The sequence below is a fragment of the Romboutsia sp. Marseille-P6047 genome (assembly GCF_900604535.1).
Lineage (GTDB): Bacteria > Bacillota > Clostridia > Peptostreptococcales > Peptostreptococcaceae > Romboutsia_E.
In genome coordinates this window covers 1-57671 of the sequence record NZ_UWOT01000003.1, presented here as the reverse complement: position 1 = coordinate 57671, position 57671 = coordinate 1, and the positions used below count along the sequence as shown (strand labels likewise).

The 57671-nt window shown below is 29.6% G+C and carries 46 protein-coding genes and 2 rRNA genes (1 of these 48 running past the window's edge); 7 read left to right on the top strand and 41 right to left on the bottom strand.

Features of this window, described 5'->3' with window-relative positions:
- The 28 genes from yihA to EIH23_RS03835 form a co-directional block, all read right to left on the bottom strand.
- Positions 1-573: the 5' portion of a ribosome biogenesis GTP-binding protein YihA/YsxC gene (yihA, locus tag EIH23_RS03970; protein WP_122638929.1), read on the bottom strand. It extends 39 nt beyond the left edge of the window; only the first 573 of its 612 coding nucleotides appear in the window; its start codon is at positions 571-573; its stop codon lies beyond the left edge, outside the window.
- Positions 573-2921 (bottom strand): endopeptidase La, encoded by a 2349-nt coding sequence (gene lon / locus EIH23_RS03965; protein WP_122638928.1) that lies wholly within the window; start codon positions 2919-2921, stop codon positions 573-575. The genes yihA and lon overlap by 1 nt, the downstream gene beginning before the upstream one ends.
- Positions 2922-3213: 292 nt before the next feature.
- Complete coding sequence (gene clpX / locus EIH23_RS03960; RefSeq protein WP_122638927.1) at positions 3214-4461, bottom strand: ATP-dependent Clp protease ATP-binding subunit ClpX; 1248 nt, start codon at positions 4459-4461, stop codon at positions 3214-3216.
- Positions 4462-4480: 19 nt separating this feature from the next.
- Complete coding sequence (clpP, locus tag EIH23_RS03955) at positions 4481-5071, bottom strand: ATP-dependent Clp endopeptidase proteolytic subunit ClpP (RefSeq protein ID WP_122638926.1); 591 nt, start codon at positions 5069-5071, stop codon at positions 4481-4483.
- 88 nt (positions 5072-5159) lie between these two features.
- The gene (tig, locus tag EIH23_RS03950; protein WP_122638925.1) at positions 5160-6446 is read right to left on the bottom strand and encodes a trigger factor; all 1287 of its coding nucleotides are present in this window, start codon (positions 6444-6446) and stop codon (positions 5160-5162) included.
- Positions 6447-6587: 141 nt separating this feature from the next.
- Positions 6588-7058, bottom strand: a complete 471-nt coding sequence (locus EIH23_RS03945; protein ID WP_122638924.1) for a metallophosphoesterase family protein — start codon at positions 7056-7058, stop codon at positions 6588-6590.
- Complete coding sequence (gene rph, locus EIH23_RS03940; RefSeq protein ID WP_122638923.1) at positions 7058-8407, bottom strand: ribonuclease PH; 1350 nt, start codon at positions 8405-8407, stop codon at positions 7058-7060. The genes EIH23_RS03945 and rph overlap by 1 nt, the downstream gene beginning before the upstream one ends.
- Positions 8408-8752: 345 nt before the next feature.
- Positions 8753-10747: an NAD-dependent DNA ligase LigA gene (ligA, locus tag EIH23_RS03935; RefSeq protein ID WP_122638922.1), complete on the bottom strand. Its 1995-nt coding sequence runs from the start codon at positions 10745-10747 to the stop codon at positions 8753-8755.
- Positions 10748-10927: 180 nt separating this feature from the next.
- Positions 10928-11347, bottom strand: coding sequence for a DUF3783 domain-containing protein (locus EIH23_RS03930; protein WP_122638921.1), 420 nt, complete (start codon positions 11345-11347; stop codon positions 10928-10930).
- Positions 11348-11440: 93 nt separating this feature from the next.
- Complete coding sequence (locus EIH23_RS03925; protein WP_122638920.1) at positions 11441-11959, bottom strand: 4Fe-4S dicluster domain-containing protein; 519 nt, start codon at positions 11957-11959, stop codon at positions 11441-11443.
- Positions 11960-13336: a [FeFe] hydrogenase, group A gene (locus EIH23_RS03920; protein WP_122638919.1), complete on the bottom strand. Its 1377-nt coding sequence runs from the start codon at positions 13334-13336 to the stop codon at positions 11960-11962. It abuts the gene before it with no gap.
- Between the two features lie 20 nt (positions 13337-13356).
- Entirely contained in the window at positions 13357-13908 is a 552-nt protein-coding gene (locus tag EIH23_RS03915; protein ID WP_122638918.1) for a 4Fe-4S dicluster domain-containing protein, read from the bottom strand.
- A 33-nt stretch (positions 13909-13941) separates the two neighbouring features.
- A complete protein-coding gene (gene fdhD, locus EIH23_RS03910) occupies positions 13942-14685 on the bottom strand; it encodes a formate dehydrogenase accessory sulfurtransferase FdhD (RefSeq protein WP_243113315.1) in 744 nt (247 codons plus the stop codon).
- A gap of 23 nt (positions 14686-14708) precedes the next feature.
- Positions 14709-16853, bottom strand: a complete 2145-nt coding sequence (gene fdhF / locus EIH23_RS03905; protein WP_122638917.1) for a formate dehydrogenase subunit alpha — start codon at positions 16851-16853, stop codon at positions 14709-14711.
- A 286-nt stretch (positions 16854-17139) separates the two neighbouring features.
- Entirely contained in the window at positions 17140-18195 is a 1056-nt protein-coding gene (locus EIH23_RS03900; protein WP_122638916.1) for a lysylphosphatidylglycerol synthase transmembrane domain-containing protein, read from the bottom strand.
- A 200-nt stretch (positions 18196-18395) separates the two neighbouring features.
- Positions 18396-19754, bottom strand: a complete 1359-nt coding sequence (gene rlmD, locus EIH23_RS03895) for a 23S rRNA (uracil(1939)-C(5))-methyltransferase RlmD (RefSeq protein WP_122638915.1) — start codon at positions 19752-19754, stop codon at positions 18396-18398.
- Positions 19755-19979: 225 nt separating this feature from the next.
- On the bottom strand, positions 19980-20675 hold the full coding sequence (locus EIH23_RS03890) for a hypothetical protein (protein WP_122638914.1): 696 nt from the start codon (positions 20673-20675) through the stop codon (positions 19980-19982).
- Between the two features lie 176 nt (positions 20676-20851).
- Positions 20852-22417 (bottom strand): sodium-dependent transporter, encoded by a 1566-nt coding sequence (locus EIH23_RS03885; RefSeq protein ID WP_122638913.1) that lies wholly within the window; start codon positions 22415-22417, stop codon positions 20852-20854.
- Between the two features lie 186 nt (positions 22418-22603).
- Positions 22604-24364: a pyruvate kinase gene (gene pyk, locus EIH23_RS03880; protein ID WP_122638912.1), complete on the bottom strand. Its 1761-nt coding sequence runs from the start codon at positions 24362-24364 to the stop codon at positions 22604-22606.
- Positions 24365-24381: 17 nt separating this feature from the next.
- Positions 24382-25341 (bottom strand): 6-phosphofructokinase, encoded by a 960-nt coding sequence (gene pfkA, locus EIH23_RS03875; RefSeq protein ID WP_122638911.1) that lies wholly within the window; start codon positions 25339-25341, stop codon positions 24382-24384.
- 177 nt (positions 25342-25518) lie between these two features.
- Positions 25519-29034 carry a DNA polymerase III subunit alpha gene (locus EIH23_RS03870; RefSeq protein WP_122638910.1) on the bottom strand — a complete coding sequence of 1172 codons (3516 nt, stop codon included), beginning with the start codon at positions 29032-29034 and terminating at the stop codon, positions 25519-25521.
- A gap of 83 nt (positions 29035-29117) precedes the next feature.
- A complete protein-coding gene (gene whiA / locus EIH23_RS03865; RefSeq protein ID WP_122638909.1) occupies positions 29118-30071 on the bottom strand; it encodes a DNA-binding protein WhiA in 954 nt (317 codons plus the stop codon).
- 15 nt (positions 30072-30086) lie between these two features.
- Complete coding sequence (locus tag EIH23_RS03860) at positions 30087-30512, bottom strand: NUDIX hydrolase (RefSeq protein ID WP_122638908.1); 426 nt, start codon at positions 30510-30512, stop codon at positions 30087-30089.
- A 65-nt stretch (positions 30513-30577) separates the two neighbouring features.
- A complete protein-coding gene (locus EIH23_RS03855; protein WP_122638907.1) occupies positions 30578-31687 on the bottom strand; it encodes a gluconeogenesis factor YvcK family protein in 1110 nt (369 codons plus the stop codon).
- Between the two features lie 13 nt (positions 31688-31700).
- Positions 31701-32558 carry an RNase adapter RapZ gene (rapZ, locus tag EIH23_RS03850; protein ID WP_122638906.1) on the bottom strand — a complete coding sequence of 286 codons (858 nt, stop codon included), beginning with the start codon at positions 32556-32558 and terminating at the stop codon, positions 31701-31703.
- Between the two features lie 17 nt (positions 32559-32575).
- On the bottom strand, positions 32576-33289 hold the full coding sequence (locus EIH23_RS03845) for a PHP domain-containing protein (protein ID WP_122638905.1): 714 nt from the start codon (positions 33287-33289) through the stop codon (positions 32576-32578).
- Between the two features lie 2 nt (positions 33290-33291).
- Positions 33292-34206 (bottom strand): UDP-N-acetylmuramate dehydrogenase, encoded by a 915-nt coding sequence (gene murB, locus EIH23_RS03840; protein WP_122638904.1) that lies wholly within the window; start codon positions 34204-34206, stop codon positions 33292-33294.
- Positions 34207-34377: 171 nt separating this feature from the next.
- Complete coding sequence (locus EIH23_RS03835; RefSeq protein WP_122638903.1) at positions 34378-35172, bottom strand: formate/nitrite transporter family protein; 795 nt, start codon at positions 35170-35172, stop codon at positions 34378-34380.
- A 300-nt stretch (positions 35173-35472) separates the two neighbouring features.
- Here EIH23_RS03835 and EIH23_RS03830 point away from each other — a divergent pair, with 300 nt between their 5' ends.
- The 5 genes from EIH23_RS03830 (at position 35473) to EIH23_RS03810 (ending at position 42517) form a co-directional block, all read left to right on the top strand.
- Positions 35473-36339: a formate/nitrite transporter family protein gene (locus EIH23_RS03830; RefSeq protein WP_122638902.1), complete on the top strand. Its 867-nt coding sequence runs from the start codon at positions 35473-35475 to the stop codon at positions 36337-36339.
- A gap of 146 nt (positions 36340-36485) precedes the next feature.
- Positions 36486-37970, top strand: coding sequence for a cardiolipin synthase (gene cls / locus EIH23_RS03825; protein WP_243113314.1), 1485 nt, complete (start codon positions 36486-36488; stop codon positions 37968-37970).
- Between the two features lie 346 nt (positions 37971-38316).
- On the top strand, positions 38317-38814 hold the full coding sequence (locus tag EIH23_RS03820) for an NADH-quinone oxidoreductase subunit NuoE family protein (protein WP_122638900.1): 498 nt from the start codon (positions 38317-38319) through the stop codon (positions 38812-38814).
- 13 nt (positions 38815-38827) lie between these two features.
- Entirely contained in the window at positions 38828-40708 is a 1881-nt protein-coding gene (locus EIH23_RS03815) for an NADH-quinone oxidoreductase subunit NuoF (RefSeq protein WP_122638899.1), read from the top strand.
- Positions 40709-40729: 21 nt separating this feature from the next.
- Positions 40730-42517, top strand: coding sequence for an NADH-dependent [FeFe] hydrogenase, group A6 (locus EIH23_RS03810; RefSeq protein WP_122638898.1), 1788 nt, complete (start codon positions 40730-40732; stop codon positions 42515-42517).
- A gap of 63 nt (positions 42518-42580) precedes the next feature.
- On the opposite strand, the gene hprK is transcribed toward EIH23_RS03810, so the two are convergent.
- The 4 genes from hprK to uvrB all read right to left on the bottom strand — a co-directional run bounded on the left by hprK (position 42581) and on the right by uvrB (position 50287).
- Positions 42581-43510, bottom strand: a complete 930-nt coding sequence (hprK, locus tag EIH23_RS03805; RefSeq protein WP_122638897.1) for an HPr(Ser) kinase/phosphatase — start codon at positions 43508-43510, stop codon at positions 42581-42583.
- Between the two features lie 6 nt (positions 43511-43516).
- The gene (gene uvrC, locus EIH23_RS03800; RefSeq protein WP_122638896.1) at positions 43517-45331 is read right to left on the bottom strand and encodes an excinuclease ABC subunit UvrC; all 1815 of its coding nucleotides are present in this window, start codon (positions 45329-45331) and stop codon (positions 43517-43519) included.
- 160 nt (positions 45332-45491) lie between these two features.
- Positions 45492-48317, bottom strand: coding sequence for an excinuclease ABC subunit UvrA (uvrA, locus tag EIH23_RS03795; RefSeq protein ID WP_122638895.1), 2826 nt, complete (start codon positions 48315-48317; stop codon positions 45492-45494).
- On the bottom strand, positions 48317-50287 hold the full coding sequence (uvrB, locus tag EIH23_RS03790) for an excinuclease ABC subunit UvrB (RefSeq protein ID WP_122638894.1): 1971 nt from the start codon (positions 50285-50287) through the stop codon (positions 48317-48319). Before uvrB ends, uvrA begins: the two co-directional genes overlap by 1 nt.
- A 334-nt stretch (positions 50288-50621) precedes the next feature.
- Between uvrB and EIH23_RS03785 the strand changes: the two genes are divergently transcribed.
- Positions 50622-50936 carry a hypothetical protein gene (locus EIH23_RS03785; protein WP_122638893.1) on the top strand — a complete coding sequence of 105 codons (315 nt, stop codon included), beginning with the start codon at positions 50622-50624 and terminating at the stop codon, positions 50934-50936.
- Between the two features lie 21 nt (positions 50937-50957).
- Positions 50958-52058 (top strand): N-acetylglucosamine-6-phosphate deacetylase, encoded by a 1101-nt coding sequence (gene nagA / locus EIH23_RS03780; RefSeq protein ID WP_122638892.1) that lies wholly within the window; start codon positions 50958-50960, stop codon positions 52056-52058.
- A 48-nt stretch (positions 52059-52106) separates the two neighbouring features.
- Here the strand turns inward: nagA and EIH23_RS03775 are convergent, their stop codons facing one another.
- From EIH23_RS03775 to EIH23_RS03735, 9 genes are all read right to left on the bottom strand, one after another.
- Complete coding sequence (locus EIH23_RS03775) at positions 52107-52928, bottom strand: PTS system mannose/fructose/sorbose family transporter subunit IID (RefSeq protein WP_122638891.1); 822 nt, start codon at positions 52926-52928, stop codon at positions 52107-52109.
- Positions 52918-53688: a PTS mannose/fructose/sorbose/N-acetylgalactosamine transporter subunit IIC gene (locus EIH23_RS03770; RefSeq protein ID WP_122638890.1), complete on the bottom strand. Its 771-nt coding sequence runs from the start codon at positions 53686-53688 to the stop codon at positions 52918-52920. Before EIH23_RS03770 ends, EIH23_RS03775 begins: the two co-directional genes overlap by 11 nt.
- 11 nt (positions 53689-53699) lie before the next feature.
- A complete protein-coding gene (gene agaB / locus EIH23_RS03765) occupies positions 53700-54176 on the bottom strand; it encodes a PTS galactosamine transporter subunit IIB (RefSeq protein ID WP_122638889.1) in 477 nt (158 codons plus the stop codon).
- A gap of 22 nt (positions 54177-54198) precedes the next feature.
- Positions 54199-55149: a 1-phosphofructokinase gene (pfkB, locus tag EIH23_RS03760; protein WP_122638888.1), complete on the bottom strand. Its 951-nt coding sequence runs from the start codon at positions 55147-55149 to the stop codon at positions 54199-54201.
- A gap of 13 nt (positions 55150-55162) precedes the next feature.
- Positions 55163-56338, bottom strand: a complete 1176-nt coding sequence (locus EIH23_RS03755) for an SIS domain-containing protein (protein WP_122638887.1) — start codon at positions 56336-56338, stop codon at positions 55163-55165.
- 18 nt (positions 56339-56356) lie between these two features.
- Entirely contained in the window at positions 56357-56785 is a 429-nt protein-coding gene (locus tag EIH23_RS03750; RefSeq protein ID WP_122638886.1) for a hypothetical protein, read from the bottom strand.
- A gap of 106 nt (positions 56786-56891) precedes the next feature.
- Entirely contained in the window at positions 56892-57173 is a 282-nt protein-coding gene (locus EIH23_RS03745; RefSeq protein ID WP_122638885.1) for a hypothetical protein, read from the bottom strand.
- 175 nt (positions 57174-57348) lie between these two features.
- A 5S ribosomal RNA gene (rrf, locus tag EIH23_RS03740) occupies positions 57349-57465 on the bottom strand.
- 81 nt (positions 57466-57546) lie between these two features.
- Positions 57547-57671 (bottom strand): 23S ribosomal RNA (locus EIH23_RS03735); the annotation flags it as partial.

The following is a 57671-nucleotide window of genomic DNA, read 5'->3' as shown; positions in this document are numbered from 1 at the left end:
ATTTATCATCTCATTCCAAACTTCTTCAACACCTGTCTTTTTTAAAGAAGATAGTGGTATTATTTTTTCATCTTTTTCTAATTGTAATTTTTTTCTTATTATACTAAGATGTTTTTGATATTGTCCCCTGGATATTTTATCTGCTTTAGTTGCTATTACAACACAGTTATATCCAAAGTGCTTTATCCATTCATACATCATAACATCATCATTTGTAGGTTCATGTCTTATATCTACAAGTAAGAATATAGCGCAAAGTTCTTCTCTATCTTGTAAATACCTTTCCATTATAACGCCCCATTTTTCTTTTTCAGATTTTGCAATCTTAGCATAACCGTATCCTGGAAGATCTACAAAATAAAATTCATTATTTATAAGAAAGAAGTTAATAGTTCTTGTCTTACCTGGAGTTTGACTTGTTCTAGCAAAATTTCTTCTATTTAATAATGTATTTATAGTAGATGATTTACCTACATTAGATCTACCAACTAACGCAATTTCAGGTATCCCCTCAGTCGGATATTGATTTCTATTTACTGCACTTACAACCATTTCTGTGCTTCTTATTTTCATTATTTGTCACCATTCCTTACTAATGCTTCTTCTAGCACTTGGTCCATATTTTCAACAAGAACAAACTCCATTTGTCCTTTTACATTTTCAGGTATTTCATCTAAATCAGCTTCACATTCTTTAGGTAATAATACCTTTTTTATACCAGCTCTGTGAGCAGCTAGTAATTTTTCTCTTACTCCTCCAACAGCTAAAACTCTACCTCTTAAAGTTATCTCACCTGTCATAGCAACATCATTTCTAACTGGTATGCTAGTTAATGCAGATATTACAGCAAGTGCCATAGTTATACCAGCTGATGGTCCATCTTTTGGAGTAGCTCCTTCTGGTAAGTGAATATGTATGTCTTTATTCTTATAGAACTCTGGATCTATATCAAATCTATCCGCTATAGATCTAATATAAGATATAGCTGCTTGCGCAGATTCCTTCATTACATCACCTAGTTTACCAGTTAATACAACTTGTCCTCTTCCTGGAAGTACATTTACCTCTACAGTAAGAGTTACTCCTCCAACAGAAGTCCATGCTAAACCTGTAACAAGACCAACCTCTGGCTTTGTTCCTGCAATATCATATCTATATTTATCTTTTCCTAAATAATCTTCTAAATTATTTTGATTTACTTCTATACCTTCTAATTCTGGATTTTCTACATATTGTTTAGCTACTTTTCTACAAATCTTACCTAGTGTTCTTTCTAAAGTTCTAACCCCAGCTTCTCTAGTGTAATAGTTTATTACATCTCTAATAGTAGCTTCATCCATCTTTACAAAATCTTCTTTTAATGCATGCTCTTTTATTTGCTTTGGAAGTAAGTATTTTTCAGCAATATTTACTTTTTCTTCTTCTATATATCCTGATACTTCTATTATTTCCATTCTGTCTAATAAAGGACCTGGTATAGAGCTTAAACTATTTGCTGTTGTTACAAATAATATTTTTGATAAATCAAAAGGTACTTCTAAGTAATGATCTACAAATGTTTTATTTTGTTCTGGGTCTAGTACTTCAAGCATTGCAGCTGCCGGATCACCTTTATAATCAGATGCCATTTTATCTATCTCATCTAATAAGAATACCGGATTTTTAGTTTGAGCTTCCTTTAATCCATTTATAATTCTTCCTGGTATTGCACCTACATAAGTTCTTCTATGTCCTCTTATTTCAGCTTCGTCTCTAACTCCACCTAAAGAAATTCTAACAAAGTTTCTACCTAAAGCTTCTGATATTGACTTTGCTATTGATGTTTTACCAACACCTGGAGGTCCTACTAAACATATTATAGGCCCTTTCATAGATTTAGATAATTTTCTAATTGCTAAATACTCTAATATTCTTTCTTTAACTTTCTCTAAACCATAATGATCCTTATCTAATATTTCTTTAGCTTTATTAATGTCTAATTTATCTCTAGTTTCTTTATTCCAAGGTAATGAGAATATTGTATCTAGATAAGCCCTACTTACAGATAAATCTGGAGACATTGGAGATATCTTTGAAAATTTATCTATTTCCTTAGCTATTTTTTCTTTTGCTTCTTTTGGAGCTTTTATCTTCTTTAACTTTTCTCTATATTCATCTGATTCAGAATTTATATCTTCTTCTTCACCTAATTCTTTTTGTATTGCTCTTAATTGCTCTCTAAGATAATATTCTTTTTGAACTTTGTTCATTTGCTTCTTTACTCTTAAAGTTATCTTCTTTTCAATCTTTAATATCTCTATTTCTTCTAATAATATAGTATAAATTAGTTCTAATCTTCTCTTAGCATCAAACTCTTCTAGTACTAACTGCTTTTGGCTATTTTTTAAGAATATATTTGCTGCTACTGTATCTACAAATCTATCTATGTTTTCTGTTTCAGCTAAAGATATAAGTATTTCTGGCGATACCCTATTTCCTATATTTATGTACTCTTCAAATGCATCAAATACATTTCTTACAAAAGCATCTACTTCTATGTCTTGTTCTAATTCTTCTTGGTCACAAACAATTTCTTCTATCTTTGCTTTGAAGAATCCATCATCTTGATTTAATTCTTTTATTTTACCTCTAGACAATCCTTCAACTAGTACACGAACTGTATCTCCAGGTAATTTAATCATTTGTTTTACTTTACATATTGTTCCAACATGATAAAAATCTTCTTCTGTAGGCTCATCTGTTTCAGCTTCTTTTTGAGATGTTAAAAATACTAACTCATCCCCTAACATTGCTTCATCTAATGCTTTTAAAGATATTTCTCTACCCACATCAAAATTTAATATCATATATGGAAATATTGCTAATCCCCTTAGTGGTATTAACGGTAATTCACGATCTATCTTAGTATAATTCTCTTCCACTGTTATCACTCCTTAAAGTGCTGTATTTTATTGCTTTTTATATTATATATTTACAAAAAAGAATTTTCAATATTAATACTTTGTCTAATGAATATTTTAACTTTATTTTAGTATGTTTTAATAACCTAATATTAATTCAATTTTATATGAATATAATTAAAAATATATTTAATTTAATTATATCATATTAATATACTATATTATTTTACCTAAAAGCAAATTTTTAAAACATTATTTATACTAATTAAATTTATACAATTTAAAAAGGAGCTTTTCTTAGCTCCTTTTATATCTATGCACTTTCTTCTTGATCTTTAAGTATCATAATTGGATTTTCTTTTCCTTCAACAGATTCTTTAGTTACTACAACCTTTTTGATATCTGTTCTTGATGGAACTTCATACATGCTTTCCATCATAACATTTTCAACTATACTTCTAAGACCCCTAGCTCCAGTGTTTCTTTCTATAGCTTTTTTAGCTATAGCACGAAGAGCATCATCTTCAAATTCTAGTTCTACATCATCTAACTCTAATAATTTCTTATATTGCTTTACAAGAGCATTTTTAGGCTGTTGTAGTATTTGCATTAAAGCATCTTCATCTAGTAAATCAAGAGTTGCTACAACAGGTATTCTACCTATAAATTCTGGTATTATACCGAATTTTAATAAGTCTTCTGGGAGAACTTTAGCATATATTTTGCCTAAATCAACTTCCTTTTTACTTTCAATTTTAGCTCCAAATCCTAGAGTTTTATCTCCTCCACGTCTTTGGATTATTTTTTCTATACCATCAAATGCTCCACCTAATATAAATAGTACATTTGTAGTATCGATTTTTAAGAACTCTTGATGTGGATGTTTTCTTCCACCTTGTGGTGGAACATTTGCAACAGTCCCCTCTAATATTTTTAGAAGTGCTTGTTGAACTCCTTCTCCACTAACATCTCTTGTTATAGATGGATTTTCAGATTTTCTTGCTATCTTATCTATCTCATCTATATATATAATACCTCTTTCAGCCTTTTCCATATCAAAGTCAGCTGCTTGAATAAGTTTTAAAAGTATATTTTCAACATCTTCTCCAACATATCCAGCTTCTGTTAAAGAAGTTGCATCTGCCATAGCAAATGGAACATTTAAAGTTTTAGCTAATGTTTGAGCTAATAAAGTTTTACCTGAACCAGTTGGTCCTAATAAAAGTATATTACTTTTTTGTATTTCTACATCTTTACTATTAGCTTTTTTACTGTATATTCTTTTGTAATGGTTGTATACAGCAACTGATAAAGCCTTCTTTGCTCTCTCTTGACCTATTACATAGTCATTTAAGATTTCCATCATTTCTTTTGGTTTTGGTAAAGATGTTGTATCCTCATCAATAGTTTCTTCTATTTCTTCTTGGATTATTTCGTCACAAAGCTCAACGCATTCATCACAAATGTAAACATTTGGTCCTGCAATTAATCTTCTTACTTGATCTTGGCTTTTGCCACAGAATGAACATTTTAACTGTCTTTTATCTTCGTATTTAGACATATTAAGCACCTCTTTTCATCTACGGTCTATTTGCTTTTGTAATTACTTCATCAATTAGACCATATTCTTTAGCTTCGTCTGCACTCATAAAGTTATCACGCTCAGTATCCATTTGAATTTTTTCTAATGGCTGACCTGTTCTTTCTGCAAGTATTTTATTTAGTCTTTCTCTGATCTTTAATATCCACTTCGCATGAATTTCTATATCAGTTGCTTGACCTTTTGCTCCACCTAATGGTTGATGTATCATTATTTCACTATTTGGTAGGGCAAATCTTTTTCCTTTTGCACCTGCATTTAATAAGAATGCACCCATAGAAGCTGCTAATCCTATACATATTGTGCTTACATCTGGTTTTATATATTGCATAGTGTCATAAATAGCCATACCAGCTGTAACACTACCTCCTGGTGAGTTTATATATAAATATATATCTTTATCTGGGTCTTCGGCTTCTAAAAATAACAACTGGGCAACTACAAGCCCTGCTGTAGTATCATTTACTTCATCTCCTAAGAATATTATTCTGTCCTTTAGTAATCTAGAATAAATATCGTAGGCTCTTTCTCCTCTACCTGTTTGTTCTACGACTGTAGGTACTAACGCCATAAACTATACCCCCTCAATTTCCTCTATATTCTTATATATATAATTTACAGTAGCCTAATGGCTACTGTAAATTTTAAGCTATATAAAATTAAGCTATTTTAGCATTTTCAACTAAGAAATCTATCGTTTTTCTTATTTTTAATTGTCCTTTTATATCTTCTAAGTCAGTATCTCTTAATGAAGATTTTAATTTTTCAACTTCCATATTGTACATAGAAGCCATTTTTTCTAATTCTTCAGTTAGCTCTTCTTCAGAAGCATCTATACCTTCAGATTTAGCTATTGCTTCTAATACTAGTGATGATTTAACTAATTTCTCAGCATCAGCTCTTCTCTCATTTCTTAACTCTTCTATACTTCTACCAGTCATTTGTAATAATTGTTGTAAGTTTAATCCTTGGTATTGTAATTGGTAGTTAAGTTCCATTATCATATTATCTATTTGATGTTCAACCATAGCAGCTGGCACTTCAACTTCTGTGTTATCTGCTACTTTTTCAACTATAGAATTTCTCATTTCAGCTTCAGCTTTGTTTTTAGTTTCTTCTTCTGCCTTAGCTCTAACATCAGCTCTTAACTCAGCTAATGTTTCAAATTCAGTTGTATCTTTAGCAAATTCATCATCTAAAGCTGGTAATTCTTTAACTTTTACATCATTTACTTTTACTTTGAATACTACTGGCTTTCCAGCTAAGTTTTCTGCATGATATTGTTCTGGGAAAGTAACGTTAACTTCAACTTCTTCTCCAGCTTTTTTACCTATTAATTGATCTTCAAATCCTGGTATGAAAGAGTTTGACCCTATAACTAAGTTATGATTTTCACCTTTTCCACCTTCGAAAGCTAAACCGTTGTCAAATCCTTCAAAGTCTATAACAGCAGTATCTCCGCTTTCTATAGCTTTATCTTCAACACTTACTAATCTAGCGTTTCTGTTTACCATTTCTTGAAGTCTTAATTCTACCTCATCTTCACTTACATTATTATCAACTTTAGATATTTCTATACCTTTGTAAGTTCCTAATTCAAATTCAGGTTTAACTTCTACTTCAACAACCATTACTAAACCATTATCTTGACTTATTTCTTGAATATCTAATGATGGTCTATCTATTGGATCTATGTTTAAAGTATCTATAGCTTGTGGGTAAACTTCTGGTAATACTAAATCTATAGCATCATTGTAGAATACTTCTTTACCATATTGAGCTTCTATTAACTTTCTTGGAGCTTTCCCTTTTCTGAACCCTTGTACGTTGAATTTCCCTTTATTTTTATTGTAAGCTTTATTTACTGCAGCTTCAAATTTATCATGATCTACAGTTAAGTTAAAAGTTACTTTATTACCTTCTTTTTTTATTAATTCTGCTTTCATTAACTTTTTCCTCCTAAAATTTATGTAATGATTTGTAATTTAATTATACTTATTATTTAACTATTTAATTATATCACATAAGTTTTTTTATTTACAAGTATTTACAAGCCTTCCCTATTATTTGAAGGTTTATTTATACTATTATATATTTATTTCTTCTAAGTTAATTTTTCCTTCATCAATATTCATTATGACAAATTGTCTTGAGGATCCACCTCTGGGTATTGATGTACTTCCTGGATTTATATATATGATATTGTCTTTTTTAATAGATAACGGTATATGAGTATGCCCAAATATAACTATATTTGCTTCATAATTAATTGCTGCTCTCTCTATTTCATTAAGTCCATATTTAACACCATAATTATCTCCATGACATAGAAATATAGTTTTATCCTCTATATAAAATATAATTTCATCTTCTATATGTTCAAAGTCACAGTTTCCCTTTACTGCTATAATATCTATCCCTGTCATTTTATGTATGTACTTAGAATCTATAAAATTATCACCTGCATGTATTATTAAATCACATTCCTTTAGATATGGTATTGCTTTATTAATAAAATTCTCCATTCTGTGTGTATCGCTAACTATACCAATTCTCATTATCTTGATACCCTTTTTGTAAACTCCTTTTTCATTATTTCTAGTGCATTCGCTCTATGACTTATTGCATTTTTTATTGATGCAGGCATTTCTGCAAATGTTTTATTATATTTATTAACTATAAATAAATTATCATATCCAAAACCATTGTTTCCTTTTTCCTCAAATGCTATAGTACCTTCACAAGTACCTCTTACTACAAATTCTTTACCATCAGGGAATACAACTGCTATTGCTGATACAAATCTTGCATTTCTTTGACTAGAAGGTATGTTTTTCATCATTTTTAATAATTTTTCTCTGTTTTCTTCATCCGTAGCATTTTCACCTGCAAATCTTGCAGAGTAAACACCTGGCTTTTTGCCAATTGCATCTACTTCTAATCCTGAATCATCAGATATTGTTATCATTTTAGTTTTCTTTGCTATTAGCCTTGCTTTTATAAGTGCATTATGTTCAAATGTCTTTCCATCTTCTATGATTTCAATTCCATCTAAGTTAACATCTTTTAATGAATGTATATTATAATCAAAATCCTCAAGTATCGAACCTATTTCTTCTAATTTATGAGCATTATTAGTAGCAATTACAACATCATTTCCATACTCCATACCAAGTATTTCATCAGCTATTTCTCCTAGAGCTTCTCTTTGTTTCTTTATTAATTCTTTATTACCTTTTTCTCCTAATTCTAATAACGCATTTAAATCTTTTCTTGAGAAAGGTCTTTCTTCTCCAGTTCCTTGTACTTCTACAAACTCACCATTATCAGTCATTATTATGTTCATATCAACTTGAGCCGTTGAATCTTCCTCATAACATAAATCTATCATGTACTGCTTATCAACAATACCTACACTTATAGCAGATACAAAGTTTCTTATTGGAATTTCTTTTATTGCCTTAGATTTATATAATTTATATATAGCATCTACCACTGCCACAAAAGCCCCTGTTATAGATGACGTTCTAGTTCCTCCATCGGCTTGTATAACATCACAATCTATCCAGATAGTTCTTTCTCCTATTTTACTTAAATCTATTACTGATCTTATTGCTCTACCTATTAATCTTTGAATTTCTTGAGTTCTACCATCTATCTTTCCTCTAGATGCATCTCTTATCTTTCTTTGTTGAGTAGATCTTGGTAACATAGAATACTCAGCATTTATCCATCCTATGCCCGAATTTCTTAAAAATGGAGGTACTTTTTCTTCTACTGATGCAGTACATATAACTTTAGTTTCTCCCATTTCTATAAGTACAGATCCCTCTGCATATCTCGTATAGTTTCTAGTTATTTTAACATCTCTTATTTGGTCATACTTTCTATTATCAATTCTAGTCATTTTTTACCTCTCTTAAATCTACCTTCTTGTATATTTCTAAAAGACAGCATATACTTTTCTGTCTAAGATTCAAATTAAGATTATTTACACTTTATTAAATAATTCTAGCACTATTTATATTAATTTACTACACATAATACAGTATATAAATTAACTTTATTAATATACTATATCATTCATTTATTATTTTCTAAGTTTGTAATGATTATACAATTCATAATATATTATGCTAATATCTAACTTTAAATTATATTACATCTAACTTATTCATTTTTCTAAATAAAAAGTCCTTATTAATAAGACTATATTTATGCTTATTTAATAAAGACCTCTTAATTTTTTTATTTATTTTATTATTTCCTTGAATTGCTCTTCGTCAATAATTGTTATACCTAATGTTTGAGCTTTAGTTAATTTGCTTCCAGCCTCTTCTCCTGCTAACACATAACTAGTTTTTTTTGACACACTTCCTGAAACTTTACCTCCAAATGACTGAATTAGTGCAGAAGCTTCATCTCTTTTCATAGTTGGTAGTGTTCCTGTTATTACAAAAGTCATTCCTTCAAATCTACTATCTTCAGCTTTTGTTTCAGATGATTTCGAAACTACATTAACACCATACTCTTTAAACTTAGATATTATTGTATGATACTTTTCACTTTTAAAGTATTTAATTATATCATTTACCATCGTATCCCCAAAATCAGGTAGATTTATTAATTGATCATAGTCTGCCTTAGCTACTTCATCCATATTAGCAAAGTTTTCAGCTAAAACTTTAGCTGATTGTTTTCCTACATTTTTTATTCCAAGACCTGTAATTAACTTATCAATATTATTAGTTTTTGATTCTTCTATTGCATTAAGAAGATTATTTACAGACTTATCTCTTCCTATAACATTCTTCTCCAGTATTTCATCCTTATAATTTTTAAGTTGATATATATCACCTATATCTTTTATATACCCTGCTGCCATCAATGCTTCTACCTTACTTTTACCAAACCCAACTATATTCATTGCATCTTTAGAAACAAAGTACGATATACTTCTAGTTGCTTGTGCATCGCACGCTGGGTTTACACAACGTGTATCTGCTCCATTTGCATCTCTAACTGTTGATTCTCCACATATTGGACATATATTAGGTATCACATATGGTTTAGAATCTGACAATCTTTTTTCTGGAATACTTTTTATAACTTCTGGAATTATATCACCAGCTTTTTGAACTATTACAGTATCTCCTATCCTTACATCTTTTTCATTTATAACATCTTGATTATGTAAGGTAGCTTTTGAAACAGTAGTTCCTGCTAGTCTAACAGGTTCAAGTACTGCTAAAGGAGTTAACCTTCCTGTACGGCCAACTTGTATTATTATATCTTTTACTATAGTTTCTTTTTGCTCTGGTGGATATTTGTATGCAACTGCCCATCTAGGTACCTTGCTAGTCATTCCTAATTTTTTTCTATCAGCTAAATCATCAACTTTTACAACAGCTCCATCTATTGCATACTCTAAACTCCATCTTTGATCACCTACATTAGATATATAATCCCATACTTCTTCTACAGTTTCACATACCTTAAAATCAGGACTTACTTTAAATCCTTGTTCTTTAAGCCATTCTAAAGTTTCTGAATGAGAATTAAATTCCATCCCCTCAGATATTTCAAGATTGAATACAAATATATCTAAATTTCTATCTCTAACTATTGATGGGTCTAATTGTCTTAAAGTTCCTGCTGCTAAGTTTCTTGGATTTTGATATTTCTTAGCTCCTACTTCTTCCTGTCTTTTATTAACTTCTTCAAATTCTCTGTTAGATATATAAACCTCTCCACGAACCTCTAAGTAAGGTAGTTTCGTAGGTATCGTTTTAGGAACATTCTTTATTTGTAATAAGTTTTCATAAACTGACTCTCCAATAACACCATCACCTCTAGTTATACCTTCTGTTAACTCTCCATTATGATATCTTAATACAACTGAAAGTCCGTCTATCTTTTTCTCAACTACAAATCTAGGTTCTTTAAGTTCAGCTATCATTTTATTTACGTATTCATATACATCCTCTTTACTAAAGACATCTTGTAAACTAATTACTGGCACGTCATGCTCCACTTTTCTTAATTCTCTCTTTACAGTACCTCCTACTTTTTTAGTAGGTGAATTTTCTATATTAAATTCAGGATGTTCCTCTTCTAATTTTCTTAATTCAACTGTTAATTTATCATATTCATAATCTGATATTTCCGGTGAATCTTCGTTATAGTATTTGTTGTTATGATATTCTATTTCTTTTCTTAATTCATCTATCCTAGATTTTACATCCATAAAATTATCCTCCTACTTAAATCTGCTTATTTCCTCTTTTAGTATGTATTATCTCCAAATATTCGTATGTAAATTTTATATTTTTTAGTATAACATTAAACCATCTATTAAAAGTAAATTAATTTTTTATACAAAAAAATCCCCTAAAAATTAGAGGACTTCTTGATACATTTTATTTTTTTATTTATGAGAAAAGTCTTTTCCAGTAGACAAAGCTTTTCTTTCTTCTATCAAGTTATAAAGTAAGTTATTTAATGTCCAGTCTATACTTGTTTCTGTAACCATAGCTGTCAAAGGTCTATTTATTCTCATCTTCTTTAAACTTTCTAAGAATGAATTTATCTTTTTATTATGTATATTATTAAATATAACAGCTTTATTTACAAAACCATCTTCACAATCTGATGATATGTCGTTATCTAATATACTTTTAATTATTGCATTTCCGTTTGTTTTATCTAAAAATATACAATCTCTAACACCAATAAACCCACATATATTTTTTATTAAAGTAGATTCTTTTTTATTAAAATTAACTATCATTATACAATCTCTGTTATGAGTATTGTTATCCACATCATTTATTTTTGTAAATGTCATATATCTCACTCCTTATTAATCCTCATACCTTATATTACCACAATAGAGATATTTTAAAACTATATTTTAATTTATATAGTTTTATGAACTTACTTATATTAATATTGATGATTTTCTCTTATTTTTTACATTTACTTTTATATCATTTTCTTTAATAATTCTAAATGCTTTGGTTGGGCACACTCTAACACATGCGGGACCATCTTCAGAGTTCATACATAAATCACATTTATTAGCAATCATTTTTTCTTTAAAATATAATTTATCATCAGATACTTCTTTTAAAGTAAATAAGTCTATTGCTCCAAAAGGACATGCTACCATACAAGTCTTACACCCTATACAATTTTTTTCATCTATTTTTATACCATTTTTGACATTTTTAATAGCATTATTAGCGCATACTTTTGCACATAGTGCATCTTCGCAGTGTCTACATTGAACTGGTACACTTACCTTTTCAGTTTTTATTACATCTAACTTAGGATTAAAATTTATATATTCATACTTTTCATGAAATATTTCTTCATCACTATGCTCTACTACGCATGCTATCATACAAGTTCTACACCCTATACATTTATTAGGATCAGCTATAACAAAACAATTCATTTATTTAGCCACTTCCTTTCCTATACAATATTCAGTGTGTAGTAAATGATGAGATATACTACCTAAAGGCTCTTTTAAAAATTCTTCATAAATTTTTTTTATTTCTGGATTTTCATGAGATTTTCTAAATTGCAAACTTCTATCATGATCATATATTGACTCTGCTCTTTTTTTATAAGCAACATTTCTATATTCTTCTAATAATAATTTTGGTTGGCCTCCTCCACTTACACATCCTAAAGGACATGTCATTACTTCTATAAAATCTAAGTCCAAATTACCCTTCTTTAAACTTTCTAATATATGAACTACATTTTTTAATCCACTTACTACTCCTACCTTTAGATTTAAGTTTCCAACAGTTATGTCTAATCTTCTAAAACCTTCACTTCCTCTAACTTCATTTACATCTATGCTTGGTATACTTTCCTTAGTTATTAGCTCATATCCAGTTCTTAATTCCGCTTCCATAACACCGCCAGTTACCCCAAATATAGTTCCAGCACCAGTATATGTTCCTAATGGAGACTCGAACTTCTCATCATCTAAATTGTTAAAATCTATCCCCATATCTTTTATCAAATAAGCAAGCTCTCTTGTAGTTAAAACTACATCAACATCTTTATATCCACTTGAATTCATCTCATCTCTACCTGCTTCATATTTCTTACATGTACAAGGCATTATAGATACACTATATATTTTTGATGGATCTACATTGTTTATTTGTGCTCCATATGTTTTAAAAACTGCTCCCCCCATTTGTTGAGGTGATTTACATGAAGAAAGGTGGTCTGTTAATTCTGGATAATTATCTTCTAAAAATTTTACCCATGCAGGACAACATGATGTAAACATAGGTAGTGTCCCACCGTTTGTAACTCTAGTTATTAGTTCGCTCCCTTCTTCCATTATAGTCAAATCCGCTGGAAAATTTGTATCATATACCCTATCAAAATTCAAATTCTTAAGCGCTGCAGCCATTTTACCAGGAGTTAAAGACCCTAAACTTAATCCAAATTCTTCCCCTATAGCTACTCTAACTGCTGGTGCACATTGTACTATTGTAAATTTATTAGGATCATCTAAGGCTTCTTTTACTTTCTCTACATCACATACATTATGAGCTGCAAATATTGGCTCTTTTATTGATTTAGGTAGATTTCTTTCTTTTCTTTTTTCATCTATAAATTCATAACCATTATCAATTAAGGATGCATATGATTTACAGACTTGAACACACTGTCCACACATTACACATTTTTGTGAATTAATTTCTTGTGGCTCTCCTTTATTTCCTTCAATTGCAGATGTAGGACAGACTTTTACACATTCTTGACATCCTGTACATAAATCTTTATCTATATTTATTATCATTATTCCTCCCCCTTTCACATTTATTTATTAGTTAATAATAAACTAAGTGCAGCTTTTATATTTTTAGATTTTTTATCTTCTATAGGTGATATAAGCTTTAGAGCTTCATTAGGACAAGCATTAATACATGCAATTGTGATATCTTCTTTACATAAATCACATTTGTATGCTACTTTATTACTTTCATCTATTCCCCTTTGCTCAACCTCTTTTCCATTTTTATATTGAGTCTGTAAATCTATGGCGCCAAATGGGCATGCTAATAAACAAGTTTTACATCCGATACATTTATCATTATCTACTACCATAACTCCATCTTCTCTTGATATAGCTTTTACTGGACAGGTATTTAAGCATGGTGCATCTTCACAATGTCTACATTGAATAGGCATACATACATCTTCATCTTTAACTAAATATAATCTAGGTATTACTGGAACTTCAACAGTCCCTACAGTATAACCAACATTATTATCTTTGTTATGTTTTGTAAAACAAGCAAGTTCACAAGCTCTACATCCTGTACATTTGCTTGAATCTGCAATTACAAAAGATCCTAAATTATTACTCATATTCCTCCACCTTTATAATTTTATTTGTATATTTTATATCTTTACTCTATAAGAATGAGTATAAATATTCATTCTTTTTCCCCTAACAAATCCTATAAGCGTTATATTTGATTTTTTTGCTAATTCCACAGATAAATTGGTTGGAGCTGATTTAGAAATAACTATCGGTATTTTAGCTTTAGCTACTTTTAAAAGCATTTCATATGATATTCTTCCACTTACTGCAATAGCTTTATTATCAAAATTAATATTGTGTAATATACAGTGTCCTATTGCTTTATCCATAGCATTATGTCTAGCAACATCTTCGCAACTTATAGTTTCTTTATTCCCTTCAAAAATAGCTACACTGTGTACTCCTCCAGTATCTTTAAATAATTTTGAATGATTTAGGCTTGACTCCATGATTTCATAAACATGATCTACATATATATGTGATTTAGAATTTATTGAATTATAATCTAAGTTTATATTTTCAATATCTTTTATATTTACATCCACAACTTTATTTTCTTTATCTATTACCATACTAATTAAATCTTCTTTACTTGTAATACAACCTTTAGTTAATAAATAACCTATTATCAATTCTTTTAAATTAGTTGGAGTACATAAAAATGTATTTTCAAATTTACCATTTAAAACAAGACTAAGAGGATATTCTGCTATTATTGTATCCTCGGTGTGTCTATAACTAAACTCATCTAATTTTATTATAGGAACCTTAAATGTATTTCTATATGCTTTCATTTCATCATTATGATCTAAAGTATTCATATGAGAATATCCCCTTTTAATATTTATATATTTTTTAATAACATCTTTTCTTTTATATCTTGGTATTCTTTTTTTAATTGTTTTTCTGCAAGTTCTTGGTTTTCAATTTTTTCAATCTTAATAGCACAGTATTTATATTCTGGTGTTTTAGATATAGGATCTAGATTAGCAATCGTAAGTTCATTACATGCTCCTACCCACCATTGATACGTCATATAAGTTGCTCCTGGTTTTACTCTATCTGTAACCAACGCTCTAGTAAGCACACTTCCTCTTCTTGAACTTACCTTAATTAATTCTTTATCTTTTATACCTAAATTTTGTGCATCTTCTTCATTTACTTGAAGATATCCTGGTTCGTCTTCAAGTTTAGCAAGAGTTCTACAGTTACCTGTCATAGTTCTAACAGAGTAATGCCCCACTTCTCTTACTGTACATAAACTAAATGGATATTCATCATCTTCTAATTCCATAGGGGGTCTCCACTCTGTAGCAAATAGATTACCCTTTCCCGTTGGAGTTGAAAATATACCACCTTTATGAAGATACATTGTTCCTTTATCTTCAGCAGATTCACTTTTACAAGGCCATTGAACGCAACCTTGTTTTTCTATTTTTTCATAAGTTGCTCCAGCAAAATTTGGAGTTAAACTTCTCATTTCATCCCATATCTCTTTTGTATTTTTATATTCCATAGGATAACCCATAGCAGTTGATATTTCGCTTATTATTTGCCAATCAGTTTTAACATCACCTTTTGGTTCTACTGCTTTTCTCATTATTTGGAATCCTCTATCCGCACTACTATAAATACCATCATGTTCTCCCCATGAAGTTGCTGGTAAAATTACATCTGCATGAAGTGCTGTTTTATTCATAAATATATCTTGAACAATTACAAAATCTAATTCATCTAAAGCTTCTCTTACCTCAGTTGCATCCGGATCACTTTGTACAGGGTCTTCTCCAAATATGTAATATGCTTTAAGTTTCTTATCCTTTAAAACTAAATGTGGTACCTCTGTTAAGCTATATCCATTATGATCTGATAATTTAACTCCCCATGCTCTTTCAAATTTTTCCTTCATTTTAGGATCTGTAACACTTTGATATCCTGGGAATACATTAGGAAGTGCTCCCATATCGCATGCTCCTTGAACATTATTTTGACCACGAACTGGGCCTATCCCTACATTAGGTCTACCAAAGTTTCCTGTTAGTAATGCTAGTGACGCTAACCCTTTAACAACATCAACAGCTTGACCAAATTGACAGACTCCCATTCCATAAAGTATCATCGCATCTTTTGCTTTTGCATATTCTCTCATTGATTTTCTTATCATATTAGCTTGCACACCTGTATATTTTTCTGCATACTCGGGTGTATATATTTTTACTATTTCTTTGTATTCTTTAAATCCTTGGGTATGCTCTCTTACAAACTCTTCATCATATAATTTTTCTTCTATTAAAACGTTTCCAAAAGCATTAACTAATATCATATTAGTTCCACCCTTTAACGCTAAGTGCATATCAGATATTCTAGCAGTTTCAGTAATCCTAGGATCTATAGTTATTATTTTAGCTCCTTTTTCTTTTGCTCTGACTATTCTTCTTGCAACTATCGGATGTGAATCTGCTCCATTGTATCCAAATACAAATAATAAACTTGCATTCTCTATCTCTGGTATAGAGTTAGACATTGCCCCACTACCTAGTGAGTAAGCCAAACCGGCTACAGATGGTGCATGTCAAACGCGGGCACAATGATCTACATTATTAGTTCCAATTGTTGCTCTCATAAATTTTTGCATAACATAGTTAGCTTCATTTCCAGGTCCTCTTGCTGATCCAGTCCCCATAATAGAATCTGGTCCATATTTTGCTTTTATATCACTTAACCTTGAAGCTGTATATTCAATAGCTTCATTCCATTCTACTTCTTCTAACTTCCCATTTTTTCTTATCATTGGTTTTCTTAATCTTGGTGTTAATATCTTTGGATCATTTAAAAAATCCCATCCATAATGACCTTTTAAACATAAGTTACCCTCATTTGTTCTGCCTTGTGCTGGTTCTGCTCTTAAAATCTTATTATTATCAACTACAAGATTTAACTGACATCCAGCTCCACAGTAAGGGCACACCGTTAATACTTTTTTTTCCATATTCATCTCCCCTTAAAATTTTCTTCCATGGTAAATATTAAAAAGTGCCTACTAAATAAATATTATGAGTTTTATGATTTATTCTTATAAGATATAAAATTTATATTTGATTTAAATTATGAGTACTATATAAGTTATTTTGATATGTTCTTTTGAAATGATTATTTATATACTTTAATTCAATACTATATTAAGTTTCCCTTGTTTTATTTTGTTAAATTAATAAATAAAGCTTATTTAAACTTAAATATATATAAATTATAAGTTTAAATAAGCCTTTTTGCTATTATTCATTTGTAACTAAATTTATTTTATTTACACTACTATCTTTCATTCTATGATGAGTGATTATAGTAAATATACCGCTTCCAATTAAAATTAAATAATACATAAATCCACCATATAAAAATACTGCATACCCCATTAAATATGATGGAAATACACCTTTAAATATTGTAAAGAATGCTAATTCATTAGCTCCAACATTACCAGGAGTAGGAATTGGAGATATTGCCATATATAAAAGAACTTGTAAAGTTAATATATTTAAATAAGTATGACCTTGTAAATTAAATGCTTTATATATCCAGAACGATATACTAAAATAAAAACTAATTTGAACAATCGTAAGCATAATTGTCGTTATCATTAACTTTTTATTTTTAATAAAAAATTGTATAGATTCACTGTAGTCATCTATAAATCTATCAATACTATCTATTTTTCCATCAATAAATTTAAAAACTTTAAATCTACAAAGGTAATTTATAATTATTCTAATGTACTGTTTTACTTTAATAGGATTTAATATTACTAATAAAGCCATAAATATAGTGAATAAATTCATAGCTATACCAATAGAAACTAAAGGTAAGAGTGTACTCATTTGATTTTTTATTACTTTAAAATTTAAAATCATTAATATTAAACAATACATAGTTACCACAAACTGATAAAGTATTGATTTATTAGTTATAATCGCTCCCGCTTTACTTAATGGCATTTTATATTTAGTTAACACATATATTTGCATTGGTTGGCTTCCAGATGCAAATGGTGTAACTAAATTATAATAAAATCCTATAGTAGCTAATTTTAATCCTCTAAATTTTACTTTAACCTTATGCGTTCCATCAATTAATATCCTAATTACTAATCCCTCTAATCCTATATTTATAAATATAGCTAAAGCTCCTATGACTAAATACTTTTCATCTACCATATTTAAAACACTGGATAGTAATTTTATATCTAAAGTCTTAAAAACTATACTAGTTGTTATTCCTATTAGTAAAATTAAAAATACATATTGTAATAAGGTCTTAGTTTTATTATTCTTCATTTTAATCCCCTAACCTATTTTTTATAATTTATTACGTCTATTATAGATTAAGTATACACTATAAATCTTAAATTTATCTTACAAATATCCTTACAATTTCGTTATATTTTCAATATATATTTTATTTATATTTATTTCTAATAATTTATTTAACTAAGTAAAAAAGCTATCTAAATATATTTAGATAGCTTTTTATAAATTTATTTTTTTATTAATTTTGCTACACTTTCAACATGCATTGTATGAGGGAACATATCTACAGGTTGTACTTCTACACACTTATACCCTCTTTCATCTAAATAGGCTAAATCCCTAGCTAAAGTTGATGGGTTACACGAAACATAAACCACTCTGTCAGGCTCCATTGATACTATAGTATCAAGAACTTTCTCATCGCATCCTTTTCTTGGGGGGTCTACTACTACTACATTAGCAGTCTTTCCATCTTTGTACATTTTAGGAACAACCTCTTCAGCTTTTCCAACATAGAATTCAACATTATCTAATTTATTTAAATTAGCATTTATTTTCGCATCTTTAATAGCATCTTCTACTATTTCTATACCATATACTTTCTTAGCTTTTTGAGCTAAGAATAAAGATATAGTTCCTATTCCACAATATATATCAAATACCGTATCATTTTCTTTTAAGTCCGCATACTCTAATGCTTTATTATATAAAACTTCCGTTTGAATAGGATTCACTTGGAAAAATGATAATGGTGATATTTCGAAAACTAAATCACCGATGTAATCATTTATTTTTCCATCTCCATAAATTACTATGTTTTCTTTTCCTAATATAACATTAGTTTTCTCTCTATTTACATTTACAACTAATGTTTTAAAACCAGGAACATTCTCTAATAATACTGATGCTAATTCTTTTAAATATGGTAACTTTCTTCCATTTGCAACTAACACCACCATAACTTCATTTGTTGTAAATCCTACTTTAGTTACTAAATGTCTTAAAACTCCAGTATGAGTTTTTTCATCATAAACACTAACATTGTAAGCATTTATATATGTTTTTATTATTTTCATAATCTTATCATTTATTTCATGCTGTATTATACATTTATCCGTAGGTATTATATCATGACTCTTTTTTTTGTAAAAACCTATTAATGGATTCGAGTCCACCTTCTGAATAGGAAATTGAGCTTTATTTCTATACCTTATTGGATTTTCCATACCTAAAGTGTTATGAATTTCTACATTTTCTAATTTTCCGATTCTACTTATAACTTGTTTTACTTCATTTGTTTTTATATCAAGTTGCTTTTGATAATCTAACTCTTGAATTTGGCATCCTCCACATTCTTTTAAATTATCATTGCATCTTCTTTTTACTCTGTATGGAGATGCTTCTATTATCTCAACTATATCTCCAACTGCATAATTTTTCTTTGATTTGTTGATTTTTACCCTTACTTTATCTTTTACTAGCCCGCCATCTACAAATACTGTAAATCCATCGTATTTACCTATTCCAACGCCGCCTTGACCTATATCTACTATATCTACTACATACTCTTTATTTTTTGCCAACATAGGTTAATCCTCCGTACATATTATTTAAGAAACTACAAGAATTTATTTTACCAAAAAAACAAAGGCTTATAAAGCCCTTATATAAATAAATCTTTACTTTTAATACCTTTGTATATATAAATACAATCAAATCATTATATATAAATTAATTTATATATATAAAAGTCACTAAAATTTATTTTAGTGACTTTTGATTTATCCCTAACCTAAAAACATTGTAATATCTTATATAAATAAATTTTTAGCTTTAAATCCTCTATACATCTGTAATAAAGAAAATCCTAATAATAAAACTCCTAATACAGGACCTATCCAAACTAAATTTCTTGCTAATTCTATAGATACACCATCATTAACTATTAGTTGTACAAATTCATCATAATTTGATTTTGCATTTATTCCATACCTTATCCATGTCACAGCCGTCATTATACCCATTGGTACAACACTCATTGTCATATAAAATCCAGTCATAGATCTTTGCTTTACACCCTTTAATCCCATATATATAGGTAAGAAGAATAATACCGGAAGAATAAATCCATAAAACTGCGGTGATAATGCTAAAAATAGTATTGAGCAAAATAAAAAACTTGTTATATATTTCCTTAAATATAAAGTTTTTTCTTGGAAATCATATAATGATGCATTTAAATATCTTATGTATACCTCTAAATTTTTCTCTATATCATTTACTTTATTTTTAGAATTTGTCATTTCTTTTAATAATTCAATACCCTTTGAATTCATTTTATTATACTGAGTTTTATGCTTTTCATCTATCTCTAAAACCTCATATTTTGATTTTACTTTTATTAAGTCTTTAGTATACTTTTTGATACTTTTTGATTTTAATATGTTTGTTTTATTTATCTCTTCTAGTAATTGATTTATTGTGCTTAAAATTAAATTTGTCTTCAATAAACCCACCTCCTAAATATCATTTGATAATTAAAAGGAGTGTATTATAAATACACCCCTAACTATTTTATTGATTTTTTATTATCTTTCTCATTGATATTCCTATTGATGTAAATACAGCAGCCCATATACATCCCATAAATAGCCATGCTGAACTAGTCATATCTATCATCTCCTTATAAATTAGTTGCTTTATTACTTTCTATTTCTTTAGTGTATTTGCTTTTTATTGATTTATATGATTGAATAAAACCTATTACTAAAACAACAAATACAACTACACGCCCTAAGTTTACCCAAGGAATAAACTCTGGTGTTGACGCAACATATGATGGTATTACATTAAAATTACCAGCTTTTGCATAATCAACTGTAAAGAAGAATAAGAATGCTATTATTGTTAGTGGTGTTAAGAACTGATGGAATAACCTAAAGAACCACTTTGGTACCTTCCATAATCCACCTCTATTCATTTCTTCTAATGCAGTATCTTTTACACACCATCCGATAATTATAATCTCTATTAAACCTAAAACTATTAATAAATAGTTTCCTATCCAGTTATCAACTTCTGTAAAGTACATTAGATTTGCACTCTTAGTTAAAACCGATTCTAAAGCTATTGGTGTTCCAACTATTAAGTATCCAATGAAAACTATCCAAGCACCTTTTTTTCTATTTATACCTGCATCTTCTTCTAATAATGCAACTAAATAATTATACATTGCTATTGCAGATGTTATTCCAGCGAAGAATAACAGTAAGAACCATAATGCTCCAAATATTCCTCCACCAGTCATTGTACTAAATACATTCGGTAATGCCATAAATGCTAAACCTATACTCCCCTTTATTCCTTCTGGACCTAAAAATGCATATGCTATAGGAATAACTGCTGTACCACCTAATACAACTTCTGCAAACTCATTTAATGATACTGTTGCTACAGATGCTGTTATTATATCTTCATCTGGTTTTAAATATGATGCATAATTTTGTATAATACCCATTCCTAATGATAATGTAAAGAATATCTGACCTGCAGCAGCTATTGCTGAGCTCCATGATAGTTGGCTAAAATCAGGATTCCAAACGAAGTTTAGACCTTTTAAAGAACTCCAGTCAGGGTTAACTGGTGATCCTAATGTTAAAGCTCTTATCCCCAATATAATACCAAATATATAAAGAACTGGCATCATTATTTTTGCCCATGATTCTATACCATCTTGTATTCCTTTCATTACTGCTATTGCTAGTATTGATAATGAAATTACCCAAAATACTAACATCTTTGGATCTTGTACATATGCCCCAAAGAATGCTCCCGGGTCTGATTTATATGTACCAAGTAATGAATGTACTGCAAATCCTAGTGACCAACCTATTATATGATTATAATAAGAGTTAACTAATATTGTTACTGCAAATGCTATCATTCCACATAAAGAACCAACTATAATTGCCTTCTTAGGTGACATTGCTTGTTTTGCTTGTATATACATCATTGGCCCCAATGTACCATGGCCATGTTTACCTCCATAGCGACCTATACTCCACTCTACTAACATTACAGGTATTCCTATAACTATTAATGCGAAAAAATATGGTATCATAAATGCTCCGCCACCATTTGAAGCAGCTACATACGGAAATCTCCAGAAATTCCCTAACCCAACAGCATTACCTGCCATTGCTAATATAAGACCTATTTTTGAACCCCAGTTCTCTCTACTTTCGGTCATTATATATCCCTCCTTTTTAAACTATTTGTATACAATAAAATTGTTTTTATTTTTCTAAATTTTCTGTAAATTACTTGTATAAAATAGCCACTAAGTTAACTATCAACCTAGTGGCTTAAACAACTTAAATATATATTACCATTATTTACTATTTATTTCAAGTATTTTCTGACAATTTCGTTAACTCTATAAAACTCTTGTAGAACCTCTGTATATAACTCCTCTTGAAGCATCTACAGTAACAACCTCACCATTTTCAACTAATTTAAGTATATTAAATGCAGATACAACTACAGCTTTATTTAGGTTTAATCCAACTATAGCTGCATGAGATGTCATTCCACCCTCTTCAGTAACTATTGCTCCAGCTTTTTCTATATAAGGATTCATTTCTATATCAGTCATAGTTGTTACTAATATATCACCTTCATTAAACTCTTCACAAGCTTCACCTGATTTTACTATACGAACATTACCTTCAATAGTTTTGTTACCTACACCGATTCCTTGAACTATTTCTTCACTCATTACATGAACTTTAATTAAATTAGTAGTTCCACTTACACCAACTGGTACACCAGCAGTTACTACAACTAATTCACCATCATTTACATACTTAGCATCTTTAGCTGCAGCTATAGAGTTTTCTATAACCTCATCTGTATTTGATGCTAATTCTGATTTAACTGGGTATACTCCCCAACTAAGATTTAATTGTCTCATAACTCTATCATCTGCAGTTGCAGCTATTATTGGAGATTGAGGTCTAAATTTAGATACCATTCTTGCTGTATATCCAGAAGATGTAGCTGTAACTATTGCTGATGCATTTAATGAAACTGCTGTAGAACAAGTTGCATAACTTATTGCATCTGTAACTGTTTCATGATTAGTTGCATTTTCTTTTAATAACTTTGAATATTCTAAAGTTTGTTCTGTTCTTTTAGCTATTGTAGCCATAGTTTTTACTGCTTCTATTGGATATTTACCTGCAGCAGTTTCCCCTGATAACATTATAGCATCAGTTCCATCATATATTGCATTTGCAACATCAGTTACTTCTGCTCTTGTTGGTCTTGGATTTCTTATCATAGAATCAAGCATTTGAGTAGCAGTTATAACTGGCTTAGCTAATTCTTTACATTTCTTTATCATCATTTTTTGAACTATAGGCATTTCTTCAGTTGGTATTTCAACTCCAAGGTCTCCTCTAGCTACCATTATACCATCAGACACTTTTAATATTTCATCTAAGTTGTCTACCCCCTCTTGATTTTCTATCTTAGATATTATTTGTATATATGTAGCGTTATTTTTTTCTAATATTTCTCTTATAGCTAATACGTCAGATGCTTTTCTTACAAAAGATGCAGCTATAAAATCTATACCTTGACTTATACCAAATTCTATATCACTTATATCTTTTGGAGTTATCGCTGGTAAGTTTATTTTTACACCTGGTACATTTACCCCTTTATGATTTTTAACTATTCCAGAGTTCTCAACTAAACAAACTATATCATCTCCGTTTATTTCTTGAACCCTAAGCCCAACAAGGCCATCATCTATTAATATCATATCACCTACAGTAACATCTTTAACAAGGTCCTTGTAGCTTACTGTACACATTTCCTTAGTTCCTACAACATCTTTCATTGTTATAGTAAACTTATCTCCTTCTTCTAATAAAACCTCTGGATCTGCAAATTGACCTGTTCTTATTTCAGGACCCTTTGTATCTAATAATAAAGCAACTGGCTTATTTAGCTTTTCCCTAACTTTTTTAGCTACATCTAGTCTTGCTTTATGTTCTTCATGTGAACCATGAGAAAAGTTAAATCTACAAACGTTTAACCCATTCTCTACAAGCTGTGTTAATGTTTCCTCAGAATCTGAAGCTGGTCCTAGTGTACAAACTATTTTAGTTCTTTTTACATCCTTAAGCATATATATTCCTCCTATTATTATATAGACAGTATTTTAGCCATCTCATAAGTATCTTTATCAAATTCTCTACTCATTGAAAGCGCTTCATTTATGTCCATATCTATAATTTTATTATCTCTTATACCTACAACTCTAGCTGATTTTCCATCTAATAGTAATTCAACTGCTCTTACTCCCATTCTACTTGCAAGAATTCTATCGAATACAGATGGACATCCTCCTCTTTGTACGTGTCCTAAAACAGTTACTCTTAAATCTGCACCTGTCTCTTTTATTATTTCTTTACCTAAGTCATTAGCATTTCCTACACCTTCAGCTAAAACTATTATACTATGTCTTTTGCCTCTTTTTTGTGTAGTTCTTAATCTATTACATATATCTTCTACTTTGAAATCTACTTCTGGAACTATTATAGTTTCTGCTCCACCTGCAAGCCCAGAGTATAAAGCTAAGTCTCCACAATGTCTACCCATTACTTCAACTATGTTAACCCTTTCATGAGAAGAAGATGTATCTCTTATTTTACTTATAGCATCTGCTATTGTATTCATAGCAGTATCAAACCCTATAGTATAGTCTGTATAAGCTAAATCATTGTCTATTGTTCCAGGTATACCTATTGCAGGGAATCCTAAATCACTTACTTTTTGAGCTCCATTAAATGATCCATCTCCACCTATTACAACTAAACAATCTATTTTATATTTTTTAAGTACTTTAACACCTTTTAATCTTCCTTCTTCTGTTCTAAATTCTTCACATCTAGAAGATTTTAGGATAGTACCTCCTCTATGTATGATATCACCAACAGAAGATAAATTCATTTCAAATAAGTCTTCTTCTAATAATCCTTTATATCCTCTGTTTATACCATATACCTTACAACCATAATATATAGCTGATCTTACTACAGCTCTTATAGCTGCATTCATTCCTGGAGCATCTCCTCCACTTGTTAAAATCCCTATAGTTTTCATAGTATTTCCTCCCGATTACTTTTTACAGGGACATTACATGTCCCTATTTTCTTTTTTTATCCCATCATGAGTAAAAAAATTAAAAATCTCCAAAAAATATCTATTTTTTGATATTATACCATATCTTTATTATTTTTTTATACTATTGTAAGCATTTATTTTTTTTTATTTTTTTACTTACATTTTTACCTTTACATTTTCTTTCGATAGTAAGTTTTCTAACTTATCTATTACATTTTTATTTATATTTACAAATACGCCATTCCACTTATATAGTTGCTTTGTATCTTCTGCATATAGGTATACGGATTCATTGCCTTTATAATTATCCACTACAGATAATATATTATCTACTAATATTTTATTGTTAAAACTATCAACTTTCAAATATAATCCTGTTTTTGTTGATTTTTTTGCTCTATAATTTCCATCTTCTGCAAAGTTACTTTTATCATTTATATCTTTAAAGTCTTTAGCAATAATTTTCGCATTTTCCCCTTCTTTTATACTTAATCGTCCTTTGACATATATTATATTATCTTCATTTAGCATAGTATTATATTTTTGTAAAATCTGAGGAAATACTATTATTTCTATTGTTCCATATAAATCTTCCAATTCTATAAATGCCATAATATCGTTACGTTTAGTAGTTTTAATAGTTTTGTTCACTACCATTCCACCCATTATAACTTCTCTTTCGTCTAAGCTAAAATAAGTTTCTTCATCTTCTTTTAAAGAATTTAATTTTCCATTGTCCATTGATGTATTTCTTTCTAATTCTTTTTTATATTGAGATAAAGGATGTCCACTTACATACATACCTAAAACTTCTTTTTCTAAGCTTAACTTCTCTCTTTCTTCATATTCATCATACTTTGGCATAGTATATATTTCCTGAAATTGTTCAGTCTCTTCACTTGATCCAAATGCATCAAATAAAGATATTTGACCTTGAACGTTTTTCTTTCTATCCATAGAAATACTATCTAATAAACTTTCATACCCCGCCATTAAACTCGCTCTATTTTGACTTATATTATCAAAAGCTCCACATTTAATTAAACTTTCTAGTACTCTTTTATTTGTATCTTTTGAGTCTAACCTTTTTACTAAATCTACAAAGTCTCCGAATATACCATTTATTTCTCTTTCATTTATTATGTTATTTATTACGTTAACCCCAACATTTTTTACTGCTGCTAATCCAAATCTAATATTATTACCTTCAACTGAAAATTTTCCAAAACTTTTATTTATATCAGGCTTTAAAACTTCTATTCCTAAAGCATTACACTCTCTTATATATTCAACAACTTTATCAGTATTTCCCATAACACTTGTTATTAATGCAGCCATAAACTCTACTGGATAATGAGCTTTTAGATATGCGGTTTCATAAGATAATACGCCATAAGCAGCAGCATGAGACTTATTAAATGCATATTTTGCAAAATCTATCATATCATCAAATATTTTATTAGCTACATCTTCTGGAATGCCATTTGCTATACATCCAGTTATCTCAGTTTCTCCATTATCATCTTTCTTTCCGTAAATAAAATATTGTCTTTCCTCTTCCATTACATCCATTTTCTTTTTACCCATGGCTCTTCTAACCAAGTCACTACGACCATAAGTATAACCACCTAAATCTCTAACAACCTGCATTACTTGCTCTTGATAAACTAAACATCCATAAGTTACCTCCATTATAGGCCTTAATGATTCATGAATATACGTTACTTTATCTGGATTATTTTTATTTTCTATATATGTTGGTATAGAATCCATAGGACCTGGTCTATATAATGAAATTCCGGCAACTATATCTTCAAAGTTATCTGGCTTAAGTTGTTTCATGAAACTTCTCATACCAGCACTTTCTAACTGGAATACTCCTAATGTATTACCTGATGATAAAAGCTCATAAACTTTAGGGTCATCATAATCCATTTTTGAAAAATCAATTTTTCTTCCATAGTTTTTTTCTATTAAATCTAATGCATCTCTTATAACTGTTAAAGTTCTAAGCCCAAGAAAGTCCATCTTTAATAGACCTAATTCTTCTAATGTAGTCATTGTAAATTGTGTAGTTATTGCATCTTGATGTTTGTATAGTGGAACATATTCATCAACTGGTTTTTTAGATATAACAACTCCTGCTGCATGTGTAGATGCATGTCTTAGCATTCCTTCTATTGATTTTGAAATATCAATTATTTCTTTTGTTTCTGCATCACCTTCATACATTTCCCTTAAATTTGGATTTGTATCCAATGCCTTATCTATAGTCATACCTAGTGCAAAAGGTATTTCTTTTGCAATCCTATCAACCTTATTATAAGGTATATCTAATACTCTACCAACATCCCTTATAGCTGCTTTTGCACCCATTGTTCCAAATGTAATTATCTGTGCAACATGATCTTCTCCATATTTTCTTTTAACATAATCTATAACTTCTTCTCTTCTTTCATAACAGAAGTCTATATCTATATCTGGCATAGATACACGCTCTGGGTTTAAGAAGCGTTCAAAAAGTAATGAGTATTTAATTGGATCTATATCTGTTATTTTCAAAGTATATGCAACAATGGAACCAGCCGCACTACCACGACCTGGACCAACCATTATGTTATTTTCTTTTGCATAATTTATAAAATCCCAAGTTATTAAGAAATATTCAACATATCCCATTTTTTCTATAACACCAAGTTCATAATTTAATCTTTCAATTACTTCTTCATTTGGGTTATCATATCTTTCTTTTAGACCTTTAAAGCAAAGCTCTCTTAAATAACTGTGTGTTGTATAACCTTCTGGTACATCATAATTAGGAAGGTGTATAGTATTAAAGTCAAACTCTACATTACACCTTTGTGCTATTTTAACTGTATTATCCAGTGCATCTATTGCATATGGGAATATTTCCTCCATCTCTTCTCTAGACTTAAGATAAAATTCATCGCTACCAAATCTCATTCTGGTTGGATCATCTACAGTTTTCCCCATTTGAATACACATAAGTATATCGTGTATTTTAGAGTCTTCTTTATTTACATAATGTAAATCATTAGTTGCAACTAATGGTATATCTAATTCTCTAGATAATTTTATAATTCCAGCATTTACTTCTTTCTGCTCTGGTAAGTTATGATCCTGTATTTCTAAAAAATAATTATCTTTTCCAAATATATCTCTATATTCAAGTGTAAGCTTTTTAGCTTTTTCATAGTTTCTATCCATAAGAGCTTGAGAAACATCTCCTGCTAAACATGCTGATAATGCTATAATTCCTTCACTGTGTTGTCTAAGCTCCTCCATGTCTACTCTTGGTTTATAATAAAATCCTTCTACATATGACTTTGAAACCATCTTTATTAAATTTTGATAACCTGTCATATTCTCAGCTAATAAAACTAGATGTCCTTGTGACTTATCATAATTTGGATCTTTATCATTTAAGCTACGAGCGGCTGTATAAACCTCACAACCTATTATAGGTTTTATACCTTCCTTTTTTGCAGCTTTATAAAAATCTATAGCCCCAAACATACATCCATGGTCTGTTATTGCTATTGCATCCATATTAAGTTCTTTACATCTTTTTATAAGTTTCTTTAGTCTTGAAAAACCATCAAGTAAGCTATATTCTGTATGAACATGAAGATGAACAAATTTATTGCTCATTATATCACCTCCCGCTGATAATTTTAATTTTACCATAAATCCTTATTATTAAAACAAAAAGAGGCTATATAAAATATAACCCCTTATTTATAAGTGTTTTCTCTTAACTTATTTGCTATCTCTTCAATTTTTCTAAGTCTATGATTGACTCCTGACTTTCCTATAGGTGGATTTAACATTTCCCCTAATTCTTTCAATGTCATATCCTCATATTCTTCTCTGATTCTTGCTATTTCTTGTAAATTTTCTGGCAAACTATTTATTCCTATAGTTTCCTGTATAAATCTAATATTCTCCACTTGTCTGACTGCTGCATTAACTGTTTTTGATAAATTTGCTGTTTCACAATTAACAATTCTATTTACATTATTTCTCATTTCTTTTACTATTTTTGTATTTTGTAAACTTAAAAGTGCATTATGAGCTCCTATTACACTTAATAAATCAGATATTTGCTCACTTTCTTTAAGATATACCACGTAGTTATTTTTTCTTGATACTATTTTCGAGTTAAAACCTAGAGAGTTTATAAGATCTTTTAAAGAACTTGCAAATTCTTCACTATTAGTTACAAACTCCATATGATAATTTTTTTCAGGATCACTTATAGATCCTCCTCCTAAAAATGCTCCTCTTAAAAATGCTCTTATGCATTCATCATTCTTTAGAAGATGTTCTGGAACCTTATCTGTTGGATAAAAGGCATCTTCTAATGGCAAAATACCTAATTCTCTTAATAGCTTCTCAGATCCCATTTCATTTTTTACAACAAGAACATAACTATTATTTCTTTTTAGCATTTGATTTTTATTAACACTTATAGTGGTATTAATAGCAAAATTTTGTTTTAATAATTTAAATACTTTTCTTGCTATAGAATTTAGTTCTGTGATCACTTTTATATTTAACTTTTTATAGCCAACAATCTGTATGGTACCTGCTAATTTAACTATAGCTGATAATTCACATAAGCTACATTCTTTATTCTCAGGCATTATTCTCGCTAATTCATTTTTTGTTTCAGTTGAAAATGACATATCATCACCTATAAATTATCCATTCTTTAACCTTTTTTTTATTTCTTGTAAGGCTACCTTTATTATTTCTTTTTCATCATCATATCTAGCTAAATCAACAACTCTATCTAAATGAATAAATTTAGCATCAATAAATCCTTCTTCTTTTTGTGGTATAGTATCCATATTTCTAGCTTTCATTAAGTACCAGAAAACTGTTTTGTGAACCGCTCTATTCTCATCCCAATTTTCTTTAAAAGTGTAATGTATTTCACCCAAATATTTTAATATATCTGCCTTAACGCCTGTTTCTTCTAAAACTTCTCTTAGTGCTGCCTCTTGTTTATTTTCGCCTTCTTCTACTTTTCCTTTAGGTAAAACCCAATCTCCATTAAACTTCCTCAGTAAAAGAATGGCATTTCCAAACAATACTACTCCACCGGCACTAACCTCTTCTCTCATAGATGTTCACTCCTTAAAACTAACATAATAATAAGGATTTCTACATAAACGTTTAAAATCCTTTTTTACTTATCATTGTCATAATTATGACTTAGTGCCAAGTCAACAATTATATTAGCAATATGATGTGCATCATGTCTAATATAATTTTTCTTAACTTCAACCAAATTATCTTCTATAATTTTTATACTCATTTCATCTAATTGCTTTATCTGATTTTCATCTAATAAAACTTGTTCTGCCCCATCTTTTTTATATTTTTTAAAAATATCATCTGGAAGTATTTCATTATTAACAATTACATAATCTATTAGATTTTTACCTGTATGCTTAACTATAGCATTGATATGATCTAACACATTATAACCTTCAGTTTCACCAGGTTGTGTCATGACATTTGATATATAAATTTTGGGTGCACTAGATTTTTTTATAGCTTTAACTACATCTTTCACGAGCAAATTTGGAATTATACTTGTGTATAAACTGCCTGGCCCCATAACAATTATGTCCGCATTATTTATAGATGTTATTACCTCTTCTAAAGGAGTCACATCCAGTGGATCTAGGGTTATCTTTTCTATACCAGATTTTTGAGATTTAACCTCTATCGGTATTCTAGACTCTCCTTTTACTACACTTCCATTTTTTAATTTAGCTGTCAAATTTACATCTTGCAAGGTAACAGGAAGAACACGTCCTGTTATAGCAAATATCTCACTCATTTTGTATACGGCTGTTTCAAAATTTCCATATAACCCATTCATCGCTGCAATAAATAAATTTCCAAAGCTTTGTCCCTTTAAGTTACCTTCAGTGAATCTATATTGCATAACCTCATTCATTGTTGGCTCTATATTTGCAAGTGCTAGTAGGCAGTTTCTTATATCCCCAGGAGGCAACATGCCTAAATCCTCTCTTAAAACACCTGAACCTCCACCATCATCTGCAACAGTTACTATTGCAGTAATATTTTGAGTATATTGTTTTAGGCCTCTCAAAAAAATAGATTGGCCTGTTCCACCTCCAATAACAACTACTTTAGGTCCTTTACTTTCTTCAACAGACGATTTTAATAATTTATATTTTTCTTTTTTTAACTTTTTATATAGATATAGAGACACAAATAGACAAATCCATCCGATAATACCTATTATCATTATTATGGTTTCCATAAACTCCTCCAAATTATCTAAGCATAGAATCTCTATGTTTTTTAATTACTCTATATCCTTTGTTCAATAAATCATCATATATTAAATTTGATATAGTTACTGATCTGTGTCTTCCTCCTGTACAACCAATACCTATTACTAAGTGATGCTTTCCTTCTTCTACATATTGAGGAACTAAGAAGTTTATCATGTCTAAAAGTTTAGTGTAGAATTCTTCACTAACCTTAGAATTCATTACATAATCTCTTACGTCTTGATCATCACCAGTTTTCGGTCTTAGTTCTTCTATATAATATGGATTTGGTAGGAATCTAACATCAAATACCAAATCACAATCAGCAGGAATTCCATGTTTAAATCCAAATGAAACTACAGATATAGTTAAATTTTGATTGTTATCACCATCGCAATATATCTTACCTATTTCTTCTTTTAAATCCTTTGGCTTCATATTAGATGTATCTATTATACAATCTGAAATTTCCTTTAATGGCTCCATTATAGTTCTTTCCATTTTTATTCCATCTGGAATTTGAGTATTTTTAGCTAATGGATGATTTCTCCTAGTCATCTTATATCTTCTTAATAAAACACTATCAGAACAATCTAAATACATCATTTCATATTTATAATTTGCGCTGCGTAAATAATTTAAACTTTCATGAAGAGCTTCAAAAAACTTTCTTCCCCTTATATCAATTCCTAAGGCTACCTTATCGATGCTTGAGTTTGGCTGATAACATAATTCTGCAAATTTAGTTATTAATGCAGGAGGTAAATTATCTACACAATAAAATCCCATATCTTCTAATGCTCTCATTGCTTCACTTTTTCCAGATCCAGAAAGACCTGTTACTATTACAAATTTCATGCTGATTCTTCCCCCTATCACAATCTAATATTTTCCACTAATGACATATCTATTTCTGCTTTCTCTAGAATATCAATTGCTAATTTAAAATTACCTACATTATTAGACACATGAGCATCAGATCCAATTATCAGTTTATTTTTTAAATGTTTTATTAACTTTAACTGCTCTACATTTAAATAACCATGACTACTATTAACCTCTAATCTAGTATTAGTCTGATTTGCTGCCTTTGCAATTTCTTCTATATAAACATCCCCTTTATCTCCAGGATGAGTAATTATAAAAATATTGTTATTTCTCATAGCTTCTATAATTGATTTCGTATTATGTTCTTTAGCTTTTTCACTTTTTATTATATAGTTATCACAATGATTAATCATACCTCTTAAATCTCTAGGTGTTGATCCAAAATGATATCCAGCCATTACATAATCCAATTTATTCTCAAACTTATCGCTAAGATCTATATTTCCTTTATCATCTAGTATATTACATTCCATTCCTAAAAGAATATTTATATCTTTATACTTTTCATTCAATTTATCTATCTCATCTCTCATTTTAGCTATATCATTTAATTTAACGCCATAAGCTAAATGCTTATATCCATGATCAGATATACCTATAGTTTTAATTCCCTTTGATATAGCTACCTTAACATTATCTTCTATAGTTCCTTTCCCATGACTATAAATTGTATGAGTATGGTAATCTGCTAGTATTTGCATTTTTAATCCTCTCCAAGTATTTTGACTTCTTCCTCTAACATTACCCCATATTTTGAATTTACTGTACTCTTAACAACATACATTAAGTCTAAAATATCTTTTGCTGTTGCATTTCCTAGATTGACAACAAATCCACAATGCTTTTCAGATACCTGAGCACCCCTTAACGTAAGCCCTCTCAGTCCACTATCTTCTATTAATTTTCCTGCAAAATATCCAGTTGGTCTTTTAAAAGTACTTCCTGCGCTAGGTAAGCTTAGTGGTTGTTTTGTTACTCTTCTTTGCGTAAAATCAGCCATTGTATTCTTTATATCATCATAATTACCTTTTTCTAATTCTATTATTGCTGATAAAACTATATAGCTTTCTCTTGATAAAATACTTTTTCTATATTCGAATTCCATATCTTCATTTGAAAACTCATGTATATTTCCATCCATATCCATAAGTCTAACAGACTTAACTATATTCTTCATCTCTCCACCATAAGCTCCAGCATTCATTGCTAATGCTCCACCTAAAGTCCCTGGTATACCTGCTGCAAATTCAAATCCTTTTAATTCTTCCCTTAAAACAGCTTTACCTACTATTGAAAGTAATGCACCAGACTGAATATTAACTAAGTTACCATTTATTTCAAAATCATTAAAGTTGTCAGATAATTCTATAACTATACCTCTTATTCCACCATCTTTAACTAAAAGATTTGAACCATTTCCAATTATTAGGTATGGTATATTCTCTTCTTTTATTAATTTAACTACAGCACTTAATTCTTCTTCAGATTGTGGTTTAACTAATATATCAGCTGGGCCACCTACTCTAAATGATATGTGTTTTTTCATAGGTTCATCGACCTTTATATTATTTTTATCTATTATATTTAATAAACTTTCGTATATATGCTGCTTATTCATTATATTTCCTCCTAGTTTACACTATTTATTCATCTTTTCTATATTTAACTATATTAAATTTATATATTTAATATAATAATGTATAAAAAAAAAAATAACAATATATATTAAAGAAGTAAAAATAATAAAAAAGGGCATATATCCAAGGATATTGCCCAAACTTTCTATATTTTATTTTATAAAATTGCCTACTGCTTTTTGGTCATTATTTTTTATATAACAGTTATAGTATGTTAATGGAATTATTAAGGCACCTCCAACGATATTACCCAAAGTTACAATAATTAAAGTTATAATAAAACTTTGTATACTTATATTTGCCCCCAAAACCATTCCCATCGGTACAAAAAACATATTTGCTACACTATGCTCAAATCCACATAAAACAAATAGCATTATAGGAAACCAACATGCAAATATTTTTGATATTATGTCTTGACCTGCTGTAGCAAACCATACTGCTAATACAACAACTATATTACATAATATCCCTCTTAAAAATGCATCTATCAACGGTAAATTTGCTTTTGTTTCACTAATAGCTATTGCTTTAGTTGCTGCATCTCCAGTTAATGTATTAGAATAATAAACCAGTACTACTAAAACTAACGATCCTATAAGGTTCGCACACCATACAAGTCCCCAATTTCTAAACATTCTTCCTAATGTTATTTTTTTGTCCATAACAGCTAATGTCATTAAGTTATTTCCTGTAAATAGTTCTGCACCACAAATCACAACAAGCATAAGTCCAACAGGGAACACAGCAGCGCCTAGAAATTTCGCTATTCCTATATCTGTTATAGATTGACTTATTATTATATTCGCTAAACCTCCTAGGCCTATAAAAAAACCTGCTAACATACCTAAAAGAATCGTTGACTTAGTTGAAAGATTTGCCTTTTTTACCCCTGCATTAATTGTTGCTTTAGCTACTTCCCCGGGTGTTAAGAATTTTTTGTCCATAAAATTCCCCCCTTTTATTTAGCTTAGGCATATTTTTAATACATTTTAATTATATCATTAGTTTTTATATTATATTAAAATTCAAATCATGTATACATTATTTTCATTTTACATATATAATCATTTTCCTACTTCTTTATTTGAAAAAGTTTCCTTATCTATAAACACAAATAATGCATTGTTTAATGTATACAAAATATATCTTTTATTGTATAATAATTAAAGTTGTGTAAAATTAAATATATTCAAGTAGAAATTTATAAAAATTTATAAAAAATAAAATATTTAGGAGGAATTATAATGTCAAAAATGATGTTAGCTCCAGCAGAAATAGCTCAATATACTATTGAAGCTGGTGTAAAAAAAGCAACTACACCTACTAAAAAAGTTTTAGCATCTGCTTTCATGGCAGGAGCATATATAGCTTTTGGTGCTTTAGGTTCAGTAGCTGCAGCTTACAATTTATTAGCAAACCCTGCAACTTACGGATTAGGGAAAGCTTTAGCAGGTCTTATGTTCCCAGCAGGTCTTATATTTGTTTTAATAGCTGGTGCGGATTTATTTACAGGTAACATACTTATAACTTTAGCTGCTCTAAAGAAAAGAGTTACTTGGGGACAAGCATTCAAGAACTGGGCTTTAGTTTGGATAGGTAACTTAATTGGTGGAGCACTAGTTGCTTGGTTAGTAAGTCTATCTGGTGTATTTGATTGGAGTGCTGGTTTATACGGTGGTGTTATAGTTAAAAATGCTATCGGTAAATTAGGATTCAGCTGGGGTGCTGCTATAGCTTCTGGTATATTATGTAACTGGATAGTATGTGCTACTGTTTGGATGACTTATGGTGCTAAAGATGTTACTGGAAAAGTTTTAACTGGATTCTTCGGTATATTCTTATTCGTATGTACTGGATTTGAACACTGTGTTGCAAACATGGCTTACTTCTTTGCTGGGTTATTTGCTAAATCTAACCCTGTATACTTAGAAGCTGCTCATAAAACTGCAGAAGAAGCTGCTAAGTTAAATATACCTAGTATGTTCATGAACAACTTAATACCTGTTACTATAGGTAATATATTAGGTGGAGCTATATTTGTAGCTGGTGTATACTACTTCTTATATATAAAAGAAGATAAAAATGTAGCTTCTGAAAATAAAGCTGCTTAATTGAAATATATAATAAAGAGATTGTTCTATACAAGATAGTTCAATCTCTTTTTGTTTATTGTTTATTCTATGATTATAAATTATTCTTTTTTATTGTCCACTTATTTTATATAATGGTAATAAATGTATTTTTAGGAGGTGCTTTATTGTTATCATTTTTACAAAATTCAGCTTATGAAATAATTGCAACATCCATATATATAATCAATTTCTTAATTATTTTAAACTTAATATTTAGAGAAAAACGTAGTATCGAAACAATAGTAGCTTGGACAGCAGTACTTACCACACTCCCTGCTGTAGGTATTGTAATGTACATACTAGTAGGTAGAGGTGTACGTAAAGATAATATGTTTAAAATTAAGGAACAAGAAGATAAAATCATCAAAAAAAATATAGCAGAAACTAAAGCTAGGTTAAAATGTAGTTCTATGTTAGACGAAAATCTAAGAGATAATATAGATATGATAGATGCTCTTACTAATTCAAATAATGCTCATTATACTAATAATAATAGTGTCGATATATTCGACAAATCACGAGATTTCTTTGATTCTCTTTTATATGAATTAAAAAATGCTAAAAATTATATTAATATACAATTTTATATTTTTAAAGATGACGTTATTGGAAGCGAGATAATTGATATTCTTTGTGAAAAAGCAAAAAGTGGCGTAGAGGTTAGGCTTATATATGATGCTGTTGGTAGTAGATTACTATCTGAAAAAACATTACTTAAACTAAAAAAAAGCGGAGTTAAAACAGGGGCTTTCTTCCCATCTTTAATGAAAATTGTAAACTTTAATTTAAATTATAGAAATCACCGTAAAATAGTAGTTATTGACGGTAATATTGCTTATGTTGGTGGAAATAACATTGGTGATGAATATTTGGGTAAAGACCCTAAATTTGGTGAATGGAGAGATACACATTTAAAGCTTACTGGAGATTGCATAGTAGATTTAAATACTAGGTTCATACTAGATTGGAGATATACAACGCAAGAAAATCTAGATTTATCTAAGTATTTTACTAAATCCCAAGGTTCTAATATATACTATAATAAATCATCGAATAACGTTGGTATACAAATAGTTTCTAGTGGTCCTGATATAACTGAACTAGATGAAATAAAATATGGCTATATAAAAATGATTCAAAAAGCTAGAAAATATATCTATATCCAAACTCCATATCTTATATTAGATAGAACTTTAATTGACTCACTAAAAATTGCATGTTTATCTGGTGTAGATGTTCGAATAATGATTCCTTCTAAGCCAGACCATCCATTTGTATATTGGGCATCTTGCTCATATGCAGGTGAACTATTAAAATTTGGCGCTAAAATATACACTTATGGTGATAATGCATTTTTACATGCTAAGACAATTGTTATAGATGATGCAGTATGCTCTATTGGTACTGCAAACATGGATATTCGAAGTTTTGAACTAAACTTTGAAGTAAATGCATTTATTTACTCTAAAGAAGTTTCTATAAAACAAAGAAATATTTTTGAAAAAGATATTACTAATTCTAAACAAATGACAATAGATATGTACAACTCTAGACCTAAGCTAATAATAATTAAAGAAGCAGTTTCAAGACTATTATCTCCTCTTCTATAAATATTTTTAATATGTAATAAAATAAAAATACTCTTAATTATCATTATATTTAATGCATTTAAGAGTATTTTTTATTATAATGAGTTGTAGAGTATATATTTAATTAATTTAAATCTAAGTTTTTATTTTATTTATATTAATTTTTTATTAATTATCTTAACTATTAAAATCACTTTTATACTATAATGAAAATATAGTTTCTCAAAAAAATTTAACTCATCTTTGCATTTCATAAAACTCATCAACTTCGTTTAATTCTCAAAATTTTAAATCAATTTATTTTTTACTTTATTTAGCCAGTTAATTATTTTATATAATAACTTTAAATTGAAAAAGGGGGATTTTTATGTGCGATTTTGTTTCTAAAAACAAAAATTTGTTTGAAGAGTTAGATACCTTTATCGAATCTCTTCCATCAAAAAAAGGAGCTTTAATTCAAGTTTTACACACTGCCCAAGGAATTTTTGGATATCTTCCAAAAGAAGTTCAACTTCACATAGCTAAAAAATTAGATGTTTCTCCTGCTAAAGTTTATGGAGTTGTAAGTTTCTATTCTTACTTTACTACCGAGCCAATCGGAGAATATAAAATTAGCGTTTGTCTAGGTACTGTTTGTTTTGTTAAAGGCTCAGATAAAATAATGGCTGAATTCGAAAAACAATTAGGCATAAAAGCTGGTGAAACTACTAAAGACCTTAAGTTTACTCTAGAAGGCTTAAGATGTGTTGGTGCATGCGGCCTTGCTCCAGTTGTTGTTGTAAATGGCAAAGTTCATGGACATGCAACACCTGATCAAGTCACTGAGATATTAGATCACTATAGAGAACTAGAGTTAAGTTGTTAAGGGGGATAAAAAAATGAGTAAAATAAAATCATTTGATGAATTAAAAAAAGCAGTTAGTGAATATAAACCATCTCTTCAATTAAGAGAACATTTCACAAAAGATAATTTAGTTAAAAGAGATATATTAGTCTGTGGTGGTACTGGATGTTCATCTTCAGATAGTATGGATATAATAGAAAATTTAAAATCAGAATTAGAAAAATCCGGCCTTTCTAACCATGCAGATGTTCAATTAACTGGATGTTTTGGTTTCTGTGCTAAAGGCCCAATAGTTAAGGTTTATCCTGATAACGTTTTCTATGTTCAAGTTAAACCAGAAGATGCTAAAGAGATCGTTCAAGAACATATTCTTAATCATAGGGTTGTTGAAAGATTATTATTTGAAGAACCTGCTTTAGATCACAAAAAAGTTGAAAGACATGATGAAATGTCCTTCTATAAAAAGCAATGTCGTGTTGCTCTTAGAAACTGTGGTCATATAAATCCTGAAAATGTAAATGAGTACATAGGTAACGATGGTTATGTTGCTCTTGGAAAATGTCTAACTGAAATGAAACCAGAAGATGTTATAGCTGAAGTTAAAGCATCTGGGTTAAGAGGTAGGGGAGGCGCTGGTTTCCCTACTGGTGTTAAGTGGGAATCAACTGCTAATACTCCTCCAGGAAATAAATATGTAGTTTGTAATGCTGATGAAGGTGACCCTGGTGCTTTTATGGATAGATCTGTTCTTGAAGGTGACCCTCATAGTGTTTTAGAGGCTATGGCTATTTGTGGTTATGCTGTAGGTGCTGATACTGGATATATATATATAAGAGCTGAATACCCTCTTGCTATAGATAGATTAAAAGTTGCTATATCTCAAGCTGAAGAAGCAGGACTTCTTGGTGAAAACATAATGGGAACTGGATTTAACTTTAATATAGAATTAAAATATGGAGCTGGAGCATTTGTCTGTGGTGAAGGTACTGCATTAATTCATTCTATTGAAGGTAAACGTGGTGAGCCTAGAATGAAAACTTATAGTTCTTCTAAACGTGGATTATGGGAATCTCCTACTTGCTTAAATAATGTTGAAACTTTCGCTAATATACCCGCTATATTAAATAAAGGTGCATCTTGGTTTACTAGCTATGGTACTGAGGATTCTCCTGGTACAAAAGTATTCGCACTTGGCGGAAAAATAAATAATGTCGGTCTTGTTGAAGTACCTATGGGAACTACTTTAAGAGAAATAGTTTATGAAATAGGTGGTGGTATACCTGACGGAAGAGAATTTAAAGCAGTTCAAACAGGTGGGCCATCTGGTGGATGTATATCTTCAAAAAACTTAGATACTCCAATAGATTTTAAATCGTTAAGTTCTATAGGATCTATGATGGGTTCTGGTGGTATGCTAGTTCTTGATGATTCTGATTGTATGGTTGATATCTCTAAATTTTTCCTTGAATTTACTGTTGATGAATCTTGTGGTAAATGTACTCCTTGCCGTATAGGTAATAAGAGATTACTAGAAATGCTTAATAAAATAACTGAAGGTAAAGCAACTGAAGAAGATCTTGTTGACCTTAAGGAATTAGCTACTACTATAAAAACAACTTCTTTATGTGGATTAGGTAAATGTGCTCCTAACCCAGTTTTAAGTACTCTTGATTACTTCTATGATGAGTATTTAGCTCACGTTAGAGATCATAAGTGTCCTGCTGGTAAATGTAGTGCTCTATTAGAATACTTTATAACTGACGCATGTAAAGGATGTACTAAGTGTGCTAGAGTTTGTCCTGCTGGATGTATAACTGGTAATAAAAAAGAACAACATGTCATAGATACTGAGAAATGTCTAAAATGTGGTACTTGTATAGAAAACTGTAAATTTAACGCTATAATCACTAGATAATTAATTTAGGGGGAGATATCAATGAGTTTAGTTAATTTAACTATAAATGGCAAAGAAGTGTCTGTACCATCTGGTACAAAAATACTTGAAGCTGCGAAACAAGTAAATATTAATATACCTAATTTATGTCATTTAAAAATGGATGAAATAAATATGGTCAATCAATGTGCATCTTGTCGTGTATGTATGGTTAGTGCAGGTAAAAAATTAGTTCCTGCGTGTGGTACAAACGTTAAAGAAGGTATGGTTGTTAATACTAATACTCCAGAAGCATTAAGATTCCGTAAAAATGTTGTAGAACTATTATTATCAGACCATCCTCAAGATTGCTTATCTTGTTCTAAAAACGGAAAATGTGAATTACAAGATATAGCTGCTGAATTAGGAATAAGAAAAATTAGATTCAAAGGAGAACAGTCTAGTTCTCAAACTGATACATCATCTAAGTCTATAGTTAAAGACAATGATAAATGTATATTATGTAGAAGATGTGAAACTATGTGTAACGAAGTTCAAACTGTAGGTGTACTTTCAGGTGTTAACCGTGGATTTAATACTGAGGTTGGAACTTTCTTTGATGCTGATTTAGTTGATACTGAATGTACTTACTGTGGGCAATGTATAAGCGTTTGTCCAACAGGTGCTTTAATGGAAAAAGATAATACTACTGAGGTTTGGAATGCTTTAGGTCAAAAAGAAAAACCTGTAATGGTTCAAATAGCACCTGCTGTAAGAGTTGGTATAAGTGAAGAGTTTGGATTAGATGCAGGTTCTATATCTACAGGTAAACTAGTATCTGCTCTAAAACTGTTAGGTTTTGACTATGTATTTGATACTAACTTTGCTGCAGATTTAACTATAATGGAAGAAGGTACTGAGTTTATAGGAAGACTACAAAGCGGTCAAAATCTTCCTATATTAACAAGTTGCTGCCCTGCTTGGGTTAACTTTGTAGAACTTCAATACCCTGATTTAATAAATCACTTATCTACTTGTAGATCTCCTCAAGGTATGTTCTCACCTATAGCTAGATATTACTTTGCTAATAAGGTTCTAAATAAGAAACCTGATGAAGTTACTATAGTATCTATAATGCCTTGTGTAGCTAAAAAATATGAAATTTCTAGAGAAGAATTAGGTCAAGATGAAATACTCGATACTGACATATCTATAACAGTTAGAGAATTAGCTAGAATGATAAAAGAGGCAGGTATAGATTTAACTAACTTAGAAGAATCTGAATTTGATAGTCCTTTAGGATACTCTACTGGTGCTGCCGACATATTTGGTGTTACTGGTGGAGTTTTAGAAGCTGCTCTTCGTACAGCTTACGAAGTTATAACTAAAGAAACATTAGAAAACATAGATTTCACTGCTGTAAGAGGAATGGAAGGAATAAAAGAAGCTAGCATAGATATTAATGGAACTACTGTTAATGTAGCTGCTGCAAGTAGTTTAGGAAATGCTAGAGTTCTTATGGATGAATTAAGAGCTGGTAAATCAAAGTATCATATAATAGAAATAATGGCTTGTCCTGGTGGATGTGTAGCTGGTGGTGGTCAACCATTCCACGGTGGAGATTATGCTAAAATTAAAGCTAGAGGTGCTGGTCTATATCAAATAGATGCTAATAAACCTCTACGTAAATCTCATGAAAATCCAGATATTCAAAAACTATATGCTGACTTTTTAGGAGAGCCAAATGGTCATACAGCTCATAAATATTTGCATACTCACTACTTCGATAGAAGCAATGTATATGGCGAATATGTTCAAGAAGCTGAATTAGCCACTGAGGGAGCAGAATAATAAAAGAAAAGCTGTAATAGTTTCTACTATTACAGCTTTTCTTCTTAATATATAACATGAATCCTATTTGTTTTCAATCAAATCAGACAGCTTTTTTGTGAATTCTTGAGCTGCATCATATCCCATTCCTTTTTGACGGAAATTCATTGCTGCAACTTCTATAATCATCGCTGTATTTCTACCAGGTTTCACTGGAACTACTAATCTCTCTACCTTTTCTCCTAAAATTTCTTCATATTCTTTGTCTAATCCTAATCTATCGTAATACTTATTTTCATCCCAACCTTCTAAGTGAATTACTAGATCAATTTTCTTAGAGTTTTTAATTGCTCCTACTCCATATAAACTTCTTACATCAATAATACCAATTCCTCGTATTTCTAAAAAGTGTCTTAATAGCTCAGGTGATTGACCTACTAAAAAACTTTCATCTAATTTTCTTATTTCAACAGCATCATCAGCTACTAATCTATGACCTCTTTGTATAAGCTCTAAAGCAGTTTCTGATTTACCAATGCTACTTTCACCTTTTATAAGAACACCTATACCGTATACATCGACTAACACTCCATGTATAGTTGTATGTGGTGCCAATTTATTGTCTAAATAACTTGATAATGAATTCATAATCCTAGTTGTGTTTCTTCTCGTACTTAAGACTACTCTATTATATTTTTTAGCCTTTTCTATAACATCTGGCTTAACTTCTAAATCTCTAGAAACTATTAATGCAGGTATTTCATAAGAAAAGAATTTATCTAATACATCTTCTCTTGTATCTTTATCCATATTACTAAAATAATTATACTCAGCTTTTCCTACTATTTGTAATCTTTCATATGCAAAATACTCAAAATATCCCGCAAACTGAAGCCCAGTTCTATTTAAGTCTTGAGAAGTAACGTAATATTCCTTTCCTTCTGGCATATATACGACCTTTAAATTTAAATCTTTTATTATATCATTTATTGACACCCTATCTAAGTATTTCATATTATTTTACTGTCCCTTCTTAAAAAAATTATATACATTTTCAGCAGATACTTTATTCATTCCTTCTACTTGTGCTAATTCTTCAATACTAGCATCTTTTATAGCATCTACATCTTTGAAATAAGCTAGTAAAGCTTTCTTTCTTTTTTCCCCTATACCTTGTATATCATCTAAAATAGACTTTGTCAAAGACTTATTTCTTAAACTTCTATGATAAGTAATTGCATAGTTATGAACTTCTTCTTGTATGCTTGCTACAAATCTGTATAAATTACTAGTCTTATCTAGTTCTATTTCTTTTTCCTTTGAGATTAATCCTTTTGTCCTATGTTTATCATCTTTGTACATTCCCCATAATGGAATTTCCAAGCTATATTTATCTAAAACTTTTTGTACAGAGCTAACCTGACCTTTTCCTCCATCTAATAAGATTAAATCTGGAAATTCTCCATATTTTAATCTTCTCTCTACTATTTCTGCCATAGAATCATAATCATTCGGTCCTATTACAGTCTTTATCTTATATCTTCTATATTCCTTTTTATCTTTTTTACCGTTAGTAAATACAACCATTGACCCTATTGAATCAACACCTTGTATGTTAGATATATCAAAAGATTCTATTCTTTTTGGAATTTCATCTAAGTTAAGTAGTTCCTTTAATTGTTCTAATGCACCAGTAGTCTTTTCATACTTGCGTTTATTTAACTCTGAAAATTTTTCAAGATACTCTACTGCATTTTTTCTTACCATTTCTACTAAACTCTTTTTTTCTCCTTTTTGAGGAATTCTTATACTTACCTTTGAACCCCGTTTTGATGATAACCATTCTTCTAATATAAAGTTATCTTCGATTTCATCTTCTATAATTAACTCCCTAGGTATATATTCTTGTTCCATATAAAACTGTTTTACAAATGAACCTAAAATAGATTCTCTCGAACTATCCATAACTCCAGTTAACATAAAATGCTCTCTTCCAACTATTTTTCCATTTCTTATAAAGAAAACTTGAACACAGGCTTCATCATGAGCTCTCGCCATAGCTATTACATCTTGATTTAAGTCAGATGTATTTGCATCTATTTTTTGTTTTTGCATCATCTCTTCTAAACTTCTTATCTTATCTCGATAAATAGCTGCATCTTCAAAATTAAATTCCATTGCACATCTATTCATTTTTTCTTTTAATATTTCAATTAATTTCTCTTCTTTTCCTGATAAAAATAGTATTATTTCTTCTACCATTTTATTATACTCTTCTTTTTTAACACTTCCTGTACAAGGTCCTGTACATTTATTTATATGCATGTTCAAGCAAGGTCTCATATTATTTTTTATAGCTTTATCTATATCTATATTACAGGTTCTAATTGGATAGGTATTTCTTATTATTTCTAAAGTGTCATTTACTGCGGTTAAGTTTGTATACGGTCCAAAATATTTAGCTTTATCTTTTAATACCTTTCTAACTTTTAATACTCTTGGATAATCCTCATTCGTTGTAACTTTTATATATGGATAAGTTTTATCATCTCTTAATAAAACGTTATATTTAGGCCTATATTGCTTTATTAAATTACATTCAAGTATTAAAGCTTCTAACTCAGAATCAGTTATAATATACTCAAAACTTGATATATTCTTTACCATTGATACAACTTTTGAAGAATGATTCTTTGATGATTGAAAGTATTGTCTAACTCTATTTTTTAAGGATATAGCTTTACCTACATAAATAATATTATTAAACTTGTCTTTCATAAGATATACTCCAGGCTCTGCTGGAAGATTTTTTAAATGCTCTTGTATATCAAACAAATTATATTTCCTCCAAAACTTAAATTTATATTAAAATTATACCCTAAAAAGTCAAAATCTCTCCAAATTAAGTTAATTATAAAAATTAATAACAAAGTACCCCCATATTTTAATTATTCATTTAAATAGGAGGTACTTATATATTAATCTTCAATGTTATCTATTCAAAATATCTTTTTAGGAATTTACCTGTATAAGAACCTTCCACTTGTGAAACTTCTCTTGGAGTACCTTTTGCAATTATAGTTCCCCCTTTATCTCCACCTTCTGGTCCTAAATCAATTATATAATCACATGTTTTTATAACATCTAAGTTGTGCTCTATTACAACAATTGTATTTCCTGTGTCTGCTAATCTTTGTAATACATCTATAAGTTTATCTACATCAGCCATATGAAGACCTGTTGTAGGCTCATCTAATATATATAGCGTTTTTCCAGTTGGTCTCTTACTTAATTCTGTTGCAAGCTTAATTCTTTGTGCCTCACCACCCGATAACTGTGTTGATGGCTGACCTAGTTTTATATATGAAAGTCCAACATCCATTAATGTTTCTAACTTTCTCTTTATACCAGGTATATTTTCAAAGAATTCAAGAGCTTCTTCAACATTCATATCAAGTATGTCTGCAATGGTCTTATCTTTATATTTCACTTGAAGAGTTTCTCTATTATATCTTTCTCCTTTACATACTTCACAAGGTACATAGACATCAGGTAAGAAATGCATTTCTATCTTTATTATACCGTCGCCTTTACAAGCCTCGCATCTTCCACCCTTTACATTAAAACTAAATCTACCTTTTTTATAACCTCTAGCTTTTGCCTCATTAGTTGCTGCAAATAAATCTCTTATTTGATCAAATACTCCTGTATATGTTGCTGGATTTGATCTTGGAGTTCTTCCTATTGGACTTTGATCGATATTTATTACTTTATCTATATTTTCTATTCCTTTTATTTCTTTGTGCTTTCCAGGTCTCTGTCTTAGTCTATTAACTTTAGCTGCTATTCCTGTATATAAAATATCATTAATTAATGTACTTTTTCCTGATCCAGAAACACCTGTTATACATATAAACTTTCCTAGAGGAAACTTAACACTTATATTTTTTAAGTTATTTTCAGTAGCTTTAATAACTTCTATAAAACTTCCATTTCCATCTCTAGTTTTTTCTGGAATCATAATTTGTTTTTTACCGCTTAAATATTGACCTGTTATAGAATTTTCATTTTCTAGTATTTCATCTAATGTTCCTTCTGCAACTATTTGTCCACCATGTACACCCGCGCCAGGACCAATATCTACTACATAATCCGCTTCTCTCATAGTATCTTCATCATGCTCAACAACTATAAGAGTATTTCCTAAATCCGTTAAATGTCTTAATGTAGATATAAGTCTATCATTATCTCTTTGGTGCAAACCTATACTCGGCTCATCTAGAACATATAGTACACCTACTAATGCAGAACCTATTTGAGTAGCAAGTCTTATACGTTGTGCTTCTCCTCCTGATAAAGTTCCTGCTTTTCTAGATAAGTTTAAATAATCTAATCCTACATCTTTTAGGAATGATGCCCTTCCTTTTATTTCTTTTAATATCTCATGAGCTATAAACTTTTGTTTTTCTGTCAATTTTACATTTTCTATAAACTCAATAAGCTCATTTACAGATAAATCAGTTACTTGCATTATATTTTTATTTCCAACTAAAACAGATAAAACTTCTTTTCTAAGTCTTGACCCTTTACATTTTGGACAAGGTCTTTCTGCCATAAACTCTTCTATTTTTTCTCTAGAATAATCAGAATTAGTTTCTCTATATCTTCTTTCTAAGTTTACTATAACCCCCTCAAAAGGAGCCTTATATTCTCTTCTTCCTCCAAACTTAGAATCAAAAATAAATTCTACCATTATATTATTTTCACCATAAAGTAATTCTTGTACGAAATCGTCTGGCAAGTCTTTAAATGGAGTATCTAATGACACATTAAAGTGAGCAGCTAAGCTTTGAACCATTTTGCTATAATATGTATCATCACTTGTACTTACTGATCCCCATGCCGCTATCGCACCTTGTTTTATAGATAAATCTTTATTTGGTATAACAAGTTCTGGATCAACTTCCTTGCTTTCACCAAGCCCATTACATACAGTACATGCTCCAAAAGGGGCATTAAATGAAAACATTCTTGGAGATAATTCTTCAATTCCTATACCATGTTCTGGACATGCAAACTTAGTTGAGTAAAGAATTTCTTCTCCATCTATTATTTGAGCTATTACAAGTCCATCTGATAACTTGACTGCGGTTTCTATTGAATCTGCTAATCTAGATTCTATTCCATCTTTAACTATTATTCTATCTACAACAACCTCTATATCGTGCTTTTGATTTTTATTTAATTCAAATTCATCAGTAACTTCGTAATTTTCTCCATCTACTCTAATTCTTACGAAACCTTCTTTTTTTATGTTCTCTATAATCTTTTTATGAGTTCCTTTTTGACCTCTAACTACTGGTGATAGTAATTGTAACTTTGTTCTCTCTGGAAATTCTAATATTTTATCTACTATTTCTTGAATAGTCATTTGGCTTATTTTTTCTCCACAAACAGGACAATGAACATCTCCAACCCTTGCAAATAATAATCTTAAGTAATCATAAATTTCTGTAACCGTTCCAACTGTTGAACGTGGATTTTTAGATGTTGTTTTTTGATCTATTGATATTGCAGGGGATAAACCTTCTATATATTCAACATTTGGTTTTTCCATTTGACCTAAAAACTGTCTTGCATATGCAGATAGACTTTCAACATATCTTCTTTGACCTTCTGCATATATAGTATCAAATGCTAAAGAAGATTTTCCTGATCCTGATAATCCTGTAAATACTATAAATTTATTTCTAGGAAGTTCCAAATCAACATCTTTTAAATTATGTTCTTTGGCGCCTTTAATTATGATTTTGTCTTCCATTAATTCTTAATCCTTTCTTCTAACTGTTTTATCTTATCTCTAAGTTCAGCTGCTCTTTCAAACTGTAAATTCTGTGCAGCTTCCATCATTTCTGATTGTAGTATAGCTATGTTAATTTTAATTTCCTCTATATCATCTGTATCTTTAATTCCATATACAACTTCTTCATCTGCAACTTTAGTAGCTTCTATACTATCTCTAATACTCTTTTGTATTGTTTTAGGTATAATTCCATGCTCTTTATTATATAAAGACTGTATTTCTCTTCTTCTCTTAGTTTCTTCAATAGTTGCTTGCATAGATCTAGTTATCTTATCTGCATACATTATTACCTTACCTTCTGAGTTTCTAGCTGCACGACCTACAGTTTGTATTAACGAAGTTTCAGAACGTAAAAAACCTTCCTTATCAGCATCTAAAATTGCTACTAAAGAAACTTCTGGTATATCTAATCCTTCTCTTAGTAAGTTTATACCGACTAAGACATCAAATTTTCCTAATCTTAAATCTCTTATTATTTCTGTTCTTTCTAATGTATCTATATCTGAGTGAAGATATTTTACTTTTATACCAATTTCTTTCAGATAATTTGTTAAGTCTTCACTCATTTTCTTAGTTAGTGTAGTTATTAATACTCTTTCACCTTTTTCTATTACTGTATTAATCTCTCCAACTAAGTTATCTATTTGATTTTCAATTGGTCTTACTTCTATAATAGGGTCTAATAAACCTGTAGGTCTTATTATTTGCTCTGCTATAGTTTCAGAATGTTCTAGTTCATATGGTCCAGGTGTTGCTGTTACAAATAGTATTTGATTTATATTTTCTTCAAATTCTTCAAAATTTAAAGGTCTATTATCATATGCTGATGGTAATCTAAATCCATTCTCTATAAGAGAAGTTTTTCTTGATCTATCTCCTCCATACATACCTCTTACTTGAGGTATTGTAACATGAGATTCATCTACTATCATTAAATAATCATCTGGAAAAAAATCCATTAAAGTATATGGTTTTTCTCCAGGATTTCTACCCGTTATATGTCTAGAATAATTCTCTATTCCTTGGCAGAATCCAATTTCTTTTAACATTTCTATATCATATTTTGTTCTTTGTTCTATTCTCTGAGCTTCTAATAATTTATCATTTGCTCTAAAATAATCAGCTCTATCTTTTAATTCTTTTTCTATTGCAACTATAGCTTTTTCTATTCTTTCTGGAGTTGTAACATAATGAGATGCAGGGAATATAACAACATGATTTCTTACCCCTGCAATTTTCCCAGTAACATAATCTATCTCAGTTATTCTATCTATCTCATCTCCAAAAAATTCAATTCTAATAGCTTTTTCATCATTACTAGCTGGGAAAATTTCTAATATATCTCCTCTTACTCTAAAAGTACCTCTAGTAAAGTTTATATCATTTCTCTCATATTGAATTTCTATTAAACGCTTTATAATATCATCTCTATCTTTTTGCATACCAGGTCTTAAAGATACCATAAGTTCTTTATAATCCTCTGGGTCACCTAACCCATAAATACAAGATACTGATGATATTATTATTACGTCTCTTCTTTCTAATATAGATGCTGTTGCTGAATGTCTTAGCTTATCTATTTCATCATTTATACTTGCATCTTTTTCTATATACGTATCACTATGAGCTACATATGCTTCCGGCTGATAATAATCATAATAACTTACAAAATATTCAACTGCATTATCTGGGAAAAACTCTTTAAATTCACTATATAGCTGTGCTGCTAGTGTCTTATTATGAGCAAGTATTAAAGTTGGTTTTTTTACCTCTTGTATTATATTGGCCATAGTAAAAGTTTTTCCTGAACCAGTAACTCCTAATAATGTTGAAAATTTTTCATCATTATTTATTGCAGTAACAATTGACTTAATAGCTTGTGGTTGATCTCCTGTAGGCTTAAATTCTGAATTTATATTAAAGTCCACAATATCACTCCTTTCCGAACATTCGTTCCTAATAAGTATAATTATATCATAATATAAATATTATCTATTAATTAAAATAACTTTTTTTACATATTTTACCCAATTAATTCATATTTAATTGCATACATAAATTACAAAAAAATAAAGATCTCTATGGGGGATAGAGATCTTTTAAAATGGGGGAGATTGAGTAATTTTTATTTATTAAGTTTTACATTTTTATTATGTCCGTCCATAAAAATCTTTATACATTTATTTTTTAATTTCATTAAATTTATAATAAAATACACTATAATTTAATTAAGAGAAAATATAAAAAAGGGGGGAATCTACTATGATGCTAGCTATAAAAATAGTTTTAATTCTATTTTTAACTTTTAATATTTTCACATATGTTAGAAGAATTATTTCACCAAGAATAACACAAAAAGAAGAAAACTTAATAAGAATAGAAACTCTTTCTCTTAAGTTTGTTTCTATAATTGAAATCCTATCTTCTTCTTTAGTTATTCTATATATAATATTTAATGAATTAAATATTATATCATTAATTCGTCTTTTCTTATTTATAGCTTGTATAAAAATTTCTTTAGCGTGTGTTGTTGCTTTTATAATTTATAAATTCAGCTATAAAACTGCAAAAAAATAATATTAAAGGGAGGATAATTTAGTGATAAAAGTTTTAACAAATACTAATATCTTTATTGATAATGGTAAAATTTCTGATCATGGAGATAAGATTCACATTCCTAAAGGATATTTTGCAGTACCAGGTTTTATCGATGTACATATACATGGATCTCATGGTGCTGATGCTATGGATGCTAGTTTAGAAACACTTGATACAATAGTAAAAACTTTATCAAAAGAAGGTGTCACATCATTTTTACCAACCACTATGACTCAAAAAGTATCAAATATAAATAAATCATTAAATAATATCTCAGAGTATATAGATAATAATAATATAATAGGCCAACCAGAAATACTCGGAATACACTTAGAAGGCCCATTTATAAGTCCTAAATTTAAAGGGGCTCAGCCAGAAAACTTTATTTTGAAACCTACTATAGATTCATTTAAAATATTTGAAAATGAGTCTAATAAAAAAATAAAAAAAGTCACTTATGCTCCTGAATTAGATGATAACTTTGAATTTACTAAGTATTTATCTGAAAATAATATAATTCCATCTGTTGGACATAGTTCTGCTACCTTTGAGGATGTTGAGAAAGCTATTTCTTTTGGTCTTAATAGTGTAACTCACTTCCATAATGGTCAAAGTCCTCATCACCATAGAAATCCAGGTGTAGTAACAGCTGGATTTACTTTTGATGAGCTAAATACAGAAATCATTGTTGATGGCGTACATCTTCATCCTAATACTATAAAGTCTATAATTAAAATTAAAGGACCTAATAATGTTACTCTGATAACAGATGCTATGAGGGCTAAAGGATTGCCTGATGGACCATCTGAGTTAGGTGGTCAAAAAGTAGTTAAATGCGGTAATCAGGTTCGACTAGAAACTGGATCTCTAGCTGGAAGTGTTAACACAATGATAAATAGTATCCATAATGTTATGGAATTTTCTGGTTGTTCATTAGAAGATGCAATTACTATGGCAAGTACAAATCCTGCTAAACAATTAGGATTATTAACTAGAAAAGGTAGTTTGGATATAGGTAAGGATGCAGATATTGTTATTTTAGATAATGAGTATAATATAATAAAAACTATCTGTCGCGGTAAAGTATCATTTGAGAAATAAATAAAAAAAATCTAGTCATTATCTAAATGACTAGATTTTTTATTTACTTTAGAATAAACCTACTAAAGCCCCTAATAAACCTATAACTACTAATATACATATATTTATTAATGGACTTACATTTTTCTTAACTAATCCATACATTCCAAATGTTAATAATAATGGTATTAATTTTGGCATTATTCCATCTAATACTTCTTGTATAACAACATTTGTTTCACCTATTGGTATTTGTAATACTATATCAAACCCAACATAAGAAGCGATTAAAGCGCCAACTACTATTAAACCAAGTATTGTTGCAGAATGTGTAAATTGTTTTGCATATTTAGTCATAGTTTGTATACCATCCATACCAACCTTATAAGACCAATGCATCAACCAATATCTTAAACCAAATTGGACTACATTAAATAATAATAAGAAAACTATTGGACCTAAAATACTACCTTGGAGTGCTAAGTTAGCACCAATACCTGCAGCTATTGGAGTTAATGTAAACCAGAATATAGCATCACCAATTCCTCCTAAAGGTCCCATTGCTGCAACTCTTATTGATCTTATTGTTTGTACATCAGCTTTTCTTTGTTCTAATGATAAAACTATTCCCATTACAAAAGTTACTAAAAATGGATGAGTATTAAAAAATTCTAGATTATGAGTCATTGAAGTTGATAAATCTTCTTTATTTTTATGGATTTCTTGTAATCCTGGTAGTATTCCATATAACCATCCACAAGATTGCATTCTTTCATAGTTAAATGATGCTTGTAAAAATAATGATCTCCATACCATTTTATTAAGTATTTTTTTACTTAACTTTGGAGCTTCTTGTTGATCTACATAATAGCTTTTTGTATTAGATGCCATCAGTATCAGCCTCCTTTTTACTTGGCATATTTTTTACATTTATTTGGAAATCATAAACAGCTACTGCTACACCTATAAATGCTACTGCTAATAATGGTAAGTTCATATATGCAACAAGTACAAATCCCACAAAGATAAACATTGCAAGTTGCTTACTATACATAACTCTTAGTAGCATTCCAAATCCTAATGCTGGCATCATCTTACCTGCTGCAGACAATCCTGTAAATACCCAAGTTGGTACACTATTTGTTAATTGTTGACCTATTGCACTTCCTGCTAATAATCCAGCTAAAACTATTAAAGCAAATAATACTGCTAATAATCCCATTGTTAAATAATTTAATTTTACTATTCCTGATGGATTTGCTTCTTCTGCATATTTATCAGCTTTAACCATTAATGGAGATACTACCGTAAATAAAGCTGTTACTGCATATTGACCTAACAGTGCAAATGGTATTGCAAGTGGTAAAGCAGCTGCAACATCTAATTTTAAGCTTATACCAAATACTGTCGCCATTATTCCACCTATAACAGCATTAGGTGGCTGTGCACCTCCAACTGGCATTGCGCCTATCATCATAAGTTCATATGATGCACCTATCATAAGTCCAGTTTGTAAATCCCCCATAATAGCCCCTACTATTGGACCAATAACTATAGGTCTATATATAGACTCTAAAAAACTAAACTGGTCAATAGCTGCTATCATTGTTACAATAAGTATTAGTATTATTTGACCAAAACTTAAATCCATGATATTCCCCCCTATTCAAATAATTTATTTATATCTTCTGCTGATTCTGATGGAACACGACGTATTTCTAACTCTACTCCTAGTTCTTTTAACTTCTTAAATGTATCTACGTCACTTTGATCCACACAAACAGCTTTTGATATCTGATGTTTACCTTCTGCCATATGCATATTTCCTATATTAACTTTTTTTATAGGAACTCCACCTTCAACTAACTTTAAAACATCTTGAGGTGTTTCGCATATTATAGCTATCATTTGTGAAGCACTAGCTTTGTGTATTATTTTTATAGTTTTTTCTATTGAGAAATATCTAGTTTGTACCGCAGCTGGTGCTGCCATATCCATTAAATTTTGTCTAAATTCATTTTGCGAAACTTCATCATTAGCAACTAAAAGTAAGTTTGCTCCAACGCTTGCAGTCCACATTGTTGCAACTTGACCATGGATTAATCTATTATCAATTCTTGTTAATACTATATTTGGCATTAAAAACTCCCCCTTTTAATCTTTAAACTATAGTTTTTATATTAATCATTTTAAAAAATTCTTTTACTTGGCTTATATCGATATCTCCTGTTTTCACTTTTGTAGCATTACTCATGCCACAAGCATTTGCTAATTTAATAGTATCTTCAATTGAATAATCATTTAATAATCCATATGCAAATCCAGCTATACTGGCATCACCACTTCCAACTGGATTGATTGCCTTAATTTTAGGTATATCTACATCTAAAACTATTTCTTTATTAATAAATAGCATTCCATCTTTACCAAGAGATACAGCTATATTATTAGCACCTTTACTTATTAATTTATTAGCTGCATTTATTGCGTCTTTCTTAGTTTCGATTTTGATATTAGTTAAATATTCAAGTTCATCTTTATTGGGTTTGATTAAGAATGGATGTGAACTTAGTGCTAATTCTAAAAAATCACCACTCGCATCTAATATATATGTAATACTTTTTGATTCGCATATTTGACCTATTTCTTTATAAAAATTACTATCAATTCCCTTAGGTATACTTCCTGATACTACTAATATTTTTGTATTATTTAATGACTCTAACAAAGTTCTCTTAAATACTTCTATACTCTCTTCATCTATGGTTGGACCTTTTTCTAAAATTTCTGTACTAATTCCACTCTTATCTATTAAATTTAAACAAATCCTTGTTTCATCTTTAATATAAGTAAAATTTGATTGTATATTTTCCTTTTTTAATTCACCTTCGATAAATTTACCATTATATCCACCTAAAAAACCTATGCATCTTGGGCTATGTCCTAATAAATTACAAACTTTAGCAACATTTAATCCTTTACCTCCAGCTGTTATACTTACAGACTTAGCTCTTTGTACTTCTCCTAAGTTTAGTTTATCTAAAAAATACATTCTATCTATGGAAGGATTAAGAGTTACAATTGTTATTAACTCTCCTTTATTATTTTCCATAACCTAAAACCTCTTACATACAACATTCATGTATTATAACACCTTTTACTACCTTATTAACTTCACCTGTTGGACATGGATTATCTGGTGTAATACCTAATACTAAAGATTTATAAAATGAAAATATTTGACCAAATATTAACTGTTGTAATGCTAAAAATACTTCATTATCTTCACTAAAGCATAAGTCTTCTATTTCTACAAAATCATTTACTAACTCTTTTAAATCATTATCTATATTACATCCAACTAATAAAATTTTATCTTTCTTTCTTTGCTTAGACATTTCGTTTATTAAATCTACATCATATAGCCTACTATAAGGATTATTTGATAAGTAGAATATTGTAATTGTTTTATCATTAACTACTGATTTAGGTCCATGTCTAAACCCAAGTGGAGTATCATAGTTAGCATTAACTATACCACTAGTCAACTCTAGTAATTTTAATGCTGACTCTCTGGACATCCCTTTTAAAGATCCTAATCCTAAGTAAATTATACGTTCTACATATTCTTTAGCTAAATCTAGTATATGATTTATATTTTTTTCTATAAAGTTATCAACAGATGTAGATAGCTTTATAACATCCTTTAAATATGCGTCTATATGTTCAATTTTAAATATACCTATACAATTAAGTATCATTGTTGTAACACTAGATGTCATAGCAAAACCTTCATCATTACAAGCATCTGGCATTAGAATTACTAAGTTTTTATCATCATTTATACTATTTTTTGCTAAATGACCATCTTTATTGCATGTTATTACAATTTGATAAACATTATCTACATATTTATTAACAAGATCTACAGCTGCCACACTTTCTGGTGAGTTTCCTGATCTTGCAAAAGATATTAACACTGTTGGTCTATTCTTGTATAAATATTTAGCTGGAGTTCCAACTATATCCGTTGTTGCTATTGCCTCAACTGGCATTTGAAGAAATTCACTTAAATATGGTGCGCATATCTCACCGGCAAAAGCTGATGTTCCTGCTCCTGTAAGAATTATTCTTAAATTATCTTCTTTTAAAAAATTTTCCTTGAATTGTTTTATTTCATTGCTTTTTTTAGACATGTTTTTTATAGATTCAACCCAAACATCAGGTTGCTGACTTATTTCTTTTGCTGTATGATATGCCTTTTTATCCTTTAATTCTGATATATCTATTCCTAGATACATGATATCCCCCCTTATACTCTATATCCCTTCTTCTGAGAATTCTTTATTTTTATCCTTTTTTACAAGCTTAAATGAATTTATATTAGAGTTGCCAATTTTGATAATTGAGTCATTATCCATATCAATTTCAAATTGTGTATTCATACAAGTTTCTATTATCATAGCCATATTCGTTCCATAAAAAACTTCGATTCTATTATCTTCTAATTTTAATTCACATGCTACTTTAAATGGAGTACCCCCAACCACATCAGTAAAAATATAAATTTTATCTTTATCTTTTAATTCATTTAATTTTAATCTTACCTCATATTTGAATTCTTCTGGAGATTTCTCAGATGTAAAGTCTCCATATTTAATAAAATCAAATTTTCCTGCTATAATTTCTAAAGTGCTGTTAAGACCTGACCCAAAATTCCCATGACCAATTATTAATATACCGTTCATAAACACCTCCTAATAATATCTATTAAAAAAATAATTAAATATGTTAAATAAGCGCAATTAAAATTTTCTTAATAAAATTTTTTAATTACGCTCATTTAATTTTATGCTACATTAGTTTACTTCTATTACTATAATCTTTGTGTTCTCCATCATAATAATCTAATTCTGCAGTAACTCTAATAGTATGTCTGTTCTTATTGTAGTTTATCTTTAAATCTTCAAAATTAGCATCATCTGAATTACTTCTTAAATAGTTTCTAATTATATCTTCTCCTGATTTTACATCTACATCTTCATATGTTCCAAAATAAGCTGTATCACCTATTTCTAGTGTTAAATCATACTTACCATCTGTACGCTTTTTTCTCATTTCTCTCATATTATCCATAAGTTTACCTCCTTTTAATAAACAAAAGTGTTTATCTTTAAGTTTTCCAGATGTAGATTTTTTATTTAAAAAAAATAAAAGTGTAACTAATAAGTACACTTTTATTTTTATGATTATTTATAAAATTATAGAAATGCATAATTTTATAATTTATATTTTTACACAAAAAAAGATTACGTGGCTACGTCTTACTCTCCCGGGAGGTTTCCCTCCGAGTACCATCAGCGCTAAAGAGCTTAACTTCTGTGTTCGGAATGGGAACAGGTGTATCCTCTTTGCTATAATAACCACATAATCTTTCGATTAACTTATATTAAGTTTTAGAGTTAATACTCTAAAAACTGCATATCATTTATGATATATCATTTAAGTTTTGGTCAAGTCCTCGACCTATTAGTATCGATAAGCTAAATACATTACTGCACTTACACCTTCGACCTATCAACCAGGTAGTCTTCCTGGGGTCTTACCCTTACGGTGGGAAATCTTATCTTGAAG

Bases quoted from the DNA above. Each gene is read 5' to 3' on its own strand.
- EIH23_RS03745 (WP_122638885.1), bottom strand. From the start codon at position 57,173: ATGGATAATATGAGAGAAATGAGAAAAAAGCGTACAGATGGTAAGTAT.
- rapZ (WP_122638906.1), bottom strand. From the start codon at position 32,558: ATGAAATTTGTAATAGTAACAGGTCTTTCTGGATCTGGAAAAAGTGAA.
- hprK (WP_122638897.1), bottom strand. From the start codon at position 43,510: ATGAAATACTTAGATAGGGTGTCAATAAATGATATAATAAAAGATTTA.
- EIH23_RS03900 (WP_122638916.1), bottom strand. From the start codon at position 18,195: ATGAAGAATAATAAAACTAAGACCTTATTACAATATGTATTTTTAATT.
- uvrA (WP_122638895.1), bottom strand. From the start codon at position 48,317: ATGGAAGACAAAATCATAATTAAAGGCGCCAAAGAACATAATTTAAAA.
- EIH23_RS03920 (WP_122638919.1), bottom strand. From the start codon at position 13,336: ATGATAATAAATATAGATAAAGATTTATGTACAGGATGTCAAGAATGT.
- EIH23_RS03820 (WP_122638900.1), top strand. From the start codon at position 38,317: ATGTGCGATTTTGTTTCTAAAAACAAAAATTTGTTTGAAGAGTTAGAT.
- EIH23_RS03885 (WP_122638913.1), bottom strand. From the start codon at position 22,417: ATGACCGAAAGTAGAGAGAACTGGGGTTCAAAAATAGGTCTTATATTA.
- EIH23_RS03810 (WP_122638898.1), top strand. From the start codon at position 40,730: ATGAGTTTAGTTAATTTAACTATAAATGGCAAAGAAGTGTCTGTACCA.
- EIH23_RS03785 (WP_122638893.1), top strand. From the start codon at position 50,622: ATGATGCTAGCTATAAAAATAGTTTTAATTCTATTTTTAACTTTTAAT.
- EIH23_RS03915 (WP_122638918.1), bottom strand. From the start codon at position 13,908: ATGAGTAATAATTTAGGATCTTTTGTAATTGCAGATTCAAGCAAATGT.
- rph (WP_122638923.1), bottom strand. From the start codon at position 8,407: ATGACTAGAATTGATAATAGAAAGTATGACCAAATAAGAGATGTTAAA.
- EIH23_RS03925 (WP_122638920.1), bottom strand. From the start codon at position 11,959: ATGAATTGTTTTGTTATAGCTGATCCTAATAAATGTATAGGGTGTAGA.
- pfkB (WP_122638888.1), bottom strand. From the start codon at position 55,149: ATGGAAAATAATAAAGGAGAGTTAATAACAATTGTAACTCTTAATCCT.
- ligA (WP_122638922.1), bottom strand. From the start codon at position 10,747: ATGGATGTAAAATCTAGGATAGATGAATTAAGAAAAGAAATAGAATAT.
- EIH23_RS03860 (WP_122638908.1), bottom strand. From the start codon at position 30,512: ATGAGAGAAGAGGTTAGTGCCGGTGGAGTAGTATTGTTTGGAAATGCC.
- EIH23_RS03845 (WP_122638905.1), bottom strand. From the start codon at position 33,289: ATGCAAATACTAGCAGATTACCATACTCATACAATTTATAGTCATGGG.
- EIH23_RS03775 (WP_122638891.1), bottom strand. From the start codon at position 52,928: ATGGCATCTAATACAAAAAGCTATTATGTAGATCAACAAGAAGCTCCA.
- fdhD (WP_243113315.1), bottom strand. From the start codon at position 14,685: ATGAATACTTTAGATCATAATGATGAAATGAAAGCATATAGAAATACA.
- EIH23_RS03815 (WP_122638899.1), top strand. From the start codon at position 38,828: ATGAGTAAAATAAAATCATTTGATGAATTAAAAAAAGCAGTTAGTGAA.
- pfkA (WP_122638911.1), bottom strand. From the start codon at position 25,341: ATGAAAACTATAGGGATTTTAACAAGTGGAGGAGATGCTCCAGGAATG.
- EIH23_RS03855 (WP_122638907.1), bottom strand. From the start codon at position 31,687: ATGGAAACCATAATAATGATAATAGGTATTATCGGATGGATTTGTCTA.
- clpX (WP_122638927.1), bottom strand. From the start codon at position 4,461: ATGTCTAAATACGAAGATAAAAGACAGTTAAAATGTTCATTCTGTGGC.
- EIH23_RS03945 (WP_122638924.1), bottom strand. From the start codon at position 7,058: ATGAGAATTGGTATAGTTAGCGATACACACAGAATGGAGAATTTTATT.
- EIH23_RS03930 (WP_122638921.1), bottom strand. From the start codon at position 11,347: ATGACATTTACAAAAATAAATGATGTGGATAACAATACTCATAACAGA.
- pyk (WP_122638912.1), bottom strand. From the start codon at position 24,364: ATGCTTAAGGATGTAAAAAGAACTAAAATAGTTTGTACACTAGGACCA.
- agaB (WP_122638889.1), bottom strand. From the start codon at position 54,176: ATGCCAAATATAGTATTAACAAGAATTGATAATAGATTAATCCATGGT.
- EIH23_RS03770 (WP_122638890.1), bottom strand. From the start codon at position 53,688: ATGGATTTAAGTTTTGGTCAAATAATACTAATACTTATTGTAACAATG.
- EIH23_RS03750 (WP_122638886.1), bottom strand. From the start codon at position 56,785: ATGAACGGTATATTAATAATTGGTCATGGGAATTTTGGGTCAGGTCTT.
- tig (WP_122638925.1), bottom strand. From the start codon at position 6,446: ATGAAAGCAGAATTAATAAAAAAAGAAGGTAATAAAGTAACTTTTAAC.
- EIH23_RS03755 (WP_122638887.1), bottom strand. From the start codon at position 56,338: ATGTATCTAGGAATAGATATATCAGAATTAAAGGATAAAAAGGCATAT.
- murB (WP_122638904.1), bottom strand. From the start codon at position 34,206: ATGAATAAGCAGCATATATACGAAAGTTTATTAAATATAATAGATAAA.
- EIH23_RS03870 (WP_122638910.1), bottom strand. From the start codon at position 29,034: ATGAGCAATAAATTTGTTCATCTTCATGTTCATACAGAATATAGCTTA.
- EIH23_RS03835 (WP_122638903.1), bottom strand. From the start codon at position 35,172: ATGGACAAAAAATTCTTAACACCCGGGGAAGTAGCTAAAGCAACAATT.
- whiA (WP_122638909.1), bottom strand. From the start codon at position 30,071: ATGTCATTTTCAACTGAAACAAAAAATGAATTAGCGAGAATAATGCCT.
- EIH23_RS03830 (WP_122638902.1), top strand. From the start codon at position 35,473: ATGTCAAAAATGATGTTAGCTCCAGCAGAAATAGCTCAATATACTATT.
- rlmD (WP_122638915.1), bottom strand. From the start codon at position 19,754: ATGTTGGCAAAAAATAAAGAGTATGTAGTAGATATAGTAGATATAGGT.
- clpP (WP_122638926.1), bottom strand. From the start codon at position 5,071: ATGGCGTTAGTACCTACAGTCGTAGAACAAACAGGTAGAGGAGAAAGA.